Source organism: Acinetobacter sp. UBA1496 (assembly GCF_002324975.1).
Classification (GTDB): domain Bacteria; phylum Pseudomonadota; class Gammaproteobacteria; order Pseudomonadales; family Moraxellaceae; genus Acinetobacter; species Acinetobacter variabilis.
In genome coordinates this window covers 1-41786 of sequence record NZ_DCRI01000002.1, presented here as the reverse complement: position 1 = coordinate 41786, position 41786 = coordinate 1, and the positions used below count along the sequence as shown (strand labels likewise).

General features: G+C 43.7%; 36 protein-coding genes, 1 other RNA gene and 1 pseudogene (1 of these 38 running past the window's edge). 18 read left to right on the top strand and 20 right to left on the bottom strand.

Translation table 11 applies throughout. The features are described from left to right. Positions 1-121, bottom strand: a transfer-messenger RNA (tmRNA) gene (ssrA, locus tag B3143_RS00305) (it extends 323 nt beyond the left edge of the window). A 130-nt stretch (positions 122-251) separates the two neighbouring features. Here ssrA and glpK point away from each other — a divergent pair. Beyond that, positions 252-1736 (top strand): annotated as a pseudogene (gene glpK, locus B3143_RS00300) (glycerol kinase GlpK). A gap of 50 nt (positions 1737-1786) precedes the next feature. Here glpK and B3143_RS00295 read toward each other — a convergent pair. The 3 genes from B3143_RS00295 to B3143_RS00285 all read right to left on the bottom strand — a co-directional run bounded on the left by B3143_RS00295 (position 1787) and on the right by B3143_RS00285 (position 5229). Then, on the bottom strand, positions 1787-3313 hold the full coding sequence (locus B3143_RS00295) for a DHA2 family efflux MFS transporter permease subunit (RefSeq protein WP_286739086.1): 1527 nt from the start codon (positions 3311-3313) through the stop codon (positions 1787-1789). A 6-nt stretch (positions 3314-3319) separates the two neighbouring features. Further along, entirely contained in the window at positions 3320-4465 is a 1146-nt protein-coding gene (locus B3143_RS00290; RefSeq protein ID WP_286739084.1) for an HlyD family efflux transporter periplasmic adaptor subunit, read from the bottom strand. A gap of 266 nt (positions 4466-4731) precedes the next feature. Further along, positions 4732-5229 (bottom strand): thioesterase family protein, encoded by a 498-nt coding sequence (locus tag B3143_RS00285; RefSeq protein WP_034703122.1) that lies wholly within the window; start codon positions 5227-5229, stop codon positions 4732-4734. A 105-nt stretch (positions 5230-5334) separates the two neighbouring features. On the opposite strand from B3143_RS00285, the gene hemB reads away from it, so the two are divergent. Then, the gene (gene hemB / locus B3143_RS00280) at positions 5335-6348 is read left to right on the top strand and encodes a porphobilinogen synthase (protein ID WP_034171477.1); all 1014 of its coding nucleotides are present in this window, start codon (positions 5335-5337) and stop codon (positions 6346-6348) included. 20 nt (positions 6349-6368) lie between these two features. Beyond that, on the top strand, positions 6369-7490 hold the full coding sequence (gene thiO, locus B3143_RS00275) for a glycine oxidase ThiO (protein ID WP_104426546.1): 1122 nt from the start codon (positions 6369-6371) through the stop codon (positions 7488-7490). On the opposite strand, the gene B3143_RS00270 is transcribed toward thiO, so the two are convergent. Beyond that, complete coding sequence (locus B3143_RS00270; protein WP_208462347.1) at positions 7479-8384, bottom strand: TIGR01777 family oxidoreductase; 906 nt, start codon at positions 8382-8384, stop codon at positions 7479-7481. The genes thiO and B3143_RS00270 overlap by 12 nt on opposite strands. Positions 8385-8504: 120 nt before the next feature. After that, the gene (locus tag B3143_RS00265; protein WP_208462348.1) at positions 8505-8951 is read right to left on the bottom strand and encodes an ABZJ_00895 family protein; all 447 of its coding nucleotides are present in this window, start codon (positions 8949-8951) and stop codon (positions 8505-8507) included. Between the two features lie 627 nt (positions 8952-9578). Between B3143_RS00265 and B3143_RS00260 the strand changes: the two genes are divergently transcribed. From B3143_RS00260 to B3143_RS00250, 3 genes are read left to right on the top strand one after another with little or no spacing between them, the layout of a single operon-like run. Next, the gene (locus B3143_RS00260; RefSeq protein ID WP_208462349.1) at positions 9579-10832 is read left to right on the top strand and encodes an exonuclease SbcCD subunit D; all 1254 of its coding nucleotides are present in this window, start codon (positions 9579-9581) and stop codon (positions 10830-10832) included. 8 nt (positions 10833-10840) lie between these two features. Continuing rightward, positions 10841-14452 carry an AAA family ATPase gene (locus B3143_RS00255; protein ID WP_208462350.1) on the top strand — a complete coding sequence of 1204 codons (3612 nt, stop codon included), beginning with the start codon at positions 10841-10843 and terminating at the stop codon, positions 14450-14452. A gap of 3 nt (positions 14453-14455) precedes the next feature. Continuing rightward, complete coding sequence (locus B3143_RS00250; protein ID WP_286739075.1) at positions 14456-15562, top strand: acyltransferase family protein; 1107 nt, start codon at positions 14456-14458, stop codon at positions 15560-15562. Between the two features lie 31 nt (positions 15563-15593). On the opposite strand, the gene B3143_RS00245 is transcribed toward B3143_RS00250, so the two are convergent. After that, the gene (locus B3143_RS00245) at positions 15594-16283 is read right to left on the bottom strand and encodes a YggS family pyridoxal phosphate-dependent enzyme (RefSeq protein WP_214001514.1); all 690 of its coding nucleotides are present in this window, start codon (positions 16281-16283) and stop codon (positions 15594-15596) included. 123 nt (positions 16284-16406) lie between these two features. On the opposite strand from B3143_RS00245, the gene B3143_RS00240 reads away from it, so the two are divergent. Next, a complete protein-coding gene (locus B3143_RS00240) occupies positions 16407-17444 on the top strand; it encodes a type IV pilus twitching motility protein PilT (RefSeq protein ID WP_004783232.1) in 1038 nt (345 codons plus the stop codon). Positions 17445-17473: 29 nt separating this feature from the next. Further along, positions 17474-18595, top strand: a complete 1122-nt coding sequence (locus B3143_RS00235; RefSeq protein ID WP_004783234.1) for a PilT/PilU family type 4a pilus ATPase — start codon at positions 17474-17476, stop codon at positions 18593-18595. A 67-nt stretch (positions 18596-18662) separates the two neighbouring features. Here B3143_RS00235 and fur read toward each other — a convergent pair whose 3' ends face one another. After that, positions 18663-19100 carry a ferric iron uptake transcriptional regulator gene (gene fur, locus B3143_RS00230; RefSeq protein ID WP_004783237.1) on the bottom strand — a complete coding sequence of 146 codons (438 nt, stop codon included), beginning with the start codon at positions 19098-19100 and terminating at the stop codon, positions 18663-18665. Between the two features lie 112 nt (positions 19101-19212). On the opposite strand from fur, the gene B3143_RS00225 reads away from it, so the two are divergent. After that, positions 19213-19611 (top strand): outer membrane protein assembly factor BamE, encoded by a 399-nt coding sequence (locus tag B3143_RS00225; RefSeq protein ID WP_004783238.1) that lies wholly within the window; start codon positions 19213-19215, stop codon positions 19609-19611. A gap of 103 nt (positions 19612-19714) precedes the next feature. Here the strand turns inward: B3143_RS00225 and B3143_RS00220 are convergent, their stop codons facing one another. From B3143_RS00220 to B3143_RS00180, 9 genes are all read right to left on the bottom strand, one after another. Then, positions 19715-20044, bottom strand: a complete 330-nt coding sequence (locus tag B3143_RS00220; RefSeq protein ID WP_262735993.1) for an RnfH family protein — start codon at positions 20042-20044, stop codon at positions 19715-19717. Next, positions 20044-21123 (bottom strand): hypothetical protein, encoded by a 1080-nt coding sequence (locus B3143_RS00215; RefSeq protein WP_262735992.1) that lies wholly within the window; start codon positions 21121-21123, stop codon positions 20044-20046. The genes B3143_RS00220 and B3143_RS00215 overlap by 1 nt, the downstream gene beginning before the upstream one ends. Before the next feature lie 178 nt (positions 21124-21301). Beyond that, on the bottom strand, positions 21302-21757 hold the full coding sequence (locus tag B3143_RS00210) for a bacteriohemerythrin (protein WP_004783243.1): 456 nt from the start codon (positions 21755-21757) through the stop codon (positions 21302-21304). A 295-nt stretch (positions 21758-22052) separates the two neighbouring features. After that, the gene (locus B3143_RS00205) at positions 22053-22901 is read right to left on the bottom strand and encodes a class II glutamine amidotransferase (protein WP_034434176.1); all 849 of its coding nucleotides are present in this window, start codon (positions 22899-22901) and stop codon (positions 22053-22055) included. A gap of 268 nt (positions 22902-23169) precedes the next feature. Continuing rightward, the gene (argB, locus tag B3143_RS00200; protein WP_125279471.1) at positions 23170-24078 is read right to left on the bottom strand and encodes an acetylglutamate kinase; all 909 of its coding nucleotides are present in this window, start codon (positions 24076-24078) and stop codon (positions 23170-23172) included. 10 nt (positions 24079-24088) lie between these two features. Then, positions 24089-25507, bottom strand: a complete 1419-nt coding sequence (locus tag B3143_RS00195) for a phosphomannomutase/phosphoglucomutase (RefSeq protein ID WP_262735991.1) — start codon at positions 25505-25507, stop codon at positions 24089-24091. A gap of 419 nt (positions 25508-25926) precedes the next feature. Further along, entirely contained in the window at positions 25927-26379 is a 453-nt protein-coding gene (dut, locus tag B3143_RS00190) for a dUTP diphosphatase (protein WP_004783254.1), read from the bottom strand. Positions 26380-26444: 65 nt separating this feature from the next. Next, the gene (gene rep / locus B3143_RS00185) at positions 26445-28484 is read right to left on the bottom strand and encodes a DNA helicase Rep (protein ID WP_262735990.1); all 2040 of its coding nucleotides are present in this window, start codon (positions 28482-28484) and stop codon (positions 26445-26447) included. Between the two features lie 135 nt (positions 28485-28619). After that, positions 28620-29273, bottom strand: a complete 654-nt coding sequence (locus tag B3143_RS00180) for an OmpA family protein (RefSeq protein ID WP_104426553.1) — start codon at positions 29271-29273, stop codon at positions 28620-28622. Positions 29274-29526: 253 nt separating this feature from the next. Here B3143_RS00180 and B3143_RS00175 point away from each other — a divergent pair, with 253 nt between their 5' ends. The 6 genes from B3143_RS00175 (at position 29527) to B3143_RS00150 (ending at position 34095) form a co-directional block, all read left to right on the top strand. Beyond that, positions 29527-30453 carry an acyltransferase gene (locus B3143_RS00175; RefSeq protein ID WP_104426554.1) on the top strand — a complete coding sequence of 309 codons (927 nt, stop codon included), beginning with the start codon at positions 29527-29529 and terminating at the stop codon, positions 30451-30453. A 17-nt stretch (positions 30454-30470) separates the two neighbouring features. Further along, positions 30471-31535: a hypothetical protein gene (locus tag B3143_RS00170; protein ID WP_104426555.1), complete on the top strand. Its 1065-nt coding sequence runs from the start codon at positions 30471-30473 to the stop codon at positions 31533-31535. A gap of 159 nt (positions 31536-31694) precedes the next feature. Next, entirely contained in the window at positions 31695-32408 is a 714-nt protein-coding gene (gene minC, locus B3143_RS00165; RefSeq protein ID WP_104426556.1) for a septum site-determining protein MinC, read from the top strand. Between the two features lie 66 nt (positions 32409-32474). Next, positions 32475-33287, top strand: coding sequence for a septum site-determining protein MinD (gene minD / locus B3143_RS00160; RefSeq protein WP_004646120.1), 813 nt, complete (start codon positions 32475-32477; stop codon positions 33285-33287). A gap of 2 nt (positions 33288-33289) precedes the next feature. Beyond that, the gene (gene minE / locus B3143_RS00155; protein WP_004783265.1) at positions 33290-33562 is read left to right on the top strand and encodes a cell division topological specificity factor MinE; all 273 of its coding nucleotides are present in this window, start codon (positions 33290-33292) and stop codon (positions 33560-33562) included. A 245-nt stretch (positions 33563-33807) separates the two neighbouring features. Further along, positions 33808-34095, top strand: coding sequence for a PA4642 family protein (locus B3143_RS00150; RefSeq protein WP_004783267.1), 288 nt, complete (start codon positions 33808-33810; stop codon positions 34093-34095). Positions 34096-34156: 61 nt separating this feature from the next. Here B3143_RS00150 and B3143_RS00145 read toward each other — a convergent pair whose 3' ends face one another. Continuing rightward, the gene (locus B3143_RS00145; protein WP_214001523.1) at positions 34157-37201 is read right to left on the bottom strand and encodes a DNA translocase FtsK; all 3045 of its coding nucleotides are present in this window, start codon (positions 37199-37201) and stop codon (positions 34157-34159) included. A 238-nt stretch (positions 37202-37439) separates the two neighbouring features. Between B3143_RS00145 and trxB the strand changes: the two genes are divergently transcribed. The 3 genes from trxB (at position 37440) to B3143_RS00130 (ending at position 40051) form a co-directional block, all read left to right on the top strand. Then, a complete protein-coding gene (gene trxB, locus B3143_RS00140; RefSeq protein WP_004783272.1) occupies positions 37440-38399 on the top strand; it encodes a thioredoxin-disulfide reductase in 960 nt (319 codons plus the stop codon). Between the two features lie 83 nt (positions 38400-38482). Beyond that, positions 38483-39214 carry a leucyl/phenylalanyl-tRNA--protein transferase gene (gene aat / locus B3143_RS00135; protein WP_004783274.1) on the top strand — a complete coding sequence of 244 codons (732 nt, stop codon included), beginning with the start codon at positions 38483-38485 and terminating at the stop codon, positions 39212-39214. A 21-nt stretch (positions 39215-39235) separates the two neighbouring features. Beyond that, a complete protein-coding gene (locus B3143_RS00130) occupies positions 39236-40051 on the top strand; it encodes an arginyltransferase (RefSeq protein ID WP_214001524.1) in 816 nt (271 codons plus the stop codon). A 27-nt stretch (positions 40052-40078) separates the two neighbouring features. On the opposite strand, the gene rimI is transcribed toward B3143_RS00130, so the two are convergent. Both rimI and B3143_RS00120 read right to left on the bottom strand, forming a co-directional pair. Beyond that, on the bottom strand, positions 40079-40537 hold the full coding sequence (gene rimI, locus B3143_RS00125) for a ribosomal protein S18-alanine N-acetyltransferase (RefSeq protein WP_214001525.1): 459 nt from the start codon (positions 40535-40537) through the stop codon (positions 40079-40081). Between the two features lie 113 nt (positions 40538-40650). Continuing rightward, positions 40651-41532 carry a metal-dependent hydrolase gene (locus B3143_RS00120; protein WP_214001526.1) on the bottom strand — a complete coding sequence of 294 codons (882 nt, stop codon included), beginning with the start codon at positions 41530-41532 and terminating at the stop codon, positions 40651-40653. Positions 41533-41786 lie beyond the last annotated feature (254 nt).

Here is a 41786-nt window from a genome sequence, read left to right as displayed (position 1 = left end):
GCTAGAGCGTAAGTTTCGTCGTTTGCGACTATTTAAATGCAAATTTTATTTACGAGAGAAAATGCGCTCTCGGCATGCATCTATGAGTTTCATCATCGGCGTCGAAGCCAAGGGCATCCCCAAAGTACAAGCTCATCATAGCATAACTGGCAAAAAATACGATGCATTTTCTACACAAATACACTTTTGAATGCGCCTGATTACATAATTGCGCTAATATTTCATAATTCAAGTCAACATTTAAAAAAATTATGAGCTATTTATTGGCACTCGATCAGGGAACGACGTCTAGCCGTGCAATCATCTTTAATGAACACGGACAGATTCAGGCAACAGCTCAACGCGAAACCCATATCCAGACCCCACACTCCGGTTGGGTCGAACAGGATGCACAGGAAATCTGGAGCTCGCAGATTGCAGTAGTTCAACAGGCATTAGCCACTGCCCGGATTCTGGCGAAAGACATTAAAGCGATTGGCCTGACCAACCAGCGTGAAACGACTGTGGTATGGGATCGTCGTAATGGCAAACCTCTTGCGCCAGCGATTATCTGGCAGGATCGTCGTGCAACAGACTGGTGTAATTTGCTCATTCAGCAAGGCCAGATGGATCAGGTACAACGAAAAACCGGATTACGGATTGATCCCTATTTTAGTGCCGGGAAACTGGTCTGGTTATTAGAAAATATTGATGGCTTACGTACACTCGCAGAGCAAGGTCATGTGGCTTTTGGCACCATTGATAGCTGGCTGATCTGGAACCTGACTCAAGGTGCTGAGCATATTATTGAAGCGAGTAATGCTTCCCGCACCATGTTGATGAATCTGCAAACTCAACGCTGGGATGACGAACTACTCGACCTGTTTAATATCCCCGCTTCAGTTCTGCCACGAATCATCAGTTCTGATTGTCATATTGCAGATACGGCACCGGGTTTATTAGGAGCTACGATTCCCATTACCGGTATTCTGGGTAATCAGCAATCTGCCTTATTTGGCCAGTCTTGCTTCGAACCCGGTATGGCAAAAAATACCTATGGCACCGGCTGTTTTATGCTGTTCAATACCGGTCATGATATTCAGCTCAGCCAGAACAAATTACTTTCTACCCTCGCCTGGCAGGCACAGGAATAGACCAGTTATGCCCTGGAAGGTAGCGTTTTTATGGCCGGTGCTGTGGTGCAATGGCTACGTGATGGGCTTGGCATCATTCAGAAGAGCAGTGATATAGAGAAGTTGGCCTGTAAAGTTAAAGATACCGACGGCGTGGTCTTAGTTCCTGCTTTTACCGGACTGGGCGCACCGCATTGGGATAGTGAAGCGCGTGCCCTGCTGTGTGGCATGTCGCGTGGAACCAATAAATCTCATATTGCCCGAGCTACACTGGAATCGATTGCCTTTCAGGTCTCTGATGTATTGACAGCCATGCAATCGGATATTGCCCATCCGTTAAAAGAACTACGTGTCGATGGCGGTGCCAGTTGTAATGATATGTTGATGCAGTTCCAAGCTGACCTGCTGAATGTGCCTGTCTTGCGTCCAAAAATGCTGGAATCCACCGCTTGGGGTGCTGCAGCAATAGCAGGATTAAAGTCAGGGGTATTTTCTAATTTAAATGAAATTTCTCAATCCTGGCAGCTAGACCGGGCCTTTGAACCGAAAATGCAGTCCGATGAACGTGAAGCCCATTTGGCCAAATGGCAAAATGCCTTAAAACGGGCCAAATCAGATTTATAAGATCGAAAAAAACCGCTAAATAGTTAGCGGTTTTTTTATTTTGGAAAATATTAATGTGATGGCATTCCACCCACACCCGCTTTTGGTCGTGGTGCCAACCAGATGATTAAGGCAGCAAAAACAAAGACCATCGCCAGTATTAAAAACAGGTGATTAGCTGACAGGGTTAATGCTTCTTTATCCACCAGACTTGAAATATAACCCAAGGCACTATCCGAACTCATGCCCTGAGCCATCAAGGTATTCTGGGTTTCCTCGACATTCAGTTTACCGACCAGCTCACTGCGTGCCACTTTACTATGATCATCCCAGATCGTGACTGCAATTGAAGCTCCGATCGCTCCAGCCATAGTCCGCAGGAAGTTCATCAAACCTGCTGCTGATGCCATTTCCTGAGGCTGTACTGAGGCCAACGCCATATTGGAGAGTGGAATGAAGAAGAACGGCACTGCAAAACCTTGTAGAATCTGTGGCCAGGCCAATGCCATAAAATCCGCATCCGTGGTCCAGAAAGCTCGCATTAAGGTGACCACGGCAAGCAAGGTCAAACCAAAACTGGCCAGAATACGCTGATCATATTTGGTTGCCATCTTTGCCACCATCGGTGACATCAATAGGCTACCAAAACCCATAGTCGCGGTTAGATAACCTGCCCAGGTGGCCGTATAACCCAGATTAATCTGCACCCACTGTGGAATCAGTACAATACTGGAAAAGAAGGCACCGAAGGCAAATGCCAATGACAGTACAGCAAAGGTAAACCCGCGATATCGGAAGATCCGGATATCTACGATCGGATGCCGTTCAGTCAGTTCCCAAATGGTAAAGATGATTAAACCGACCACAGCAATCACTGCCAATGTGCCGATAAAGGAGCTGCTAAACCAGTCATGTTCATGACCGAGATCTAACATTAATTGCAGCGCACCAATCCAAAGAATCAGTAAGAACAAACCACCTTTATCAATCTTCAAGGCATTGGTTTCAGTTTCAGCTGGCTTTAATAGCTTCAATGCCGCTAGACCGCAGAACAGACCCACTGGAATATTGATAAAGAAAATCCAGTGCCAGGACAGATTATCACTGATGGTACCACCAAGAATTGGGCCTAGAATTGGACCGACAACGGTGGTCATCGCCCACATGCCCATCGCCTGAGATTGTTTTTCAGGTGGGAAGATGCGTAGCAATAGAGTCTGACTCAGTGGCATAATCGGGCCACCAAACAGCCCCTGCCCGATCCGGCAAAATACCAGCATTTCCAGACTGGTAGAAATCCCGCACAGAATCGAAAAAATGGTAAAGCCGAGTAAACAGACACCGAACAGGCGTACGCTACCAAAGCGGCCAGCCAGCCAGCCTGTTAAAGGTACACAGATCGCTTCTGCAACTGCATAAGAAGTAATAACCCAGGTACCTTGAGAGCTGGAAACAGCCAGACTACCGGTAATATGCGGCACCGAGACGTTGGCAATGGTCATGTCCAACACAACCATGAAATTGGCCAATGCCAGCACAAAGGCCGCTAGCATCAGCTTGCCGCCGGTCAGATTCCCATATGGAACATATTTATTCATCGGGAATTACTTCTTAAAGTGGATTTCAGCTTCCATCGACAGACCCACACGTAGTGGATGCTCGGCCAGTTCTTTCGGATCCAGCTGAATACGGACTGGCAAACGCTGTACCACTTTGATCCAGTTACCCGTCGCGTTCTGAGCCGGAATCAGAGCAAAGGCTGAACCTGTACCGCCAGAGAAACCCACCACAGTGCCGTGATACTTCACCGATTTACCATACAAATCAGACGTCAGTTCAGCTTTCTGCCCGACACGGACGTTTTCCAACTGGCTTTCTTTGAAATTGGCATCAACATAGAGCTGATCTACTGGTACGACCATCATTAGCATTGTACCAGGCGCAATACGTTGACCCACCTGAATGGAACGGCGTGAAACTACTCCATCAAAAGGTGCTTTAATTACAGTACGTTCTAAGTCTAGCTCGGCCTGTTTCAGTTTGGCTTCAGCCACGAGTACATCAGGCGTTGAGTTTTCATTCGCACCTTGAATCAAAGCTTCATTCGCCGCTAAATTGCTTTGTGCGGCTTTCTGACTGGATCTTGCTTGTGCTAGACCCGCTTCAGCAGAGGCTACGCCTGCTTTGGCAGTATCCAATGCAGATTGTGCGGTACTGAGTTCTTCTTTTGATACTGCACCGCTCGCACTGAGTTTCTCACGACGCGTATATTCATCTTGTGCTTTATGTAAGGCTGCCTGAGCCTGAGCCAGCTGAGCTTCAGCACTGCGAATTGCATCATCACTGACCCCAATCTGTGAGCTTAAAGCCCCGCTATTGGCCGCAGTCTGTTTATACTGGCGCTTGGCTTTGGTTAGCTCTGCACGTGCCTGAGCCACTGCAATTTTGGCATCACGGTCATCAATTCTGGCCAGGATATCGCCCTGTTTGACCGCTTGGGTATCATGAACCAATACTTCAGCGACCTGACCACTCACTATAGATGTAATAGAAGCCGTTTCAGCACCCACATAGGCATTTTCAGTACTGACTGAATTGTTCAGAAAGAATTTCCAAACCAGAAACAGCACCAGTGCAATCACTATAAAGATAGCAACGATACTCAAGGCCTTTTTACGTTTATTTTTTAAAGCTTGATCTGAAGTTGCATCAGATGCGTTTTCTGGCAGGGTGTCTTGTACATCTGTCATTGATTTTTTCCTAAATCCAACAGACTTGGTCACGCAGCCACACTGACCAGCACTGACATGAATGTATAATAGATTCATATCCCGTTTATTGATCAATGGGTAAAATGAGAAAGCCGTATTAATTTAATTTTCATGCATTCTAATAATAAAAATTAGAAAATATGCAAAAAAATATTACTCCGAAGTTTAAAAAACTAAGCCCCTATTCCAGGAATAAGAGCTTAGTTCGGGCCCAGAATGAGCCAGGATTAAGGAGATAAACTTAATTAATAGGCATATGAAGCAATCGCTGTGGCAATCGGCTTGTCATCATCGTTGACCATGGTCATGCGCATGGTGCAGCCCTTACGCCCCAAACGTAAGGTTTCTGCACGGGCAATAAAATATTTGCCACGACCGGGCGCCAGATAATCCACGCGCATATCTACCGTCGCCAGACGTGATACCTTTTTAATCGTATCGGCAATGGTTTCCGGTTCGGCTTTCTTATACAGCTCACCCATTGCCACAATTCCGCCAATACTGTCGAGTATGGTCGCTGCAAGACCGCCATGCAGAATCTGAAAAGCCACATTGCCAATCATGAAATCCTGCATTTCAACATATGCTTCGATCTGACCATCGACCACCCGCATGGTCATGCCATTATGCTTAAAAAAAGGAGAGGTATTAAAAGCGTGTACCAACTGGTTTAACACCACTTCAATATCCACTTTTGCACCTAAATGTATATTACCTGTCCAATTTCTTTCTGTCTTAGTCATAAGTCTGCCCGAAGCTACAACAATAAAAAACCGCTAATTTATGCCCAAAAAATTCAGATAGGGTTACAATAGGGGCCTAGTTTAATACTGATTACTGAGATTTTTATGACCTATACGTTCAATCGTCCCGCGTTTCCTGCAACTCGCATGCGTCGTATTCGTAAAAATGAGCATTTACGTTCTATGGTACGTGAAACCCATCTCAGTGCTGATCACTTGATTTATCCAGTATTTGTGCTTCCGGGACAAAACCAGACCCAAGACATTCCAAGTATGCCAAATGTGCAGCGCCTGTCTGCTGACTTGTTGTTAAAAAAATCAGAACGTTTGCTCGAACTAGGTGTCAATAAGCTGGCGCTGTTCCCGGTTACACCCCAAGAAGATAAAAGCCTGACTGCAGAAGCCGCTTGGCATGAAGATGGTCTGGTACAGAAGACTGTTCGTCTGCTGAAAAAAGAATTACCGGAAATGGTACTGATTACCGACGGCGCGCTAGACCCTTATACCACGCATGGCCAGGACGGCATCATTGATGAAACCGGCTATGTCCTGAATGATGAAACGGTTGAAGCACTCATCAAGCAAACTTTAAGTCATGCCGAAGCCGGTGCTGATATTGTAGCGCCAAGTGACATGATGGATGGCCGCATCGGTGCAATTCGTCAGGCCTTTGAACAGAATGGCCATATCTATACCTCTATTATGGCTTATTCAGCCAAATATGCGTCTAGCTTCTACGGTCCATTCCGTGATGCTGTCGGTTCGGCTAGCAACCTAAAAGGCGGCAATAAATACAATTACCAAATGGATTTCGGTAACCGTGCCGAAGCATTGCATGAAATTGCACTGGATATCCAAGAAGGTGCAGATATGGTGATTGTTAAACCGGGAATGCCGTATCTGGATGTGGTTCGTGAAGTCAAAGATACCTTCGGTATACCCACCTTTATTTATCAGGTTAGTGGTGAATATGCCATGCTGGCTGCTGCAATTCAGAATGGCTGGTTATCTGATAGTGTAATTCTAGAGTCCCTGATGTGCTGCCGTCGTGCCGGCGCAGATGGTATCTGGACTTACTTCGCGGAAGAAGCGGCACTCAAACTGAAAGACATGAAATAAAATAGAAGGACCTTGGCGCAATGCATATCGCCATTATCGGAGCAGGCATCACCGGCTTGATGTCAGCTCTGGAATTGCTTGAACAGGGATGTTCTATTACGATTTTTGATCAGCAAGCGGCTGGACAGGCAGCCTCTTGGGCCGGAGGCGGTATCCTCTCCCCAATGTATCCCTGGCGTTATCCCGATGCCGTTAATGCCCTCGCCCGCCATGCCAAACCCTTGTATCAAGCCTGGAACCAGAAACTGCAACCGATTACCAGGATTGATTTCCAGATCCATGAAACCGGTATGCTGATTTTTGATGAAACGGATTTTGAAATCGGACTGCGCTATGCCGAGCAATATCAGGATCCACAGCAACATGCCGAATATCTGAATCAGCCTCAAATCCAGCAAATCAATTCCAAAGTAGATTCGAAATTTAAACAGGCGATCTATTTTCCAGAACTTTCCAATATCCGCAATCCGCGACTGTTACAGTCCATTATTGCTTACCTTAAACAGCATCCGCGTGTCACTTGGCAAGAGCATTGCAATATTACTCAGCTAAATATCCAGCAAGATCATGTACACAGTGTTTCCACTAAAAATGGCCTGAGCTTTAAAGCAGATCAGTTCGTCATTGCCACCGGTGCATGGTCTGCACGCTGGTCTGAACAGCTCGGTCTGGACATTCCAGTTCATCCGGTTCAAGGCCAGATGTTGCTCTTTAAAACGCCAGAAAACTGGCTGCCAACCATGTGCATGAACAAGGTCATGTACCTGATTCCACGTCGTGATGGGCATGTGCTGTGTGGTTCCAGCATGCGTCAGGTCGGTTTTGATACCTCGTCTTCTGCTGAAATTCGTCAGGATATTTTAGCTGCTTGCTTGGAAATGGTGCCGGAACTGGCAGCTTTTCCGATTGTGAAACAGTGGGCTGGTCTGCGCCCAAGCTCACCAGATGGCATTCCCTATATTGGCAAGATTCCGCACCTAGACAATCTCTGGACCAATTTTGGCCAGTTCCGTAATGGTTTATGTATGGGCGCTGCTTCTGGAAAACTGCTGTCTCAGTTAATCCTGGAGCAACCGACCATCGTAGATCCACAGCCTTATAGTCCAGTACAGCGCTTACGGCCGCACTCTTTAACGGTTTAAAATTTCAATCAAGGCTTCTTTCAGTGTCGGATAGCTAAATTCAAATCCAGCTTCCTGCAAAGCTTTGGGCTGAACATATTGACCATTCAGAATCAGTTGTGATTGTTCTCCCAGCATCATTTTCATACTACATGCTGGTAACGGTAATAAAGGTTTTCGTTTCAGCACCTGTGCTGCGATCCGGGCAAACTGCGCCTGACTGACTTTTTCAGGTGCCACCACATTAAATACCTGTTGCTGGGTCGACTGCTGCATCAGGAATTCGATCGCCCGCATGACATCCTGTAAATGTACCCAGGTCACCGGCTGACGCCCGTGGCCAATCCGGCCAAACATATTCAGCTTAATTGGCAATAACATCTGCGGAAGAATCCCGCCACCTTGGCCAAACACTACAGCAAAGCGAACAATTTTGGTGTCCTGCCCCGTATAAGACAAAGCCAGTTTCTCCCATTTCTCACACAGTTCTGACATAAAAATGGATTGTGGCGGACTTTGTTCAGTACACACCGTATCCCAGCGTTCTTGCGGATCGATTCCGTAGTAGCCGATCGCTGAAGTCGAAATAATACGTTCGGGTTTGATCTGATTTTTTTCTAGATAGTCATATAACTGCTTGGTGGTATTTAACCGACTGTCCAGCAATTTCTTTTTGCGTGCGGCTGTCCAGCGACCCTGCCCGATACTTTCACCAGCCAGATTAATCACATAGTCAATCTGATGATTTTTCAATTCTTCCAGATCATTAATCCAGTGAAAATCAGGATGCTCTTCTCGCAATTTTTTCTGCCGGGTCAGGCCGATTACCGCATAATCACGAGCCAGTAAAAATTTCACCAGATGGCTGCCAATAAAACCGCTGGCGCCTGTCATGAGGACTACAGGTTTATACATGGTTATTCTGAGCCATTATTATTGTATTGCTCAAATTATACGTCACTTCTGATTTTCTATCAGCCTGATTTAGCATTTTGAATTTAATCTCAACAATTTTGATATAAAGAGCAGGAAATCCTAGCCAAACATTTTTGCTGCCATACGCTGTGCCTGTTTGCCATAAAACCAGTAAGTCAGCAGATAAAGCGGAATCGCGATGAGCAGGAACATGATCACGACAATACTCATAAATTGGGGCTGTTGCAGATATAGTAAAAAGTCCTGCCAGGCATTCGGATTGGAACGCGTCGCAATAGCAATCCCTATAATTAAAAATACCAGATTATAGCCCCAGTAAATCAGACTGAATCCTAAGGTGAATTTTTTACGTTCTGCTTGGGTTGGCGCCCGTTGTTCCTTTTTTAAAAAATTAAACAGTACCCAGATCATCGCTACCAGATAAGGCACAATGGTTAATACTGCGCCCATGCCAGTCGGCATTAACGCTGCCACAACCCCGCAAATGCAGGTAAAAATAAAGCATAGGAAGAAAAACCAGAGAAAATAGCGAGTTAGAGACACCATTAGCAGGACTCAAGGACGATTAATCAACTAGTATAAAAAAAATTAATTTTTTTTTCATTTTATTGTCAACCTAAAGCGAGATGCTGACGTTATATAGGGTATAAGGTTCGGAAATTTGGACTGGCATCCACAAATTTTCGTTCTCTTTGCTAAAGCAATAAGTCCAGTGTTTTAGAAAATTTTGAATAGCAGCCAAAATTTTCACTATACACAAATCTTTGACCGACGATTTCATCATCACTCGAATCGTCGGTTTTTATTTTTTGGACAAACCGTTTTTAACAATTCGCCTGCCAATCTTTATTAGCTTCTTATGCAGCATAAAATAATGATTGCCTGTATTTTTTCAAGTCTGTTTTTAGCAATTTTTATAAAAATATTGGTTCTGCTATTCAGATGTTATGAAATTGCCTGAAGTAAGATTTAAAATAAAAACGCTGTATTCAACACTTTATATATAAACATCATATTTTATTGATTTCACAAGTATTATTCTTATATTCAAAACTACGCTGAAAATAGTTTTAATGACGGGCAGCAATGAAATAGATCAAAATATTTTTTTCAAGTAGATTTTTAGCTGGGCTTTTTTCTATAGTAGGAAGGCAAAAATAAAGGTGGGTATACATGGCAGTTCATTTTCTACATACTTCTGATTGGCATTTGGGACAGTTTTTCCATAACCATGACCGTGAATTTGAACATGCACAATTCCTGAATTGGCTCCTTGAACAAATCAAGGAAAAACAGCCACATGCTTTACTGATTGCCGGTGATATTTTTGATGTCATCAATCCCGCTTCCAGTGCCCAAAGACAGCTTTATCAATTCCTTGCCGATGCCCATGAACTGGCACCGCATATGCAAACCCTGATGATTGCCGGCAACCATGATTCAGGTTACCGGATTGAGCAAGTTCAGCCTTTATTGACCAAATTCAATGCCAAAGCGGTGGGTATTGTCGACCGGACTGCGGACAATGCTCTTGATCTGAATCGTTTGCTAGTTCCAATTTATGACCAGCAGCAAGAGATTATTGCCTGGTGCCTAACCCTGCCTTATTTACGTAGCGCCGAAATTACCGGTATTAATGAACATACCCATAATAGCCAGAATGCCATCAGCTATCTGCACCAACAGTTGATTGCCGAAGCCAAAGCACGTAAGCAGCCACATCAGGCACTGATTCTTATGTCACATGCACATATGCAAGGCGGTGAAACTTCCGATTCCGAACGTCCAATTATCGTCGGCAATGAAGAGGCTCTCTCAACGGCGCTATTTGATGAAGTCATTGACTATGTCGCTCTGGGACATCTGCATAAACCGCAGAAAGTCGGTCAGCCGCATATTCGCTATAGTGGCTCCCCAATTCCCCTATCCTTTAGTGAGATCAACTATTCGCATCAGGTCGTTGAAGTCAGAATCGATCCTAAACAAAATGCTGAACAGCGTTTTCAGTTTGAAGCACTAAAAGTTCCTCGTACTGTCGATCTGTTTAGAATTCGAGAAAATCTGGAAAATCTGCTCAGCAAAGTAAAAGCATTGCCGACTGGGGAAATTGAACATCTGGCAGCACGGCATTTTCTGGAAATTGAATACACTACTGATGCACCGCCACCGGTAGACTTACGTCAGCAGATTGAACAGGCACTGCCACCAAATCGTTATCGTCTGTTACGCATTAGCCGGATTTATCAACGTCAGGCAGAAGATCAGGCTGATAGCTCTAAAATTGACTTGGCACCTCCAACACCTGAATCACTGTTTTTCAATATCTGGGAAAAAATGGGCTATAGCCAGGATCATTCGGTACAGCAGGATTTTCAGCAGTTACTGGTCGAAGCCCAACATGAACTTGCACAAAAACAACAAGCTTAGGATCAGCCATGAAAATTATCCGTCTGAGCCTAAATAACCTTGCTTCTCTCGCTGGTACGCATCATATTGATTTTGAGTCGAATCCACTGGCACATGCTGGCCTGATTGCAATTACCGGAAAAACCGGTGCTGGTAAATCCACCCTGCTTGATGCCATGTGCCTGGCCTTGTATAACGAAATTCCACGTTTAAAAGGCGCCACAGGTAGCCTGAAAGATGCAGGTGGTCAGGATGTCTCAATCAAGGACTCCAAAAATATTCTGCGCCGCGGTTGTGTACAGGGTTTTGCCGAGCTTGAATTTATTGCCCTAGACCAGAAACGCTATACGGCACGCTGGGAAATTCGTCGTGCCCGGCAGAAAGTGGATGGTAATTTAAAGGTCGATCGTGCCATTACCTGTCTGGATGATCAACGGGTTCTAAACCAGAAGATTTCTGAATGCACGCCGCTGATTGAAAAACTGGTTGGCTTGAGTTTTGAGCAATTTACTCGTGCAGTTTTATTGGCACAGTCCGAAGTTGGCGCTTTTCTGAAAGCCAAAGATAATGAACGTGCCGATCTGTTGGAGTATCTGACCAATTCTCAGATTTTCAGTCTGGTCAGCCAGAAAGCATTTGAAAAACACAGTGAAGTGAAGCAGAAACGTGCTGACCTGGAAAAATTAATCGGTCATCTGGAACTATTATCTGAAGAAGATATTGCTGCCCTACAGCAGCAACACACGACTTTAAAACAGGTGGTTGAGCATCTAAATCAGAGTGAAAAAGTACTGGAAAATGACCTGAAATGGCATCGCCAGCAGCATTATCTCTATACTGAAATTCAGGCCAAAGAAGAAATCTATACGGTTCAGCTGGATGCTGAACAGAAAATGACAGCGCAAAAACATTTATTAGATCAACTGGACCAGTTTCAGCAGATTCGGGAACAGTTTGTCCAGCAACAGCAGTTTCAGAAACAGCGTAGCCATTTACTGACTGAGCAGCAAAACTTTGTTGCCGAATTCACGTCCGTTCAGCAGCAGCGTGATAGTGAGCAGCACAAATTGCAGCACATTCAGCAACAGCAACAACAGCAGCAACAAGAGTTCCAGAAGATCAAACCTTATCTGGATCAGGGACTCAAACTGGATCATGAAATGCTGTCGATTGGCGAGCAGTATAAGCAGCTTTTAGCTGAACAGCAGACCTATAGAACCCAGCAAATTCAGCCTGTTCAGAATCAGCTGGTGCAGACTGAGCAACGTTTACAACAGGTTCAGACTCAGTACCATCAGATTCAAAAGCAACTGGAACAACAGAGCTTCTTAGCGGTTTTTGATGACGAGCCACAAGCAACCTTACAACGCTTGCAGGATTATCAGGAACTGCATCAGAAATTCATGCGGCAGCACTCAGCACTTTTCCAATCCAGCCGCACTGAACTGGAACAGCAGCAACAGGCTTTATCTGCCAGCTTGCAGGAATTCACTCAGCGCTATACTCATCTGGACCAGCTTGAACAGCAAGTCCAACAGTTCCAGATCCAACAACAGCAACTCAGTACCCAGCATTCGAAGCTTGAAGCTTTAATGCGAACCGTACAGCAAATGGCTCTCTTAGAAACTGAAAGCCTGCAATTGAATCGCGAGTTAGAAAGCTATCATGATCGTTTAAAACAACTAGAAACTAAGCTGGTTCAATTACAGCAACAACGTCAGGAAGCAGAACAGGCCTTCGAACAATTGCAACAAGTACTGGCTCAGCAACGTTTATTTCAGGCACAAAGTGTTCAGGAATTACGTGCACAGCTGAAACCAAATGAGCCTTGTATGGTCTGTGGCAGTCATGAGCATCCTTTTGTACAGCATCAGAAACTGCTAGAAAATGCTTTGCAACAACTACATGATCAGCAGCTTCAGGAAGCTCAGAAAAAACTACAGCAACTGACTCAGGCATATCAGCAAGTACAAATCCAGCAATCTCAACTGCAAACCTTAATTGAGCAACATCAGCAACGCAGCATTCAGCTTAGTACGACACTACAACAGCAGAAGGTTCAGTTGAATCAGGATCTTCAGCAATTTGATTTGCTGTTGGATTTAAGCCAGAGTACAGATCATTTGCAGCAACAGCTTGGCCAGCATATGCTTCAACTTCAACAAGAGCAACAGCAGCTAGCACAGACCCTGCAAAATCAGCAAAGTGACTGGAAAAAATGGCGTCAGCAACAGCAACAGTTAGATCAGCTACGTTTTAGCATGCAGCAGCATTTACAGCTAGAACAAATGATTCAGCCAGTTCTTCATCTACTGCCTGAGTCCTTGCAGAAATCCTGGATTACTGATGCCTCATCAAGCTGTCAGCAGTTATCTCAACAACTGCAACAACGTCAGAAACAGTCTCAGGAATTCAAAACCCTAGAGACTCACATGCAAAGCTTAAACCAGCAGATTGAAAAGGCACGTGATCTGCTCAGCCTGCATCAACAATATGATGCTCAGTTACAGCAAAAGATGAATACGGCGCTGAATATGGGCAAAGCACTACGTGAACAGCTCAACCATCTGACCCTCACCCATGCCGGACAGATTTATCCTAAAGCACAGGAATGGCGTGACCATCTGGAGCAACAACAACAGGCGTTGGATGAACAGCTACGGGCACAGAGTCTGATGACCCAGCAGCATGATCAGCATTTGCAACAAGCTGAACTGAAAAAACAGAGTTTCATCACCCAGATTCAGCAACTGGAACAGCAGATTAGGCAATGCCAGCAATCTATTCAGGACTGGCAAAATACACATCCTGCGTTTGATGCCGAGCATATCCAGCATTGCCTGGGTATTGACTTGCAACAGCATCAGCAAATTCGCCAGCAATTACAGGCACAGCATCAGGCGGTTGAAAATGCCAAAACGGCTTGGGACATTCTGGAAGAACAATATCAGCATCATTTGAAATCCAAGCCTGAACTCAGCTTTGAAGAAGTTGAACTGCGCTTAAGTGGACTGGCACAGGAAAAAGCTGAACAGGAAAATGCCTGTAATGAAGTAGCCACCAAATTAAGAATACATACCAATAACCAATCGACCTTACAACGCTACCAGCATCAGATTGAACAGGTCAAAGCTGAAGAATATCGTTGGGGCCGGATCTATGACCTGATTGGCCATAAGGAAGGCACCAAATTCCAGAAAATCGCGCAGGAACATCATCTAGATATTCTGGTCGAATATGCCAATCAGCAATTACAGCCCCTGGCGCCGCGTTATCAGCTGTACCGGATTCCAGACAGTTTAAGTCTGGCGATTATCGATCTGGATATGAACAGTGAAGTACGTCCTGTCCTGTCACTTTCTGGCGGTGAAACTTTCCTGGTCTCTCTGGCTCTGGCCTTAGCGATTGCCAATATGGCTTCCGGCTCTATGAAGCTGGAATCGCTATTTATTGATGAAGGTTTTGGTACTTTAGACCCGGCTTCCTTACATATGGTCATGAATGCACTCGATCATTTGCAGAGTCAGGGGCGTAAAGTGGTGCTGATTTCACATGTACAGGAGATGCATGAACGGATTCCGGTTCAGATTCAGGTTAAACCGGTCGGTGCCGGTGCCAGTACTATTCAAATTATAGGTTAAAGCATGAACTCTACCTCGGACAAGCTCTCGCCCTATTTCAGCTTACAACTTGAGAGCTTACGGGGTATCAGTGCCATTGTGGTGCTATTCACTCATAGTTTTCAGGCTTTTATCGCACCTTTTGATCTGAGCCTATATTCCTGGGTACGTCTATTAGGCCAGGCTGCTGTGATGATCTTTTTTGTGCTCAGTGGCTTTTTAATCGGGACTTCGATTCAGAACAACATCCAAAAACATGAAAATTTTAATCTGCGGCAGTATATACGGCAGCGTTATCGCCGCATTTTACCGCCCTTTCTGTTTGCATCCGCTTTCAGTCTAATTCTATATGCACTAGCACCTACATTTTTTGCTTCACATAGCCATGAGTTTAAGAACAGTTTTGGCATGATGATCCGGACTGCCTATAACATTGATACTCGGGATTTTCTGGGTTCTTTATTCTTTCTCAATGGCTTTATTACACCGACGGTATCTGCCAATGCGCCGCTCTGGAGCCTGAGCTTTGAAGTCTGGTTTTATGTGCTGGCCGGATTTCTGCCTTTTTTAAAAAATTCTGAAATCGCTAAAATTGGCTTTTTTATCTTGCTTCTAGGGCTTTCCATACTGAACTTTCAGTTTCTGTTTTATTTTCTGCTCTGGCTAGTTGCCTTTGCCAGTTCATTCCGGCAGATTCAGCTGCGTTTTTTGAGTCGACTACAACCCGTTAAATTAATGCTCTTTGGTTTGGCGTTTATGATTGCCTGTGCGGATGCTTACCAGTTTCATGTCATTGAACAGGCTGACTTATATCGTGTAAATTATTTTGTACCGTTTAACCTGTGTATGGGACTCGCCTTTGTCTGTTGGATTGTACAGCTGCAACATCAACAGAGCCAATATCAACCAGTTTGGCCTCAGTCTGCAAATTTCTCCTATACACTTTATGTCACTCATTTCCCTTTACTGCTTTTTATTCTAGGCTGCTTTCCTGCAACGCTTAATCATGGTCTTGAGGGTGCCGTTTTATCCTTATTTATGAGCATGTGCAGCTTAATTTTCTTTGCCTGGCTTATGGCCCAATGGCTGGAACCCCAAAGAAAAAAAGCGTTATCAACTACTCTGCAATAACGCTTTCCCAAAACTCAATTGTCAGTACAAATCAGTCCGTTTTTTTAGGACGTGCGCCAAACAAGGCAGTTCCCACACGTACCATGGTAGAACCTGCTGCAATCGCCTCAGTCATGTCGGCAGACATTCCCATACTTAAAGTATCCCAGTCTTCAGGTTTTGCATGTTGGCTTTTGACCTCTTCGAACAAGGCTTTGGCATCTGCGAAAGCCTGAGTATTTTCTGGCGCAGGAATGACCATCAAACCACGTAAGCGCAAATTCGGTAATTGACTGATCTGTGCGACCAGATCAGTCACTTCCTCAGGCTGACAACCGTCCTTGCTATCCTGCCCATCAATATTGACTTGCAGACAGATATTAAGCGCAGCTTGAGAATCACTACGCTGATTAGATAAACGTTCAGCAATAATCAGACGATCCACCCCATGCACCCAGGTAAAATTTTCTGCCAGATGTTTGGTCTTGTTGCGCTGCACATGACCGATAAAATGCCACTCAATATCCAGGTCTTTGAGTGCCGTGATTTTTTCCAGCGCTTCCTGTAAATAGTTTTCCCCAAAGGCACGCTGACCAGCCTGATACATTTCTGCCAGCACAGGGCTAGGCTGGGTTTTGGAGACGGCTAGAAGTTGCACCGAATCCAGCTCACGCCCCGCCAGAGCGCAGGCGGACTGGATCTGAGCTAAAACCTGATTTCGTGACTGTTGCAGCATATTCATTGATGGGGTTCTCATTTCGTGCGGATTTTTTTCCCTTGCTCATCAACTAAGTGTTGGTTAAGCTGTGGGAAAGCCTTATTATTCTAGCAAAATAAATAACATTTTAATGAACTCGGGGACCTTATGGATATTACAGAACTGTTAGCCTTTTCTGCTAAAAATGGTGCGTCGGATTTACACTTATCAGCAGGTTTACCACCCATGATTCGTGTGGACGGGGAAGTACGTCGCATCAACCTGCCTGCACTGGAACATAAAGAAGTACACAAACTGGTGTATGACATCATGAACGACAAGCAACGCCGTGATTATGAAGAAAATCTGGAAACTGACTTCTCTTTTGAAGTTCCAGGCGTGGCCCGTTTCCGTGTGAACGCATTTAACCAGAACCGCGGTGCAGGCGCAGTATTCCGTACCATTCCATCTAAAGTACTGACCATTGAAGATCTAGGTATGGGGCAGATCTTTAAAGATATCTGTGAATATCCACGGGGTATTGTACTGGTAACAGGACCAACCGGTTCGGGTAAATCAACGACGCTTGCGGCAATGCTGGACTATATCAATGACAACCGCTATGACCATATCCTGACCGTCGAAGATCCAATCGAATTTGTACACCAATCGAAAAAATGTCTGATCAACCAGCGTGAAGTGCATCGTGACACGCATGGATTTAATGAAGCATTACGTTCTGCATTACGTGAAGACCCGGATATTATTCTGGTCGGTGAGATGCGTGACCTTGAAACCATCCGTCTGGCACTCACTGCTGCGGAAACCGGTCATTTGGTCTTCGGTACCCTGCATACCACCTCAGCGGCAAAAACCATTGACCGTGTGATTGACGTGTTTCCTGCTGAAGAAAAAGACATGGTCCGTGCCATGTTGTCAGAATCTCTACAAGCCGTTATTTCACAAACCCTATTGAAGAAAAATGGGGGTGGTCGTGTGGCTGCACACGAAATCATGATCGGTATTCCGGCGATCCGTAACCTGATCCGTGAAAATAAAGTGGCACAGATGTACTCTGCGATTCAAACCGGTGCCAACTATGGCATGACCACGCTGGATCAAAGCCTGAAAACGCTGGTATCAAAAGGGATTATCAGTCCGCAAGTCGCCCGTACTGCAGCAAAACAGCCTGAATCATTCTTATAAAAATAATTAATTTTTTTTGGGGTTTTATCATGGACTTTAACGGCTTACTCAACTACATGGTAGAGAAAAAGGCCTCGGATCTGTTCATTACAGCCGACGTTGAACCCTCTATCAAAATTAACGGTCAGATTGTACCGATTGGCTCGGTGAAATTACCGGGCGCGGCTGTGGGGCAGTTACTTAACTCAATCATGACCGAGAAGCAGCGCAAGGAATTTGCCGACACACGCGAATGTAACTTCGCCATCAGCAACCCGGACAAATCAGCACGTTTCCGTGTCAGCGCATTCCAGCAACGCGATCAGCCAGGCATGGTACTGCGCCGTATTGAAACCGTCATTCCGACCATGGATGAGCTGAAGTTACCGCCAATTCTAAAAGAACTGGCAATGACCAAACGCGGAATCATTATTTTTGTGGGTGCAACCGGTACTGGTAAATCGACTTCCCTCGCCTCTTTGATTGGTTACCGTAATGAAAATTCCAAAGGTCATATCATTACTATTGAAGACCCGATCGAATTTGTGCACCAGCATAAGGGTTGTATCATTACTCAGCGCGAAGTCGGTATCGATACTGACTCCTTTGAAGTCGCATTGAAAAACACCCTGCGTCAGGCACCAGATGTGATTCTGATCGGTGAGATCCGTTCTCGTGAAACCATGGACTATGCGATTGCCTTTGCGGAAACCGGTCACCTGGTTTTTGCGACCCTGCACGCCAACAACGCCAACCAGGCCATCGACCGTATCATTCACTTCTTCGAAGCCGACCGTCACAGCCAGTTGTTTATGGATCTGTCCCTGAACATGAAAGCCATTGTGGCACAGCAGCTAATTCCAACTATCGATGGCAATGGCCGCCGCGCAGCGATCGAAATCCTGATCAATTCGCCATTGATTGCGGATCTGATCCGTAAAGGCGATGTGCATGAAATCAAGGATTTGATGAAACGTTCACGTGAACTGGGCATGCAAACCTTCGACCAGGCATTATATGACCTGTATAAGGCCAAGCAGATTAGTTATAAAGATGCACTAAAACATGCTGACTCACCAAACGACCTGCGTCTGCAAATCAAACTATCAGAAGAAGGTGGCGAGCATTTATTACGTGCCCATTCCAATATTACTTTTGATGGTCAAACCTGATCATTTTCAAAGCATAAAAAAAACAGGCTTTTAATAAAGCCTGTTTTTATTTCAGCCTAAAGCTAAATTATTTCTTACGGTAAGCTTCCTGACATTCAGGCGCGTCACAATAACCATAAAGATTAAGTGAATGACCAGTCAATGCAAAGCCAAATTTCTTCGCAACTTCGTGTTGTTCATGTTCAATAACATCATTCGTAAATTCAACGACTTTGTTGCAATTTTGACAAACCAAGTGATCGTGGTGATCTTCCTGCATAATTTCAAAAACTGAGTGATTATTTTCAAAATTATGACGCTCGATAATCCCTGCTGCCTCAAATTGTGTTAACACACGATACACAGTTGCAAGACCCACATCTTCCCCTTGTTCGAGTAAAGTCTTATAAATGTCTTCAGCGCTAAGGTGATGCCGTCTAGAGTTTTCTAATAGTTCTAATATTTTAATTCGTGGAAGGGTAACTTTCAGTCCAGCTTTTCGTAAATCTTGGTTTGAAATAGGCATGTAAAAAGGTCTCTCAACAAAATCAAAGTTGGAATAGGCAACAAAGTTTAGATGCAGTATGATCTATCCTTGGATCAAATGCATCATAATTAATTTGGGATAGTGTAGCAAAATGCAAAAAATCATGCTGACGTTATTCGTCACTTCATTGCTTGTCGGCTGTTCGACATTAGGTGTGTACAAAGTTGATATTCCTCAAGGAACACCTTTAACTCAAGCACAAGCCTCTAAAATTCAGGTAGGAATGAGCCACCAACAGGTGCGTTTCCTGCTCGGTAGTCCAACAGTATCTGATCCGCTCAATCCGCTACGCTGGGACTACATCTACAACTATACCCCAGGAACCTATGCTAAAAAAGCCAAGATCCCAGCAGCCCAAGGCCAGCATCTAAAAATTTACTTTAATCAGTCTGGTATCGTAGAACGTATTGAAGGTCTGGAAACCATTCCAGAATCTCAGCCAGGTCTACCAGGTTCCAAAGAAGCGATCTTAAATGCCCCACCACTATAATCGGTTTTGCATAAAAAAACCCCTGTATGATCAGGGGTTTTTTTAATTAAATAGATTGATTTATCAAATAATCAGACCATCTGTTCAATAAAGCCACATTCCACTAATCGGAACATTTATTTTGCTTGAAACGGTTACCTTTGGCATAACGGCCCACCGGATTCTTTTCAGCGCGTTTACGGCGAATATCCTTGGGATTAATGGTTAAAGCACGATAAATCTCTACCCGATCTCCTGCTGCCAATGGCTGGGTGTGATCCTGTAGCTTAACGCCAAAAATACCCAGACTCAGAGGTTCAGGCAATTCCACCTGTGCACGGATTCCGCTTTGCTCAATTGCATCCAATGCGGTCATGCCGGGCTGGAAAGGTACGGCAATATGAAACTGTTGTTCCAGGGTAGCATAGGCCACCCAGATCATTGCCTCAGTCATTAGAAGAATTGTCCTAATACAGCAACAATGGCCAGAATAATTGAAACTGGCAAGACGATACGTACTGCGATACGCCAGATGTTATACACCGCTTCTGAACTGAAGTTCATCGATTTACGCAAATGACTAATCTTCATGATCCAGCCAGCAAACAAGGCATAAATCAGACTGATCACCAGTCCCCAAAGAATCAGCAGATTATTGAAAATTGGAGCAACATTTGGAATTAACCAGACCAAGGTGGCAGTGATCACAATCGCCCACTGAATGATGATATTCATTTGACGTTGCTGTAATTGCTCACGTGCCATTTGCATAAGCAAAGCAGCGGCTGCGACAATGGCTGCGATTAAAGCAAATGCAGGGATTTCAGCTTTTACTGCAAAGAAACCAAAGGCGATGATCGCTAATAGCTGCGCGACCCAAATCGGTAAAGCAGTTTTAGTCGCAACATCTTGCTGTTTTACGACAGTCAGACTTGATTGCCAATACAGCCCCATACCTAGACCACTCGCCACCAAAGCCAATACAGTGGCATTGCCCCACTCTACGAATTGGACGGGTGTTACCTGCCAAGCCGGTAATTCAGTTCCTATGACATTCGCCATAATCAAAGATGCAAGCACGCCGATTGCAGTAATCCCAACCAAAATTAAACGTGGTACCAGCGACAATACAAATGCAGCAATCGCCAGCACAACGAAAATCACTAGCTGCTGAACATCGAGATTGGCCACTGCAATCACATTAGAAGCATGATTGAGCATTGCACCCGCAAGGAATGGAATAAATACAACCGCCAGCCAGCCGACGATCCGCCAGCGCTGAGAACTATCAGCTTCACGGGTAAGGCTCGACAATGCCTGTAGTGCAGTGGTTTTTGAACGTTTCGCCAGCGCTATTTCCAGATAACAGACTGGAAGAGCCAGTATTAGCATGGTCGCTAACCACAACATCCAGAAATCAAGCTGACGGTCAATCTGAATACCTGTTATCGGTGCGAGTGTCGCAATGATAAGGAAGGATAAACAGAAAGCCATCAGAGGCGATAACCATTTTGACATAGCATTGTCCTGCATGATGTATTCCTATAAAAATCTAGCGCTATTTTGCCTTGTGAGGCGATGAAAATCAAAAACAAAAAAGCAAACCACCATGCCCGTGATTTGCTGCGCAAATTTATTATTAAGCTTTATTTTTGTTATTAAGCTTTATTTTTTATTTTCCCGATTTGTCTTTATTTTAAGAAGAATCGAGTTATGAGAAGAAACGGGCAAACCAGTTTTTACCCTTTTTCTTTTCCTTATCTTTAATAATTCCCATCATATTTTCTTTTACTGCACCGACATAATCCGCATCATCGTGCTGAATATGATTGATCAGCCATTTAGATAATACTTCATGTAATTCCGCTTCAATAGATTGGCCCAATTCAAAACGGTCACGATAAGATTCAATCTTTTTAATAAATAGGTCATGCACACGTTTATGTGGCACACGATATTTATAACCCGCTTCTTCCTGAAGTGATTCTTCAAAGGTAAAATGCGACTGGGTATAATCAATAATATTTTCTAGAATCTGTTTAATACGAGCACGATCGGTATTGGCATCAATTCCATCAATCTCATTGATATAATCGAGAATTCGTTTGTGCTGATCGTCAATCACATCGATGCCAGTATTATAATCTGGAACCCATTTCATTTTCATTACGACCACCTATTGATATTAATGATTTATCGCTTGAAAAATATCATATATCTAATTGATTTAAATAAAAATGAAGTAAATCGGTTGGTTTTCAGCTTATTTTCTATTTAATTAATGTAAATCCTTGTTTATCCAATCAATTATATTTTAAACCCGACCACAAGAATAAAGTATTTTTTGATCGATTTTATATTTCATGGTTTATTTATTTTAATGATTTCACTATAAAATAAATATCAAATTCAAAAAAAACAGGAGCGATGTCCTGTTTTTTAATATCGGATTTTAACCAGATTTAATATAAATCTGCTTTAGTCACCCGTTTTAGCGAAGGATCCAGACGCTCTCTTTCCAGACGGGCGACATGTGTCAATTGAGAACGATATTTGGCCCCATCTCTGAACAAAATCATTTCACCTTCTTGAAATGCTGTCCATTCTTCATTCTGCGTTAGCGGTTCCGTAGTAATCACAGCGACCCGATCTTCAGGCGTGGTGACTTGGCTAAAATCAACTTCAACTTCGATATCAATCAGTTGGGCTGGCTTAAATGGATATTCACGAACCAGCCAATGCAGTTTAGTCGTTGCATAGGTAAATAAAGCCTGACCATTGGACAGACAGAAATTAAAAGTACCATGCTCTGCAATGGATGGAGAAATCTCGGCTAACAAATCAAAAACCTGATCCAGCTTCGGTTCATCATAACCAAAACGTTTCACCAGCTGATCCAGCAAATAACAGAAAGCACGCTCACTGTCAGTATTGCCAACTGGCGTAAAACGTCCAGAAAGCTCAGGTAAAAAATCTTTTAAATCACCATTATGAGCAAAGATCCATTGTCGTCCCCATAATTCACGGCTAAACGGATGCGAATTTTCCAGATTAATTTTGCCTTGTGTCGCTTTACGGATATGTGCAATTACATTACGGGATTTGATCGGATAATTACGCACCAGTTCTGCAATCGGTGATTCAACAGCTGACTGATTATCAACAAATAACCGGCAAGCCTTATCTTCAAAGAAAGCAATCCCAAAACCATCAGAATGATCTGAGGTAATCCCCGCCCGCTGAGAAAAACCTCGAAATGAAAAGGTAATATCTGTTGGTGTCGCACAATTCATTCCAAGTAGCTGGCACATAATCTTCATTCAGGTCACAGAGTGTTCTTAAGGTTATTGTGCATCACAGGCTGAACCTTTTCAAATCTCGATCATTGCAATGCTATGCGCTAAAAATGCTAATAAACTATTTTTTTATATTTAATTTAGCAAAAGGAGTTTAAGCTTCAAAGCTCAGCTTAAAAATGAATACTTTAGATTTAACTTTCATATTTCGAGTGATCAACATCTTAAAATAAAAGAAATAAAAAAGAGTCTCAAGTGAGACTCTATGATATTCAATTTATCTTTATGGACGATGTGGATTGGAACGGTTGGTAATTAAGGTTCCCACACCATGATCAGTAAAGATTTCTAACAAGCTGGCATGTGGTACGCGACCATCCACGATATGTGCACTGATCACGCCACCTTTTACTGCATCAAGCGCACAGCCGACTTTAGGAATCATACCACCATAGATCACACCTGTTTCGATCAGACGATCAACTTCCTGAGTCGTTAAACCGGTCAGCAGATTTTTATTTTCGTCCAGCACACCGGTAATATTGGTCAGCAAAATCAGCTTTTCTGCCCTTAAGGCTTCTGCCACTTTACCCGCGACCAGATCGGCATTGATATTGTAGGTGTTGCCTTCTTCATCGACACCAAGCGGCGCAATCACTGGAATGAAATCACTATTGGTAAACATTTCCAGTACATCAGTTTTCACCCCAACGACTTCACCCACCATACCCAGGTCTACTTTCTGAGTTGAACCGTCTTCAGCCGTCTTTTCCATTAATAGCTTTTTGGCGCGTAACAGGTTGCCATCTTTACCAGTTAAACCAATTGCACGACCACCGTGTTTGTTGATCAGGTTCACGATCGATTTGTTTACGCTACCGCCCAGAACCATTTCAACCACTTCCATGGTTGCCGGATCTGTCACGCGCATACCATCAATACGGTCAGATTCACGGCCTAGCTGTTTCAGCATAGAATCTACTTGTGGACCACCGCCGTGTACCACAATCGGGTTTAAACCCACTGTTTTTAATAAAACGATATCACGTGCAAAAGAGCTTTCCAGCTCAGGATCCGTCATCGCGTTGCCACCGTATTTTACCACCAGGGTTTTACCCGCAAAGCGTTGGATATACGGCAAAGCTTCAGTCAAAATTTGTGCTTTGTCGATGCCTGTATGCTGATTTGGCATTCGCCTCTCCTTATTGAGCATCTAAAATGTCTTGAGCGATCTGTGGATAACGGTCACGCAACATGGATACAAACAGATGTCGAATTTCATTCAGGCCTTGTGCATCATTGGCATCAAAGCGCGCCGTGAAATATTCACCCGTATTGGATGCTCGAATGATGCCAAAACCATCATCAAAATCAAGACGTATCCCGTCAATTTTACTGATTTGTGCATTTAATTGCGTAGATTGCTGCTCAATAAAGTTTAAAAGCTCAGCAGGCTGCACCTGATGAGTGGAAATATATAAGTCTTCAGTTCCATGACGTTTTGGATAAGCGCGCAAGGCTTCACTTAAAGTCATACCTTTCTGGTCCAGATATTCCATGACCCGAAGCGCTGCATAAAGACCGTCATCATAACCCCAGCCACGTCCGTCATTAAAAACATAATGCCCCGCATATTCACCACCAAAAATAGCCTGATGCTGGGACTGTGCCAGATATTTTCGCAGGAATGAGCTACCAGTACGGATCATCACCGGTTCCCCACCCAGACGTTGGACTGTATCGCGAATCAGGGTTGAACATTTAACGTCATAAACAAACTGACATGCTTCTGTACCAGTCATACAAATTTCTGCGAATAAACAGAGGAGCTGATCAGCACTAATAATGACACCCTGCTCATCCACCAATACCAACCGGTCTCCATCCCCATCTAAGGCAATACCCAGATCCGCCTGCTGTTGCATGACGGCCTGGCGTAAGGTTTGCAAATGTGCTTCCTGAGAAGGGTCAGGCGCATGATCAGGAAAATGCCCATTGGCTTCACAACGTAAGGCGGTAACTTCACAATCTAGTTTTTGCAGTACCAAGTTGGCACAACGTCCTGCCGAACCGTTCAGACCGTCCAGCACCACTTTAAATGGGCGCTTCAGCTGAATATCTTCAAGCATTCCCTGCTGATATTGCAGACAAAATTCGGGAATAATTTGGTGAGGCAAATCATTCACGCACGATAAAGAACTATTTACATGAAGTTTTGCTTTTTGTGCGACCTGCTGAATCATCTCGGGACAAGGCGGCTCCCCTGCAATAATCCATTTAATTCCATTATCTTCTTTAGGATTATGGCTGGCCGTGACCATCACACCATTACCATCAAACTGACGCGCTGTGTAATACAACATCGGACTGGAACAACAGCCGATAATGGCAGCTTCAATAGCATAGTCCTGAAAAATAAGGCGAATGGTTTCAGCAAAAGCCGGACTGCTGATTCGGGCATCATAGCCAATCGCAACCCGAGTCTGTCCCGCAGCTTGATATTGCTGAGCCAGACCATGCGCAATAGCATCAATCACACCTGTACTGAGTAAACTGACTTTACCCCGGATATCGTAGGCACGAAAAATGTGAGCCGGAAAGGGTTGATTCATGGATCCCATAAACTATTCTTTTCACTATTGAATATAAGGAGATAAAATAATGATTAAGCAATCATCATGACTTTAAACATTTGTTTTTGTTTTAAGACTCTGTATTTTTATATGAATTGAATGTGACAATCAATTATAAAAGTATAATTATTAATCTTTTATGTATTTAATTTGTATAACTAGTAAAATAAATAAACCTGACTAAAAATGACTTCTTGCATTATTTATCATCTATTTTCTTAAATTGTGAATGATTTTATTTTTCTATTTAAATGATACTAAAAATTTATTTAAATATTTTTCATTGAAATAAAATTCAAGAATAAAGTTTATTAAATAGCTCTGTCATTTTTTTATTGTTTTTATGATTAAAACTCTAAAAAAAGATGACTTAACTCAAAACATCCAAGTTAAGTCATCCTTTAATTTTAGTTTTTACCAGTATGACCGAAACCGCCCGCGCCACGCTCGGTTGCTTCAAACTCATTCACCAGGTCAAATTCGGCCTGTACCACAGGGACTAATACATATTGAGCTAAACGCTCACCAGGTTCCAGGCTAAATGCTGTCTGACTGCGGTTCCATACAGAAACCATCAGCTCGCCTTGGTAATCTGAATCGATCAGGCCAACCAGATTACCTAAAACGATCCCATGTTTATGACCTAAACCAGAACGTGGCAAGATCAAGCCAGCAAATGCTGGATCTTCAATATAAATTGCCAAACCAGTTTTTACTAAAACTGTTTGACCTGGTTCAATTACAGTCGTTTCGTTGACACATGCACGAAGATCGAGTCCTGCTGAGCCAGTCGTTGCATAAGTCGGCAATGGCCATTCCTGACCCAGACGTGAATCAAGGACTTTCACCTGAACTTTCATGTATTTATTCCTGTTGTTTAATATCAAAAAATTTAAAGAATCAAAATCGTAGTATTCTGTTACTTTTAGCGTTTAATCAAGGCACGTAAATTATCCAGATAATGCTGAGCTTGCTGTTTCGGGTCGATATTACCAGCCAGTTTTTTCTTACGGCCCAACCATTCCAATTCATCTTCTGGCAGTTCATCCAGGAAGCGGCTTGGAGTCATCTGTTTCATCTGACCACCGGCCTTACGCTGTTCCGCCAAGGTAATAGTCAAGCCCTGACGCGCACGAGTAATCCCCACGTACATTAGACGGCGTTCTTCCTCGACTGTTTCGGCAGCAATCGAGTTTTTATGCGGCAGAATTTCTTCTTCCAGTCCGATTAAGTAGACATAAGGAAATTCTAGTCCTTTAGAAGCATGTAAGGTCAGAAGGTTGACCTTATCCGTATCTTCCTCTTCCTGCTGCTGTTCCAGCATATCGAGAAGCACCATCTTACGGATGACACTTTCGATATTTTTCTCATCAACATCTTCAGCACGATTAATCAGGCTCTGAATACTGCTGTAGAGCACTTCAATATTATCGAGCTTGGTTTTTTCCTGTGCCGGCGTCGCTGCAGATTCCTTGATATAGTCAATATAGCCAGCTTCCACCATCATCTGACGGATGATTGGTACAGGTTCATCGTCTTCCAGCAAGTTACGGGTAAAGTTATTAATGAAATCTGAAAATTCTGCCAGTTGTGTCGTTGCTTTCTTTGGAATGACCATGGTTAGACGTTGATCGCCTGCTGCTGACAGTAGAGACAGATTATTTTCCTGGGCAAACAGACCGAGTTTTTCCAGCGTCACCGGGCCAATCGCACGTTTCGGCGTATTAATAATCCGCAGGAAAGCACTGTCATCTTCCGGGTTAATGATCAGACGCAGGTAACTCATGATGTCCTTGATCTCTGCACGCGCAAAGAAGGACTGACCACCAGAGAGCTTGTAAGGAATCTGCATCTGGCGCAGCTGGGTTTCCAGAATACGTGCCTGGAAATTACCACGATACAGAATCGCGTAATCTTTCCAATTTTTACCATTCATCAGCTTATGCGTGATCAGGTCTTTGACTACGCGTTCTGCTTCATCGTCATCATTACGACAAGTAATGACCCGAATCACTTCACCATGGCCTTTATCTGACCAGAGCTTTTTATCAAAGATATGCGGGTTGTTGCCAATCACGGTATTGGCAGCTTTTAGAATACGACTGGTAGAACGATAGTTCTGTTCCAGCTTGATCACTTTCAGATTCGGGAAATCCTGTTGTAACAGCGCCATATTTTCTGGCTTGGCACCACGCCACGCATAAATCGACTGATCATCATCGCCTACAGCGGTGAACTGCCCCATGACCCCGACCAGTAATTTCACCAGAATATACTGTGCAGTATTGGTATCCTGATATTCGTCGACCAGCAAATAGCGTACACGGTTCTGCCACTTATCCCGAACTTCGGCATTTTCCTGTAGCAGACGCGTTGGCATCACAATCAGGTCATCAAAATCGACGGCGTTATAGGCACGCAGATTACGCTCATAAAGTTGGTATAAATGCGCAAACTGAACATCTTCCGGTGTTTCACAGGTGGTATGCGCCTGCTCTGGCGAAATCAGATCGTTTTTCCAGTCGGAAATCATCTTCATCGCTTTGGCAATCAGTTCTTTGCTTTCAGCACCAGATAAGTTATCGCGATGCATCAGATCCATCAGAATCCGCTTACAATCATCTGCATCCAGAATCGAGAAATTATTTTTTAGCGGTGTGTGTTTGAGCTCTAAACGTAATAAATTTAAACCAAAAGTATGGAAGGTCGAGACTGAAAGGCCTTTGGCTTCTTCTCGGGTCAGCAATTTGGTGACACGTTCTTTCATCTCACGTGCCGCCTTGTTGGTAAAGGTCATTGCCGTGATCCGGTGGGCCGGAATACCACAATGCTTGACCAAGTACGCGATTTTTCTTGTAATTACCGAGGTCTTGCCTGAACCCGCTCCGGCAAGTACTAACAAGGGTCCTTGAGTATATTTCATGGCTTCAAGTTGCTTGTCATTTAACTGACTGGCGAGTGACATATGGCTTCCTCTTCTAGATTCGGCTCCGATTATAGTCATCTCATGCCCAGATGCCTAATTGAAAATTCATTTTCCTGCGTCATCTTTCAGACATAAAAAAACCACCCGAAGGTGGTTTTTCTGCAAAATCAGTGATTACTGAACGGCATATACTGCAATTTCAACACGACGGTTTTGTTCTTTACCAGCCGCAGTTGAGTTGTCTGCGATCGGGTTCGCTGAACCAAGACCTTGTGCATTAATACGAGTACGTGCTACGCCTTGACCAGCAAGGTAGTTTGCAACAGATTGTGCACGTGCTTGAGACAATGGAATGTTGATTGAGTCATTACCAGTGCTGTCTGTATAACCAGTTACCAAAATACCGCTTTGGCTATCTTCAGTCAGAACTTGAGCAACTTTGTTCAATGTTGCATAGAAGTTTGGCTTGATATTTGACTTGTTAGTGTCAAATGTAATTGCGCCAGGCATTACCAAGTTGATTGAACCATCTGGATTACGGTTAACGTCTACACCTGTACCGGCAGTTGCCTGACGTAATTTTTTCTCTTTATTGTCAAGATAAACACCAGCACCACCACCTACAATTGCACCAATTGCAGCTGCACGGTTGTTTTGACGGCTAGTATTGGCATTACTTTTAGAAATACCATAACCTGCAGCAGCACCAATTACTGTACCCAAAGCTGTTTTGTCGTACTCAACACCACCCAGGTTATTGCCAGTAGTTTGACAACCTGTAAGTGCTACTGCCCCTGCTACAGCTGCTGAAATTAATAGTGCACGCATTGCATGCCTCCTTTGTAGTGTAATTTATATCTTAGGTCAGATAATGATTTAAAAATAATGGGATAACCATTGAATTTTTGTTAATAATAAATCTTTTAGTAATATTTTGTAATGTTTATGTGTAACCAATTTCCTGAATTTCATCATAGTTTCTTCATAGTTTAACGATCAGACTTTTCTATTCGCTCAACTACCTCTATATTGTTCAAAATGTGATGAAATTTAGACGATTATTCTCTGAGACTGTTTTTATATGTCATCTAAAAGCAAGCAACAAACGACTTTAAAAAAACTTACCCGTGGCCTCACGGTGACATCCGTCATGACTGGCAGTACTTTTTTTCATGGGCCACCTGTACTGGCTTTGGGGCTGACCAAACTTTTTAAGAAATCTTCTAAGATTGATGAAACCAATATCAAGATTACCAATAGCTGGTTAAGCGTAAATAACTGGCTAATTGACAATGTCCTGAAAAATACCAAATGGCAAATCAGCATTGATGAATCTCTGGATCTGAACATGCAGGGGCGTTATTTAATGACCTGTAATCATCAGAGCTGGGTGGATACCACGGTAAACCAGTATTTCGGTTTAACACGTATGCCTCTCACCCGCTTCTTTACAAAATGGGAACTAATTTTTATTCCATTTGTAGGTCAAGCCTTTAAAATTCTGGGCTTCCCGATGATGAAACGGCATAGCAAGGAACAGATTGCCAAAAAACCTGCCCTGAAATACCGGGATATGGAAGAAGCACGCAAGGCATGTGAACAACTGCTTAGCCAGCCATTTACCTTGCTGAATTATCTGGAAGGCACGCGCTTTACCCCGGAAAAGCATGAACAGCAAAAATCGCCTTATAAGCATTTGTTGAAGCCTAAGGCGGGGGGTCTTGCGCTGGCACTGAATATTCTGGGAGACAAAATTGATGCACTGGTGGATATGACTATTGTTTATCCTGACGGTGTGCCAGGTTATGGGGAATTCTGGTTAGGCGAAGTCCCGCGTATTGCCGTGAACTTAAGAAAAATTGACATTCCAGACTGGGTACTCGGTGGCAATTATGAAGATGATGCAGATTACCGTGCACGTTTCCAGCAATGGGTAGACCAGATCTGGACTGAAAAAGACCAATTAATTGGGCAAATGCAGCAGAATCTGATTTCCGCTTCTGCCTGACATTTGCCAGAGAGACTATGAAGAACGACAACCCGAACCTCGTGTCCAGCTCATTTAAGTTTATTCGCAAAGGTACCTGGGGCTGGAAAATTGCACTGATTTACGACATTTTCATGATGGTTGTCATCATCATCAATTTGTTCTGTCTCTGTGCCAATGCCATTCTGATGAGCGATTTTGGGCACTGGTTGTTTGACTTTATTCGTCTGCCTGATGTCTTACAGTTTTATAAGAGTGAATTACGTCCCTGGGTAATGATTACCGAGGGATGGTTTACAACCTTTCTAATTATTGAACTCATCGTTCGCTGGTTCATTGCCATTGTTATGCGTCACCATGCCCGCTGGTGGTTCTTCCCCTTTGTGCATTGGTATGAAATTTTATCGATCATCCCACAGCTACGTTTTCTGCGTTTATTACGTGCAGTCGCGATTGGCTACAACCTGCATAGCCATGGATACAAAGTCATACCGGCAAGCTGGTACAGACGGGGCAATTTCTACTATAACCTGCTGATGGAAGAACTTTCGAGCCGTGTAGTATTGACGGTACTGGATGGCATTAAGCGTGAACTCAGCACCAGCACATCACATAAACAATTAATTGAAGATTTGGTGGAACATCACCGTAAATTACTGGCTGTTGCTTTGGCAGATATCTTGCAAGAATCTTTGGGCAAGGAATTACAGGCACAGCGCTTCATGATTTCAAAAAATGTCGGGCAAGTCGTCAATCAGGCCATTGAAGATACACCTGAACTCACCCAGCTTCTACGTCTGATTCCCATTGTGGGTGGGCGGCTGGAGCGGCAGATCCAGAGTATTGGTCAACGTTTGGGAGAAAATATCACCCAAGGCTTGATCGATCCTTTTACACATAGCGGATCACAAGAAAACCCGACTTTTGCCATGATTTCAGATAAGATTAGCCAGATTCAGATTGAACATAATCCACATATTGATAAATTGGTCGAATCGGCTGTTTTTGAAACACTTGAAGCAATCCGAAAACAGGTGAAAGTCAAACAGTGGCAACAGATTTTAGAAGAACATGAGCAAAATCAGGGCTCAATAGATAGATGAGTTTTTATTTGTGGAATCGGCTAAGATAAGCCGATTCTATTCGTATAAAAAAATAACTTGGATCGCTAGAGAATTAACGAAATTTGTTCTAGGATTTGCACTATTTACAACATTGCTTCGACACAAAACCAGCACGTCAGAAGTATTTAAGGAAGAATTATGGCTGACATACGGATAAAAGGCAGAATGGTCAATGCGATACGCATTAGCCTAGATACCAATGATCATGATGCAATCCGCCAGCAACTTAGTCCAAAATTACAAGCAGCATTTCCGCCAGGCACATTGGCGGTGATTGAAAGTTCAGTTGAACAGGAACTCATTGCGCTGATTCAACTGTTAATCAGTCTGGATGTACAGCCTATGGCTGTTACTGAAGGCTTACTTGGAGATCAGGCGCGCGCCATTCAGTTCCCGGTACTGCCACCTGATCGCCAGTTAGAGGAAATTAAAGCCACCAAAGAACAGGTCGTGGAAGTTAAACCAGAACCTACAGCGGTGAATGATGATCAAGCGCCTGCTGCCCCGATCGTTGCGCATATCACTTCATATCATGATGAAATTCTGCGTACTGGCCAATGTATCGTGCAGTATAATGGCGACATTATTATCAATGCCGGTATCAACAGTGGGTCAGAAGTGATTGCTTCAGGCAATATCCATGTCTATGGCAGCGTGCGTGGTCGTGTCATTGCAGGTGTCGGTGGCAATACGGCGGCACGTATTTTCTGTCATAGCCTCGAAGCAGAACTGGTTTCGATCGCAGGCACCTATTGCGTAGCGGATGACATTCCTCCGCATGTGGTCAAAAAATCAGTGCATATTTACTTGAATGATCAACATGAGCTTGTATTTGAAGCTCTACAATTTTAATGTATAAATAAACACCAAAAACCCCATTTTAAACAGGGGATTTGAACCATAACAGGAGTGGATTCGGTGGCGAAAATTGTTGTCGTAACATCAGGCAAAGGTGGTGTAGGTAAAACTACAACAAGTGCATCTTTTGCAACAGGTTTAGCCCTACGTGGTCACAAAACTGTTGTTATTGATTTTGATGTAGGTTTACGTAACCTTGATTTGATTATGGGCTGTGAACGCCGTGTAGTTTATGATTTTGTGAATGTTTTAAATAACGAAGCACGATTACAACAAGCACTGATTCGCGATAAAGATATTGAGAATTTATATATTTTACCTGCTTCCCAAACACGTGATAAAGATGCCTTAACCGATGAGGGTGTAGCACGTGTAATGGATGAGCTTTCGCAGGAATTTGACTATATTATTTGTGATTCACCTGCCGGTATCGAGCGTGGTGCCATTCTGGCCATGTACCATGCGGATGAAGCGATCATTGTGACCAACCCTGAAATTTCTTCAGTCCGTGACTCTGACCGTATCATTGGTATGCTCGATAGCAAAACAAAAAAAGTAGAACAAAACGAAGGTCGCATCCGTAAGCATCTGTGTATTACCCGTTTCAATCCGGAACGTGCCGATAAACAGGAAATGCTGACGATTGACGATATTTCTAAGGATATTTTACGTGTACCGACCCTAGGTGTTATTCCTGAGTGTCCAAGCGTTTTACAAGCATCAAACGAAGGTAAGCCAGTGATTCTTTTCACTGAGGCTTCAGCGGGTCAGGCTTATGATGACCTGGTGGCACGTTTCCTTGGTGAAGAGCGTCCTTACCGTCATATTGAGGTAAAACCTAAGGGCTGGTTAGCACGATTATTTGGAGCGTAAACATGGCTGGATTCTGGAGTAAACTTTTTAGTAGCGAGGATAAACCATCAAGCGCACAAACCGCAAAAGACCGTTTGAAAGTCATTGTTGCTTCTGAACAGGGTTTGGGGCGCCGTTTGAGTCAGGATAAAATTGACCAGATGAAGACAGAAATCATGCAAGTGGTCAATCGCTACGTCCGCGGAGTTGATGAACAGCACATTCAGATGCAGGTACGTTCTGAAGCAAATATTGAAATGCTTGAAATGAATATCAATTTACCTGAAGAGCGATAATCTGAATTTTGATTAGTCAAGTAAATTGATTCAAGGCAAAATATGAGCCTCAACAAAGCGTTGCTTTGTTGAGGCGCAAGACAAGAAGCTTGGCTTCGCGTAGATTTGATAGTAATTATTATTTTATCTAGTCTCAAAACGTGAAGTGATACTTCGAATGGACAAAGTGCATGATAAGACTTTGCCTCTTGCGAACTCATATTTTGCCTTTTTTCATGCCGAAGAATTACATCAAGGAGATTGCGATGGCATTATCTCAACCAGCGACCTTTAACGAAGAATGGTCAGATGAGCGTGTATATGCCTACCTGAATCAGCTTCCTCCTGCAGGCGTCAATGCAGATTTTCATGTGCTTTATCATGCATTCAAGCATATGCGTCCTTTTGACTATGAGCGCCTGTTAACCAAATTTGTCGCAGACGGTCGCGATCTTAACGCCACCAATCCAGAAGGACAGCGCATTCATGACGTGATTGCCACTTATCCACGTCAAAGTGCCGAGTTCCTGGCAGTATTAGAAAAATTTGCATAAATTGAAATGCATAAAAAAGCCTGCTTTAAGCAGGCTTTTTTTATCACTCGAGATTCTGGATTTAAACCAGAATCTCACGCTTACCATTGGCACCCATTGAGCTGACAATGCCATTTTCTTCCATCTGGTCAATGATCCGTGCAGCACGGTTATAACCTAGACTGAACTTACGCTGCAAAGATGAAGTTGATGCTTTACGGGTTTCCAAAACAAAAGCCACACACTGATCATACAGCGCATCTCGATCTGATCCACCATCTCCACCATCTTCAAAGCCGCGACTAGACGGTTCTTCATCGAATGGAGTCAGGATCTCATCCACATAGTTTGGTGCACCACGTTCACGCCATGCATCACAGATTCGGTTCACCTCATCATCGGCAATAAAGGCACCGTGTACGCGCTCAGGCTCAATTTTACCCGGGCCAAGGAACAGCATATCACCATGACCTAGCAGGTCTTCTGCACCACCTGCATCGAGAATGGTACGTGAGTCAATTTTCGAGTTCACACGAAGTGCGACACGTGTTGGAATATTCGCCTTAATCAGACCGGTGATGACATCTACCGATGGACGCTGAGTGGCCAGTAACAGGTGAATACCAGCAGCACGGGATTTCTGTGCCAGACGGGTAATCATTTCTTCAGCTTTCTTACCGACCTGCATGATCATATCTGCGAACTCGTCCGCTACGATCACAATTGAAGGTAGTGGTGTCAGACGTGGCGCACGCTCCCCTGCCACAGACTCACTGGCTTTCCAGGTTGGATCAAATAGCTCTTCACCATTGGCAAGCGCCTCTTCCACCTTACGGTTATAATCACTGAGCTTACGAATTTTCAGGAAGGACATCAGCTTATAACGGCGTTCCATTTCATTCACACACCAGTTCAAGGCACTGACCGCATCTTTCATATCAGTCACGACTGGCGTTAACAGATGTGGAATATCGTTATAGTTGGCCAATTCAAGCTGTTTTGGATCGATCAGAATTAAGCGTAACTGATCAGGTGTGTATTTTAATAGCATCGATAGAATCATCGAGTTAACCGCCACCGATTTACCAGAACCTGTAGTCCCTGCTACCAGCATATGCGGTGCTTTACCCAGTTCAGTAATTACCGGATTGCCTGAAATATCCTTACCCATGGCCATCGACAAAATGCCATCGGGATCATTGAATTTTGGAATCTGTACCAGTTCAATCAAACGCACCATTTCACGGCTGCTGTTCGGAACTTCAATACCGATATAAGGCTTACCTGGAATAACTTCGACTACACGTACTGAAGCCATTGACATCGAACGGGCCAAGTCACGTGAAATATTAGTGACTTTGGAAGCTTTCACACCAGGTGCAAGGTCTAGTTCAAAACGTGTCACGACTGGACCTGGTTGAGCTTCGACTACTTTGGCTTTAACGTTAAATTCCTGAAGTTTGATTTCCAGAAGTTCTGATAAACGGGATAATTGCTCTTCAGTGAAATTCACTTTTTTGTTCGGATCAACTTTATCCAGCAATTCCAGACCCGGCAATGGTGACAGGTCTTTACGGCGCTCAGCGACCTGCATAGCACGTGACATTGGACGACCAGCGGCATCCGTCAGTGGCGCATCGAAGTCAAACTCGTCTTCATCCTGAGGCTTACCGGCAGTTTCATGCCAAGCTTCAATAAATTCTTCTTTGGACAATGCTTCCCGAACTGCTGCATTAGTCGCTGCGGTTTGAGCTATTGTCTCTACACGCTGAATCGGTGCCTGAACAAAAGCAGAAGACTGGGCATAGCTTGATGCACGTACAGGTGCGGGTTTTGGCTCATCAGCTTCAACCAGCAAGTCATCCAGATCATCAAAGTCCGCTTCCAGGCTGGTATTTTTAATCGCATGTGCAGCCATGAGCGGAGCAGCAGTGGAACTGACCGTTCCAGCATCTTCTACAATTCTGAGGGATTTTTCAGCTGCTGCTGAATTGAACGGGCTATGCACATCCGTTGCGGTTTTACCTTGCGGAACTGCTGCCAATAACTCATCAAAAATTTCATCATCATCCCAGTCCAGATTATTCTTAGCTGTAGCGGATGATGTCACTTCATGAGCACTGTGATTTGTTGGTGTAGCTGCAAATGCGTCAGGAGAAAATTCGGCCTGCTCTTCTTCTGCAGCTTTAAGTAAAGCATCGATATCCTGCTTGTGACGCTGGTCTTCATTGGAATGTAACACACGCCACACCTCTCCTGTTGCCACCACACGATCCGGCTCTGCTGTTCGCGGTGCTTCCTGAACAGGTTCTGTAACTGATGCCTGTACAGGTTCAGAGATATCTTCTTCATAGTGGTGAGGCTGGTGCGATTCTTTATCTGCAAAATCCTCAAACAGGCGCTCAGCGACATGATCGCGAACTACAGGATCGACTTCTACCAGATTATGTTCAGGTGCGGCAGTGACTGGTACTGTCACTTTTTTGGCAGCTGTTTTTACTGCTTCTTTTTTAATAACAGGTGCAGTACGGTCAAAATCCGACATACCTTCTGGCACATTACGGTAGAACAGGTCTTGCAGATAAGCAGGCGTTGCCTTGAGACTGCTCCAGGTCTTGTTCCATTTCACACCAAATGCCAAGGTAAACAGAACCACCCAAAGCACAAGCAAGAAAAAAGCTGCGCCATAGACAGTTAGTAATTGTTCAAGACTTTGGCCCAGCTCATAGCCAATAATGCCGCCTGAAGAATTGTCCAGCGTATCAGCTGGAACTTGCCAGAATAGAAACAGCAATGCTGATGTGGTCAATAACAGGAAGAATTGGGCAGCATAACGGAATGGACGGTTCAGGAAGCTGCGCGGCCACCAGACCTGGATTGCTTCCATAAACAGATAAACAGGGATCAGCAGGCTTGCCCAGCCGAGAAAGCCAAATAACAGGTCTGAAATCCAGGCCCCCGCAACCCCACTCGCATTTGAAACTGTCTGCGTATCACTAGAGATATGCATCCACCCCGGATCAAATGGCGTATAGGTCACTGTTGCAAGAAACAGATAAATCCCAAATGAGACTAAAAATAATGTCATTACTAAGCGCTGTGCATAGGCACTCGACACCGCTGTCATATACTGTCCTGTAACCAATTCTTCATGAATATTCTTTTGCTGGTATGCTTCAAAAAAAGCGTCGCAATAAAATGCATATTATGCACCTGTTGCATCAAAAAAGATGCATTATTGTGTACTTCTTCTATATAGCCTAAATCGATTTCGATGATCAATAATATCGACTTTAATCTCACACCACTGTTATACAGTTTCACGTATAATTCAATAAATTTCTAAATAAAAAAGGATACAGCGAATGAGCGCACGTCACTCACGACTGATTATTTTAGGTTCTGGCCCTGCTGGCTATAGCGCAGCAGTCTATGCAGCGCGTGCAAACTTAAAACCGACTCTGATTGCAGGTCTGCAACTGGGTGGTCAATTAACCACAACGACTGAAGTAGATAACTGGCCTGGTGATCCTGAAGGTCTGACTGGTCCAGCTTTAATGGAACGTATGCAGGCTCATGCAGAACGTTTTGGTACTGAAATTGTCTATGATCATATCAATGAAGTTGACCTTAACGTTCGTCCATTCGTTCTCAAAGGTGATATGGAAGAATTTACTTGTGATGCCCTGATCATTTGTACTGGCGCAACTGCGCAATACCTGGGTCTGGAATCAGAAGCTGCATTTATGGGTCAAGGCGTAAGCGCGTGTGCAACCTGTGACGGTTTCTTCTATAAAGAACAAAAAGTGATGGTTGTAGGCGGTGGTAATACCGCTGTTGAAGAAGCGTTATATCTCTCTAACATCGCTTCCCATGTGACTCTGGTCCATCGTCGTGACACGCTACGTTCTGAAAAAATCCTGCAAGACCATCTTTTTGAAAAAGAAAAAGAAGGCAAAATCAGTATTATCTGGAATCATCAGGTAGAAGAAGTGTTGGGTGATACCACTGGCGTCACTGCGGTGCGTTTAAAATCTACTCAAGATGATTCAACTCAGGATGTTGAAGTTTCGGGTCTGTTTGTTGCTATTGGTCATAAACCAAATAGCACCATGTTTGAAGGCCAGCTAGAACTGCGTGATGGCTATATTCAGGTGCAAAGCGGTACCGCGGGCAATGCCACTCAAACTTCTATCCCAGGTGTATTTGCTGCAGGCGATATTGCAGACAGTATCTATCGTCAGGCGATTACTTCTGCAGGTTCAGGCTGTATGGCGGCACTGGATGCAGAAAAATATCTTGATGCCATGGGCAAATTAGACTAAGCAGCGAAAATAAAAAGACCGTCCATCATGGGCGGTTTTTTTATGTATGATAAAAACAGTCTATTACAAGATCAGGATTCTGCATGCATCTTCTTCCTCCTTCACAGTACATTTTCCCCAATCCTGAAGAAGCGGATCTTGAAGGCGAAGGCCTGATTTGTATCGGTGCAGACCTCTCCCCTTCTACTTTGTATGAGGCCTATACCCATGGTCTGTTTCCCTGGTTTTCTGAAGGTGATCCGATCTGTTGGTGGAGTCCGGAACCACGCTGCATTATCCGGCCAGAGGATTATCATCCAAGCAAATCGCTACTTCGAAGCATGAAAAAGCAGGATTATAAAATTACGGTGAATCATGCTTTTGAAAGAGTGATCCGTTCCTGCTCATTGCCTCGCGCTTATGCAGATGAGACCTGGATTAGTGAAGAGATCATTCAAGGTTATTGCGACATGTTTGATGCAGGTTATGGTTATAGTATTGAGGTTTGGGATGAAGATCGCGTAGTAGGTGGACTCTATGGGGTGACTATCGGCAAGGGCTGCTTTGGTGAATCCATGTTTAGTACCCAAACCGATGTTTCTAAAATGGCTTTTTATACACTGATGCTGATTGGCAGAGAAAATCAGCTACCCTGGATTGACTGTCAATTGGTGAATGATCACTTGATGAGTCTAGGTGCCTGTACAATTTCTCGCCTTACATATCTTAAATCGTTACAAGATGTGATAAAACAGCCTGCGATCAATTGGAAAAAGTATCAAGACGGTGTATTTTCAAGTAAAACAATAGCGCAGTCTGCGCGATTAAGTGAATGAAAATAACAGAGGGCACTTGTTATGAACTCTTATCAACCACAGTCCCTGCTGAACGATTTACAGTATTATATTACGCCGCCGCATGACTGTAGCTATCTGCCGAACAAGTCCGCGCGCATGGTTTTTCTTGATCCAGCGCACCGTATTGATGTAGTGACGCTGTCCGAGCTTTCTCGTACCGGCTTCCGTCGTAGTGGTGATTTTGTCTATCGGCCTGAATGCCACCTGTGCCGTCAATGTTTATCTTCACGTATTCCTGTTCATGGATTCCAAATGAACAGCTCGCAAAAAAAAGCCTGGAAACGTAATCAGGATTTGACGGTTAAAATTACCCATCCTGAACAGGCCACAGATATACATTATGCCCTCTATGAACGTTATATTAATGAACGCCATGCAGATGGTGATATGTATCCACCTAGCCGTGACCAGTTCGAAAAGTTTTTACTGCAAAGCTGTACCGATAGTTTCTTTCTGGAATTATGGAAAGATGACCGTCTGATCAGTGTATCGACTTGTGACCTGCTCGATGATGGGGTTTCAGCGGTGTATACTTTCTTTCACCCTGATGAGAACCGCCGCTCTCTTGGTGCCTTTGCAATTCTGAAACAGATTGAACACACTCAAAAACTTGGTTTGCAGTTTGTCTATCTAGGCTACTGGGTTCCACATTCAGCCAAAATGAACTACAAGTCTCAATACCTGCCACTTGAATTATTGATCGACGGGCAATGGCGCCGATTAAACCGCACCCTTACCCTGGTGGAGATTGAACATCTGGGAAACTCCTTGATGACGACTTTGCCTAGCGGATGGAATAACCCCATCATCAAGTAAGTTAGTCGTCAAATAAGAGCCGGAATATTATTTAAACAAGCTGGCAAAATCGTCAGTACAGGACTTCACCATGATAATGGCATGTTCTCGAGTGCCATTCGTATTCGGATAATAGTTCTTGCGCAGGTCAATCTGATGAAAACCGGTTTTTTCATACAATTTAATCGCAGCAGTATTGCTTTCACGTACTTCCAGAAAGATCTGTACCGGATTATTTTTCAGCAACTGGATGGATTCATCTAATAGCTGATAACCCAATCCCTTACCCTGTTGCGCAGGATCAATCGCCATCAGTAATAAATTGGCTTCATCCAATACTGGCTGTAAAATGCAGAACCCTGCGACCTGCCCTGCCTGCTCAATCACAGTGCTTTGATAGACAGTAACAGCATCTTCAAATTGTTTAAAGGTCCAGGGATGGGATTGTACTTTGGTTTCAATCTTGGCAACGGCTGGTACATCCGCAGCTTGCATCAAACGAATCATCTTCGTTCATCTTATCTAGAATTAACCTCCGCATTATAGAAACTTTATTTAAAAAATCGAGCAAAAAAAAGAGCAACTTAGATTGCTCTTCAGTTTTTTAATCTAGTTTCAAATTAAAGGCCCAGTTTTTGTTTCCAGCTTTGCAATAAGCTATGGGTGTCATGATCATTTGGATGAAAACCAGGTTTAAAGTACATCAACATTTCTTTGCCCATACCGGTAATAATTCCTTTAGATGGACTATAACCATAAGTATAGATTTCTTTTAAAGATTGAAGGCTTAACTGAAGGTCTTCTTTCAATAAACGCAATACGAAGTAGCTTTGTACAAAGAATAGCGTGACCATCGCTGCAACCAGTGAAGTGGTACGCAGTAGATAAGATTTTAAACCTTTACCGAAAACACCTTCGAATACATCATAGGCCACGGCCTTATGTTCATTCTCTTCAATTGCATGCCAGAGCCACATGGTTTTCATGGTGTCATCTTTCATCAATTCCTGAATATGCTGATTGGTTAGTAACTGAGATGCAATGGTCGCAGTAAAATGTTCTAGTGCAGTCGTAGCAGTGAGGTCGACCATTTCCTGGGTAATACCAACTGGCTTACCGACTGCCGCAAAGATTTTGCGTGCAGTTTGAATGACTCGGTCAGTATAATGATCTAGCGTATCAACGTCATGGCCATGGCGTTGCGCTGAGGCATTAAAGCCAACATGTTCCTGGGTATGCATGGCTTCCTGACCAATAAAGGCAGAAATTTCTTTTTGCAATGCTTCATTGTCTTTAATTGCTGGATGCTGACGTACAGCGCGAACAGAATCAATAAAGAATTTTTCGCCTGCCGGGAATAATGCAGAGAGTGCAGTCATAAAGTGAGTCAGTCCTGCTGAATCATTCATCCAGTACTCTGGCACTTGATCAAAATCAAAACTCATACGACGTACCGGAAAACTTGCGCCTGCACGGTTGGTAATTTTCACTTGAGCATTCATACACTTACTCCCATCAGTTCTATATAGACCTGAAATCTAATTATTAAAATTCTTATAGTTATATTACTGCGTTGAATTTTTCACATAAGGGCAGATAAGGTCAGTGAAATATCACTTAAGGACAGCTTGTAAATATATTGTTAGACAATTTAAATATGGCTTGAAAATAAGTAAGTTAAATTTACAGATATAAAAAAAGCGTCCCAAAGAGACGCTTTTTTTTACACAATCAGCGATTATGCAGTTACTTTAGC

Bases quoted from the DNA above. Each gene is read 5' to 3' on its own strand.
- B3143_RS00270 (WP_208462347.1), bottom strand. From the start codon at position 8,384: ATGTATAAACCTGTAGTCCTCATGACAGGCGCCAGCGGTTTTATTGGC.
- B3143_RS00265 (WP_208462348.1), bottom strand. From the start codon at position 8,951: ATGGTGTCTCTAACTCGCTATTTTCTCTGGTTTTTCTTCCTATGCTTT.
- rimI (WP_214001525.1), bottom strand. From the start codon at position 40,537: ATGATTCGTTTGATGCAAGCTGCGGATGTACCAGCCGTTGCCAAGATT.
- trxB (WP_004783272.1), top strand. From the start codon at position 37,440: ATGAGCGCACGTCACTCACGACTGATTATTTTAGGTTCTGGCCCTGCT.
- B3143_RS00290 (WP_286739084.1), bottom strand. From the start codon at position 4,465: ATGACAGATGTACAAGACACCCTGCCAGAAAACGCATCTGATGCAACT.
- B3143_RS00170 (WP_104426555.1), top strand. From the start codon at position 30,471: ATGAAGAACGACAACCCGAACCTCGTGTCCAGCTCATTTAAGTTTATT.
- B3143_RS00120 (WP_214001526.1), bottom strand. From the start codon at position 41,532: ATGAATGCTCAAGTGAAAATTACCAACCGTGCAGGCGCAAGTTTTCCG.
- B3143_RS00255 (WP_208462350.1), top strand. From the start codon at position 10,841: ATGAAAATTATCCGTCTGAGCCTAAATAACCTTGCTTCTCTCGCTGGT.
- B3143_RS00225 (WP_004783238.1), top strand. From the start codon at position 19,213: ATGCAAAAAATCATGCTGACGTTATTCGTCACTTCATTGCTTGTCGGC.
- B3143_RS00180 (WP_104426553.1), bottom strand. From the start codon at position 29,273: ATGCGTGCACTATTAATTTCAGCAGCTGTAGCAGGGGCAGTAGCACTT.
- B3143_RS00240 (WP_004783232.1), top strand. From the start codon at position 16,407: ATGGATATTACAGAACTGTTAGCCTTTTCTGCTAAAAATGGTGCGTCG.
- rep (WP_262735990.1), bottom strand. From the start codon at position 28,484: ATGTCACTCGCCAGTCAGTTAAATGACAAGCAACTTGAAGCCATGAAA.
- B3143_RS00260 (WP_208462349.1), top strand. From the start codon at position 9,579: ATGGCAGTTCATTTTCTACATACTTCTGATTGGCATTTGGGACAGTTT.
- thiO (WP_104426546.1), top strand. From the start codon at position 6,369: ATGCATATCGCCATTATCGGAGCAGGCATCACCGGCTTGATGTCAGCT.
- B3143_RS00295 (WP_286739086.1), bottom strand. From the start codon at position 3,313: ATGAATAAATATGTTCCATATGGGAATCTGACCGGCGGCAAGCTGATG.
- B3143_RS00245 (WP_214001514.1), bottom strand. From the start codon at position 16,283: ATGAATATGCTGCAACAGTCACGAAATCAGGTTTTAGCTCAGATCCAG.
- minE (WP_004783265.1), top strand. From the start codon at position 33,290: ATGGCTGGATTCTGGAGTAAACTTTTTAGTAGCGAGGATAAACCATCA.
- B3143_RS00250 (WP_286739075.1), top strand. From the start codon at position 14,456: ATGAACTCTACCTCGGACAAGCTCTCGCCCTATTTCAGCTTACAACTT.
- fur (WP_004783237.1), bottom strand. From the start codon at position 19,100: ATGCCTATTTCAAACCAAGATTTACGAAAAGCTGGACTGAAAGTTACC.
- B3143_RS00195 (WP_262735991.1), bottom strand. From the start codon at position 25,507: ATGGGATCCATGAATCAACCCTTTCCGGCTCACATTTTTCGTGCCTAC.
- B3143_RS00150 (WP_004783267.1), top strand. From the start codon at position 33,808: ATGGCATTATCTCAACCAGCGACCTTTAACGAAGAATGGTCAGATGAG.
- B3143_RS00220 (WP_262735993.1), bottom strand. From the start codon at position 20,044: ATGACTGAGGCAATGATCTGGGTGGCCTATGCTACCCTGGAACAACAG.
- B3143_RS00235 (WP_004783234.1), top strand. From the start codon at position 17,474: ATGGACTTTAACGGCTTACTCAACTACATGGTAGAGAAAAAGGCCTCG.
- B3143_RS00175 (WP_104426554.1), top strand. From the start codon at position 29,527: ATGTCATCTAAAAGCAAGCAACAAACGACTTTAAAAAAACTTACCCGT.
- B3143_RS00210 (WP_004783243.1), bottom strand. From the start codon at position 21,757: ATGAAAATGAAATGGGTTCCAGATTATAATACTGGCATCGATGTGATT.
- B3143_RS00205 (WP_034434176.1), bottom strand. From the start codon at position 22,901: ATGTGCCAGCTACTTGGAATGAATTGTGCGACACCAACAGATATTACC.
- B3143_RS00130 (WP_214001524.1), top strand. From the start codon at position 39,236: ATGAACTCTTATCAACCACAGTCCCTGCTGAACGATTTACAGTATTAT.
- B3143_RS00145 (WP_214001523.1), bottom strand. From the start codon at position 37,201: ATGACAGCGGTGTCGAGTGCCTATGCACAGCGCTTAGTAATGACATTA.
- aat (WP_004783274.1), top strand. From the start codon at position 38,483: ATGCATCTTCTTCCTCCTTCACAGTACATTTTCCCCAATCCTGAAGAA.
- B3143_RS00285 (WP_034703122.1), bottom strand. From the start codon at position 5,229: ATGACTAAGACAGAAAGAAATTGGACAGGTAATATACATTTAGGTGCA.
- B3143_RS00215 (WP_262735992.1), bottom strand. From the start codon at position 21,123: ATGCAGGACAATGCTATGTCAAAATGGTTATCGCCTCTGATGGCTTTC.
- minC (WP_104426556.1), top strand. From the start codon at position 31,695: ATGGCTGACATACGGATAAAAGGCAGAATGGTCAATGCGATACGCATT.
- hemB (WP_034171477.1), top strand. From the start codon at position 5,335: ATGACCTATACGTTCAATCGTCCCGCGTTTCCTGCAACTCGCATGCGT.
- argB (WP_125279471.1), bottom strand. From the start codon at position 24,078: ATGCCAAATCAGCATACAGGCATCGACAAAGCACAAATTTTGACTGAA.
- dut (WP_004783254.1), bottom strand. From the start codon at position 26,379: ATGAAAGTTCAGGTGAAAGTCCTTGATTCACGTCTGGGTCAGGAATGG.